This window comes from Salinicoccus sp. ID82-1 (genome assembly GCF_021991715.1).
Lineage (GTDB): Bacteria > Bacillota > Bacilli > Staphylococcales > Salinicoccaceae > Salinicoccus > Salinicoccus cyprini.
In genome coordinates, this window is the sequence record NZ_JAGFLY010000004.1 from 1 (window position 1) to 57,671 (window position 57,671).

56 protein-coding genes (1 of these 56 running past the window's edge) are annotated in these 57,671 nt (G+C 48.3%); 14 read left to right on the forward strand and 42 right to left on the reverse strand.

Annotated features, from left to right (window positions below):
- Positions 1–205: 205 nt before the first annotated feature.
- A complete protein-coding gene (locus J4760_RS09775) occupies positions 206–979 on the reverse strand; it encodes a KinB-signaling pathway activation protein (RefSeq protein ID WP_237605565.1) in 774 nt (257 codons plus the stop codon).
- Between the two features lie 18 nt (positions 980–997).
- On the reverse strand, positions 998–2,047 hold the full coding sequence (locus J4760_RS09780; protein ID WP_145288234.1) for an Mrp/NBP35 family ATP-binding protein: 1,050 nt from the start codon (positions 2,045–2,047) through the stop codon (positions 998–1,000).
- A 243-nt stretch (positions 2,048–2,290) separates the two neighbouring features.
- On the opposite strand from J4760_RS09780, the gene J4760_RS09785 reads away from it, so the two are divergent.
- Both J4760_RS09785 and J4760_RS09790 read left to right on the forward strand, forming a co-directional pair.
- Positions 2,291–3,745, forward strand: a complete 1,455-nt coding sequence (locus J4760_RS09785; RefSeq protein ID WP_237605765.1) for an alpha-amylase — start codon at positions 2,291–2,293, stop codon at positions 3,743–3,745.
- A gap of 36 nt (positions 3,746–3,781) precedes the next feature.
- Complete coding sequence (locus tag J4760_RS09790; RefSeq protein ID WP_237605566.1) at positions 3,782–5,158, forward strand: alanine/glycine:cation symporter family protein; 1,377 nt, start codon at positions 3,782–3,784, stop codon at positions 5,156–5,158.
- A gap of 48 nt (positions 5,159–5,206) precedes the next feature.
- Here J4760_RS09790 and J4760_RS09795 read toward each other — a convergent pair whose 3' ends face one another.
- The 9 genes from J4760_RS09795 to J4760_RS09835 all read right to left on the reverse strand — a co-directional run bounded on the left by J4760_RS09795 (position 5,207) and on the right by J4760_RS09835 (position 15,743).
- Complete coding sequence (locus J4760_RS09795) at positions 5,207–6,304, reverse strand: NAD/NADP-dependent octopine/nopaline dehydrogenase family protein (RefSeq protein WP_145288225.1); 1,098 nt, start codon at positions 6,302–6,304, stop codon at positions 5,207–5,209.
- Positions 6,305–6,317: 13 nt separating this feature from the next.
- Positions 6,318–7,874 (reverse strand): amidohydrolase, encoded by a 1,557-nt coding sequence (locus J4760_RS09800; protein WP_237605567.1) that lies wholly within the window; start codon positions 7,872–7,874, stop codon positions 6,318–6,320.
- A gap of 78 nt (positions 7,875–7,952) precedes the next feature.
- The gene (proC, locus tag J4760_RS09805; RefSeq protein ID WP_145288219.1) at positions 7,953–8,759 is read right to left on the reverse strand and encodes a pyrroline-5-carboxylate reductase; all 807 of its coding nucleotides are present in this window, start codon (positions 8,757–8,759) and stop codon (positions 7,953–7,955) included.
- Positions 8,760–8,832: 73 nt separating this feature from the next.
- A complete protein-coding gene (trhA, locus tag J4760_RS09810) occupies positions 8,833–9,555 on the reverse strand; it encodes a PAQR family membrane homeostasis protein TrhA (protein WP_370637562.1) in 723 nt (240 codons plus the stop codon).
- Positions 9,555–10,700, reverse strand: a complete 1,146-nt coding sequence (locus J4760_RS09815) for a UTP--glucose-1-phosphate uridylyltransferase (protein ID WP_237605569.1) — start codon at positions 10,698–10,700, stop codon at positions 9,555–9,557. Before J4760_RS09815 ends, trhA begins: the two co-directional genes overlap by 1 nt.
- Positions 10,701–10,805: 105 nt before the next feature.
- Positions 10,806–12,926 carry a hypothetical protein gene (locus tag J4760_RS09820; RefSeq protein ID WP_237605570.1) on the reverse strand — a complete coding sequence of 707 codons (2,121 nt, stop codon included), beginning with the start codon at positions 12,924–12,926 and terminating at the stop codon, positions 10,806–10,808.
- A complete protein-coding gene (locus J4760_RS09825; protein WP_237605571.1) occupies positions 12,923–14,341 on the reverse strand; it encodes a glycosyltransferase family 2 protein in 1,419 nt (472 codons plus the stop codon). The genes J4760_RS09820 and J4760_RS09825 overlap by 4 nt, the downstream gene beginning before the upstream one ends.
- Positions 14,341–15,351 (reverse strand): HEAT repeat domain-containing protein, encoded by a 1,011-nt coding sequence (locus J4760_RS09830; RefSeq protein WP_237605572.1) that lies wholly within the window; start codon positions 15,349–15,351, stop codon positions 14,341–14,343. The genes J4760_RS09825 and J4760_RS09830 overlap by 1 nt, the downstream gene beginning before the upstream one ends.
- Entirely contained in the window at positions 15,342–15,743 is a 402-nt protein-coding gene (locus J4760_RS09835) for a response regulator transcription factor (protein WP_237605573.1), read from the reverse strand. The genes J4760_RS09830 and J4760_RS09835 overlap by 10 nt, the downstream gene beginning before the upstream one ends.
- Before the next feature lie 267 nt (positions 15,744–16,010).
- Here J4760_RS09835 and J4760_RS09840 point away from each other — a divergent pair, with 267 nt between their 5' ends.
- Positions 16,011–17,111 (forward strand): GGDEF domain-containing protein, encoded by a 1,101-nt coding sequence (locus J4760_RS09840; RefSeq protein ID WP_237605574.1) that lies wholly within the window; start codon positions 16,011–16,013, stop codon positions 17,109–17,111.
- A 25-nt stretch (positions 17,112–17,136) separates the two neighbouring features.
- Here J4760_RS09840 and J4760_RS09845 read toward each other — a convergent pair whose 3' ends face one another.
- From J4760_RS09845 to kynU, 10 genes are all read right to left on the reverse strand, one after another.
- Positions 17,137–18,438: a pyrimidine-nucleoside phosphorylase gene (locus tag J4760_RS09845; RefSeq protein ID WP_237605575.1), complete on the reverse strand. Its 1,302-nt coding sequence runs from the start codon at positions 18,436–18,438 to the stop codon at positions 17,137–17,139.
- Between the two features lie 17 nt (positions 18,439–18,455).
- Positions 18,456–19,592 carry a glycosyltransferase family 4 protein gene (locus J4760_RS09850; protein ID WP_237605576.1) on the reverse strand — a complete coding sequence of 379 codons (1,137 nt, stop codon included), beginning with the start codon at positions 19,590–19,592 and terminating at the stop codon, positions 18,456–18,458.
- A gap of 15 nt (positions 19,593–19,607) precedes the next feature.
- Complete coding sequence (locus tag J4760_RS09855) at positions 19,608–20,756, reverse strand: NAD-dependent epimerase/dehydratase family protein (protein ID WP_145288192.1); 1,149 nt, start codon at positions 20,754–20,756, stop codon at positions 19,608–19,610.
- A gap of 172 nt (positions 20,757–20,928) precedes the next feature.
- The gene (locus J4760_RS09860; protein ID WP_237605577.1) at positions 20,929–23,154 is read right to left on the reverse strand and encodes a TRAP transporter permease; all 2,226 of its coding nucleotides are present in this window, start codon (positions 23,152–23,154) and stop codon (positions 20,929–20,931) included.
- Positions 23,155–23,159: 5 nt separating this feature from the next.
- Positions 23,160–23,666 carry a DUF1850 domain-containing protein gene (locus tag J4760_RS09865; protein ID WP_237605578.1) on the reverse strand — a complete coding sequence of 169 codons (507 nt, stop codon included), beginning with the start codon at positions 23,664–23,666 and terminating at the stop codon, positions 23,160–23,162.
- Positions 23,667–23,670: 4 nt separating this feature from the next.
- Entirely contained in the window at positions 23,671–24,705 is a 1,035-nt protein-coding gene (locus tag J4760_RS09870) for a TAXI family TRAP transporter solute-binding subunit (protein ID WP_237605579.1), read from the reverse strand.
- 129 nt (positions 24,706–24,834) lie between these two features.
- Positions 24,835–25,155: a hypothetical protein gene (locus tag J4760_RS09875; RefSeq protein WP_145288190.1), complete on the reverse strand. Its 321-nt coding sequence runs from the start codon at positions 25,153–25,155 to the stop codon at positions 24,835–24,837.
- A 17-nt stretch (positions 25,156–25,172) separates the two neighbouring features.
- Entirely contained in the window at positions 25,173–26,015 is an 843-nt protein-coding gene (locus J4760_RS09880) for a tryptophan 2,3-dioxygenase (RefSeq protein ID WP_237605580.1), read from the reverse strand.
- Complete coding sequence (locus J4760_RS09885) at positions 26,008–26,640, reverse strand: cyclase family protein (RefSeq protein WP_237605581.1); 633 nt, start codon at positions 26,638–26,640, stop codon at positions 26,008–26,010. Before J4760_RS09885 ends, J4760_RS09880 begins: the two co-directional genes overlap by 8 nt.
- Positions 26,640–27,905 carry a kynureninase gene (gene kynU, locus J4760_RS09890; RefSeq protein ID WP_237605582.1) on the reverse strand — a complete coding sequence of 422 codons (1,266 nt, stop codon included), beginning with the start codon at positions 27,903–27,905 and terminating at the stop codon, positions 26,640–26,642. Before kynU ends, J4760_RS09885 begins: the two co-directional genes overlap by 1 nt.
- Before the next feature lie 140 nt (positions 27,906–28,045).
- Between kynU and J4760_RS09895 the strand changes: the two genes are divergently transcribed.
- Positions 28,046–28,768: an SDR family NAD(P)-dependent oxidoreductase gene (locus tag J4760_RS09895; RefSeq protein WP_237605583.1), complete on the forward strand. Its 723-nt coding sequence runs from the start codon at positions 28,046–28,048 to the stop codon at positions 28,766–28,768.
- Positions 28,769–28,792: 24 nt separating this feature from the next.
- Positions 28,793–29,218, forward strand: a complete 426-nt coding sequence (locus tag J4760_RS09900; RefSeq protein ID WP_145288175.1) for a hypothetical protein — start codon at positions 28,793–28,795, stop codon at positions 29,216–29,218.
- A gap of 54 nt (positions 29,219–29,272) precedes the next feature.
- Here the strand turns inward: J4760_RS09900 and J4760_RS09905 are convergent, their stop codons facing one another.
- Positions 29,273–31,624 carry a glycogen/starch/alpha-glucan phosphorylase gene (locus tag J4760_RS09905; protein WP_145288172.1) on the reverse strand — a complete coding sequence of 784 codons (2,352 nt, stop codon included), beginning with the start codon at positions 31,622–31,624 and terminating at the stop codon, positions 29,273–29,275.
- The gene (malQ, locus tag J4760_RS09910; protein ID WP_237605584.1) at positions 31,621–33,102 is read right to left on the reverse strand and encodes a 4-alpha-glucanotransferase; all 1,482 of its coding nucleotides are present in this window, start codon (positions 33,100–33,102) and stop codon (positions 31,621–31,623) included. Before malQ ends, J4760_RS09905 begins: the two co-directional genes overlap by 4 nt.
- Before the next feature lie 368 nt (positions 33,103–33,470).
- On the opposite strand from malQ, the gene J4760_RS09915 reads away from it, so the two are divergent.
- From J4760_RS09915 to J4760_RS09935, 5 genes are read left to right on the forward strand one after another with little or no spacing between them, the layout of a single operon-like run.
- The gene (locus J4760_RS09915) at positions 33,471–34,385 is read left to right on the forward strand and encodes a metal ABC transporter solute-binding protein, Zn/Mn family (protein ID WP_237605585.1); all 915 of its coding nucleotides are present in this window, start codon (positions 33,471–33,473) and stop codon (positions 34,383–34,385) included.
- 12 nt (positions 34,386–34,397) lie between these two features.
- Entirely contained in the window at positions 34,398–35,123 is a 726-nt protein-coding gene (locus J4760_RS09920) for a metal ABC transporter ATP-binding protein (protein ID WP_237605586.1), read from the forward strand.
- On the forward strand, positions 35,116–35,994 hold the full coding sequence (locus J4760_RS09925; protein ID WP_237605587.1) for a metal ABC transporter permease: 879 nt from the start codon (positions 35,116–35,118) through the stop codon (positions 35,992–35,994). The genes J4760_RS09920 and J4760_RS09925 overlap by 8 nt, the downstream gene beginning before the upstream one ends.
- Positions 35,991–37,085, forward strand: coding sequence for a metal ABC transporter permease (locus tag J4760_RS09930; RefSeq protein ID WP_237605588.1), 1,095 nt, complete (start codon positions 35,991–35,993; stop codon positions 37,083–37,085). Before J4760_RS09925 ends, J4760_RS09930 begins: the two co-directional genes overlap by 4 nt.
- Before the next feature lie 55 nt (positions 37,086–37,140).
- Positions 37,141–37,794, forward strand: coding sequence for a metal-dependent transcriptional regulator (locus J4760_RS09935; protein WP_145288159.1), 654 nt, complete (start codon positions 37,141–37,143; stop codon positions 37,792–37,794).
- Between the two features lie 57 nt (positions 37,795–37,851).
- On the opposite strand, the gene J4760_RS09940 is transcribed toward J4760_RS09935, so the two are convergent.
- From J4760_RS09940 to J4760_RS09950, 3 genes are all read right to left on the reverse strand, one after another.
- Entirely contained in the window at positions 37,852–38,679 is an 828-nt protein-coding gene (locus tag J4760_RS09940; protein ID WP_237605589.1) for a manganese catalase, read from the reverse strand.
- A 114-nt stretch (positions 38,680–38,793) separates the two neighbouring features.
- Positions 38,794–39,405 carry an NAD(P)H:quinone oxidoreductase gene (wrbA, locus tag J4760_RS09945; protein WP_237605590.1) on the reverse strand — a complete coding sequence of 204 codons (612 nt, stop codon included), beginning with the start codon at positions 39,403–39,405 and terminating at the stop codon, positions 38,794–38,796.
- 42 nt (positions 39,406–39,447) lie between these two features.
- The gene (locus J4760_RS09950) at positions 39,448–39,888 is read right to left on the reverse strand and encodes a MarR family winged helix-turn-helix transcriptional regulator (RefSeq protein WP_237605591.1); all 441 of its coding nucleotides are present in this window, start codon (positions 39,886–39,888) and stop codon (positions 39,448–39,450) included.
- A gap of 165 nt (positions 39,889–40,053) precedes the next feature.
- Between J4760_RS09950 and J4760_RS09955 the strand changes: the two genes are divergently transcribed.
- Complete coding sequence (locus J4760_RS09955; protein WP_237605592.1) at positions 40,054–41,652, forward strand: BCCT family transporter; 1,599 nt, start codon at positions 40,054–40,056, stop codon at positions 41,650–41,652.
- A gap of 56 nt (positions 41,653–41,708) precedes the next feature.
- Here the strand turns inward: J4760_RS09955 and J4760_RS09960 are convergent, their stop codons facing one another.
- From J4760_RS09960 to J4760_RS10020, 13 genes are all read right to left on the reverse strand, one after another.
- On the reverse strand, positions 41,709–42,176 hold the full coding sequence (locus J4760_RS09960; protein WP_237605593.1) for a Dps family protein: 468 nt from the start codon (positions 42,174–42,176) through the stop codon (positions 41,709–41,711).
- 97 nt (positions 42,177–42,273) lie between these two features.
- A complete protein-coding gene (locus J4760_RS09965; protein ID WP_237605594.1) occupies positions 42,274–43,311 on the reverse strand; it encodes an aldo/keto reductase in 1,038 nt (345 codons plus the stop codon).
- 162 nt (positions 43,312–43,473) lie between these two features.
- Complete coding sequence (locus J4760_RS09970) at positions 43,474–44,256, reverse strand: Cof-type HAD-IIB family hydrolase (RefSeq protein ID WP_237605595.1); 783 nt, start codon at positions 44,254–44,256, stop codon at positions 43,474–43,476.
- 79 nt (positions 44,257–44,335) lie between these two features.
- Positions 44,336–45,055: a hypothetical protein gene (locus J4760_RS09975; protein ID WP_237605596.1), complete on the reverse strand. Its 720-nt coding sequence runs from the start codon at positions 45,053–45,055 to the stop codon at positions 44,336–44,338.
- A 75-nt stretch (positions 45,056–45,130) separates the two neighbouring features.
- Positions 45,131–45,850, reverse strand: coding sequence for a hypothetical protein (locus J4760_RS09980; RefSeq protein ID WP_237605597.1), 720 nt, complete (start codon positions 45,848–45,850; stop codon positions 45,131–45,133).
- Positions 45,838–46,458 carry a hypothetical protein gene (locus tag J4760_RS09985; RefSeq protein ID WP_237605598.1) on the reverse strand — a complete coding sequence of 207 codons (621 nt, stop codon included), beginning with the start codon at positions 46,456–46,458 and terminating at the stop codon, positions 45,838–45,840. The genes J4760_RS09980 and J4760_RS09985 overlap by 13 nt, the downstream gene beginning before the upstream one ends.
- Positions 46,459–46,461: 3 nt before the next feature.
- On the reverse strand, positions 46,462–47,934 hold the full coding sequence (locus J4760_RS09990) for a sodium:solute symporter family protein (RefSeq protein ID WP_237605599.1): 1,473 nt from the start codon (positions 47,932–47,934) through the stop codon (positions 46,462–46,464).
- The gene (locus tag J4760_RS09995; RefSeq protein ID WP_145288124.1) at positions 47,921–48,172 is read right to left on the reverse strand and encodes a hypothetical protein; all 252 of its coding nucleotides are present in this window, start codon (positions 48,170–48,172) and stop codon (positions 47,921–47,923) included. The genes J4760_RS09990 and J4760_RS09995 overlap by 14 nt, the downstream gene beginning before the upstream one ends.
- A gap of 16 nt (positions 48,173–48,188) precedes the next feature.
- Positions 48,189–49,178 carry an ornithine cyclodeaminase family protein gene (locus J4760_RS10000; RefSeq protein WP_237605600.1) on the reverse strand — a complete coding sequence of 330 codons (990 nt, stop codon included), beginning with the start codon at positions 49,176–49,178 and terminating at the stop codon, positions 48,189–48,191.
- Between the two features lie 110 nt (positions 49,179–49,288).
- Complete coding sequence (locus tag J4760_RS10005; RefSeq protein WP_237605601.1) at positions 49,289–49,705, reverse strand: universal stress protein; 417 nt, start codon at positions 49,703–49,705, stop codon at positions 49,289–49,291.
- Between the two features lie 4 nt (positions 49,706–49,709).
- On the reverse strand, positions 49,710–50,039 hold the full coding sequence (locus tag J4760_RS10010; protein WP_145288115.1) for a YrhK family protein: 330 nt from the start codon (positions 50,037–50,039) through the stop codon (positions 49,710–49,712).
- Between the two features lie 95 nt (positions 50,040–50,134).
- Positions 50,135–51,325 carry a chromate efflux transporter gene (gene chrA / locus J4760_RS10015; RefSeq protein WP_237605602.1) on the reverse strand — a complete coding sequence of 397 codons (1,191 nt, stop codon included), beginning with the start codon at positions 51,323–51,325 and terminating at the stop codon, positions 50,135–50,137.
- A 94-nt stretch (positions 51,326–51,419) separates the two neighbouring features.
- Positions 51,420–52,415 carry a zinc-binding dehydrogenase gene (locus J4760_RS10020; protein ID WP_237605603.1) on the reverse strand — a complete coding sequence of 332 codons (996 nt, stop codon included), beginning with the start codon at positions 52,413–52,415 and terminating at the stop codon, positions 51,420–51,422.
- Between the two features lie 134 nt (positions 52,416–52,549).
- Between J4760_RS10020 and J4760_RS10025 the strand changes: the two genes are divergently transcribed.
- A complete protein-coding gene (locus J4760_RS10025; protein ID WP_237605604.1) occupies positions 52,550–53,512 on the forward strand; it encodes a threonine ammonia-lyase in 963 nt (320 codons plus the stop codon).
- Between the two features lie 27 nt (positions 53,513–53,539).
- Here the strand turns inward: J4760_RS10025 and J4760_RS10030 are convergent, their stop codons facing one another.
- The gene (locus J4760_RS10030) at positions 53,540–54,514 is read right to left on the reverse strand and encodes an LLM class flavin-dependent oxidoreductase (RefSeq protein ID WP_237605605.1); all 975 of its coding nucleotides are present in this window, start codon (positions 54,512–54,514) and stop codon (positions 53,540–53,542) included.
- A gap of 12 nt (positions 54,515–54,526) precedes the next feature.
- Positions 54,527–54,862: a DUF3219 family protein gene (locus tag J4760_RS10035; protein ID WP_237605606.1), complete on the reverse strand. Its 336-nt coding sequence runs from the start codon at positions 54,860–54,862 to the stop codon at positions 54,527–54,529.
- Between the two features lie 118 nt (positions 54,863–54,980).
- Here J4760_RS10035 and J4760_RS10040 point away from each other — a divergent pair, with 118 nt between their 5' ends.
- Positions 54,981–55,439, forward strand: coding sequence for a DUF2243 domain-containing protein (locus tag J4760_RS10040; RefSeq protein ID WP_145288100.1), 459 nt, complete (start codon positions 54,981–54,983; stop codon positions 55,437–55,439).
- A 1-nt stretch (position 55,440) separates the two neighbouring features.
- Positions 55,441–56,229, forward strand: coding sequence for a cytochrome c oxidase assembly protein (locus tag J4760_RS10045; protein WP_237605607.1), 789 nt, complete (start codon positions 55,441–55,443; stop codon positions 56,227–56,229).
- 33 nt (positions 56,230–56,262) lie between these two features.
- Here J4760_RS10045 and J4760_RS10050 read toward each other — a convergent pair whose 3' ends face one another.
- Positions 56,263–57,671: the 3' portion of an NAD-dependent epimerase/dehydratase family protein gene (locus tag J4760_RS10050; RefSeq protein ID WP_237605608.1), read on the reverse strand. The gene runs 19 nt beyond the window's last position; 1,409 of the gene's 1,428 nt are visible here — the last part of the coding sequence; the start codon falls outside the window, past its right edge; its stop codon occupies positions 56,263–56,265.

Genomic DNA, 57,671 nt, shown 5'->3' on the forward strand with positions numbered 1-57,671 from the left:
ATCTATTATAGCACTTCAGCAATTCGTATGCAACACCTTTTTTATATTTTTTTGGAAGCAATCTGCTGTGCTGTGCTTGTTTATGTCGTCCGTGTTTTGGCGACTTTTATATAATACCAAGTGGGCAAGCAGGTGTCAACGTTTTGATTGATTTTAATATTGTAGTCTTACACAATATGAAAGAGGCAGTGCATTGCACTGCCTCTCAACCCTTGTCATGACGCTTATTCTGGCGTGTTTTGTTTTTATATTTCAAAGCGTTTCTTTTCTCGATTTGTGCTTTTTCCTTCTCTTGCTGCTGAATATCCTCTTGCTGTTTTGCATTTCTTTTCTGTTCATTGCGTTCTGCTTTGGTTACTCTTCCCCGCTCTGCCTTTTCCTTTTCTGATGCTTCTATATACTTCGGCAGCATCAGAAGCTGGAATGCGTTACATATGATTAATGTAAATATTGATCGGTATATCCATGAAGTATCCTCTACACTCAAAAATGGAATCAGTGCGATGGAAGTCATGAATATCATATAGAAGAGAGCCGGAATGAACAGATTGCCACCCGGCGCCTCGCGGTCTTTCCATCTGGCAACGATGAAACCTGCCACAATGACGATAATCGGAATCCATATATAGTTCCATACGTGACCCGCTTCCATACCTAATCTATAGAATCTTACATAGAACAGATCGAATATGGCATACATTACCAACAGCAGCTGTACATAGGGCCATAGCTTTCTGAAGATGCCCATACCTAATGGATGAATGAACAGATATATGAAGAAAGCGACCTGACTGACCGTTGCAATCAGAAGTCCATAGCCGAGAAACCAGACCAGACCGGCCAGAAATTCGCCGATCTGTCCTTCAAATAAATAACGCGTTACGTTCTGATATTCAGTGAACAGGCTCACGATGGCTGTAACCACCATACCAAGGAGCAGTGTTCTGAAATAGAATCTTACCAGGTATTTCGATGTCATACTGTAGTTCCTCCGCGATTATTCGCTCTCTTTTATTACATTGTCCGCAATGCTTCTATATATACTGCCGATTCTGTGCGTTTCAGAATAGACGGAAGGCGCAAAATCCTGTTCATTCCATTCAGGTTGCCCTAAAGGCAGCTGTCCGAGCAATGGCACTTGAAGTTCACGGGCCAGCTTCTCGCCGCCGCCTTTACCGAAGACGTATTCCTTCTCTTCAGTAAGTTCACTTTCGAAGTAGCTCATGTTCTCGATTACACCGATGATATCATGATCTGTATGCTGGGCCATTGCCCCTGCGCGTGCTGCTACGAATGCTGCAGTCGGGTGCGGCGTTGTCACGATGATTTCCTTGCTGTGCGGCAGCAGCTGGTGGACATCGAGTGCAACGTCCCCTGTGCCTGGCGGCAGGTCGAGCAGCAGATAATCAAGTTCTCCCCATGCAACCTCATTGAAGAAACTGCTGATCATCTTGCCAAGCATCGGTCCCCTCCATATGACAGGTGTATTCTCCTCTACGAAGAAAGCCATGGAGATCACTTTGACTCCAAAACGTTCAACCGGAATGATCGTCTTATCCTCAATGCCCGGCTTCTCTGTAATCCCCATCATATCAGGTACACTGAAACCGTATATATCCGCATCAATCAGACCGACCTTTTTGCCTTTCTCGGCAAGCGCGACAGCCAGGTTGACTGCAACGGTCGACTTTCCAACACCGCCTTTACCTGAAGCAACAGCGATGAACTGCGTGTTGTTATCCTTGAATCTATTCTCCACTTCACTGCCTGCAGTCCCCCGGTGCTTTTCAATCACCGACTCTTCCAGTTCATCAAATCGCAGTCCGACCGTGTCGGCACCCGCTTCTTTGAGAAGATTGACCACCTTCATCTGCAGGTCAAGCTGTTCCTGGCCGCCAAGACGACCGATTGCCACTTTGACACTTACATGCTTCTTCTCTTCCTTGATGCTGATTTCCTTGATACCATCCGTCTCTTTAATAGGAACGTTAAGAATGGGATCATTTATATTACCAACTATTTCTTCTACTTGTTCTTTAGTAACCATGAGAAATTCTCCTTCTATAGGCTAGATTCAATATCATCATGATAACATATCCCGATATCCATAAAATGAAAAAGTTCTTAATACTTTGTGATAAGTTGAAGCGTACATTCATGAAACATGATTTCTGCTGATATATTCCAAGAAATCGATGTATTCAGAATAATTGTATGAACTTTTATGATTACAAGCAGTCTGAAAAGGCTATATATGAGGTACGAACTATAGAAGGGAACGTTGACTACTATGAACTTTACACTCATGCAGTACTTTGAATGGCATGTACCGGATGACGGTAAGCATTGGGACCGTCTGAAGGATAATGCACAGGAACTTAAAGATATGGGAATCGATGCAGTATGGCTGCCACCACCGACCAAAGCCGATCACCCTTCCAATGCGGGATATGCAGTATATGACGTCTATGATCTCGGAGAGTTTGATCAGAAAGGCGCTGTACGCACCAAATATGGTACACGCGAACAGCTTGAGAAGGCGATTGAAGCATGCCGGGAAGCGGGACTGATGGTATACATCGATCTCGTGATGAATCACAAGGCTGGCGGCGACGACACTGAAACTTTCAAGGTGATAGAAGTTGATGCAGGGAACCGCCAGGAGGAAATTTCTGAGCCTTTCGATATTGATGGCTACACCCGCTTCTACTTCCCTGGCCGTAAAGGCAAATACAGCAAGTTCGAATGGAACTTCACGCATTTCGTTGGCGTCGACTATGATGCCAAAGAAGATCGTACAGGCGTCTTCAAAATTGTGGGAGAGGATAAGGACTGGAGCGAAAACGTAGATGACGAGCTTGGCAACTTCGACTATCTGATGTATTCCGACATCTATTACGATCATCCGGATGTCAAAGCGGAAATGATCGAGTGGGGCAAGTGGCTCACCGATACGCTGGATGTAGATGGTTTCAGGCTAGACGCAGTCAAACATATAGACAGCAAGTTCATCAGCGAATTCATAGATGAAGTCAGGGAGTATGCAGATCGGGATATTTATTTCTTCGGTGAATTCTGGAACCCGGAAATCGAAGCCAAGGAAGGATTCCTGAAGGATGTTGAATTCGACATCGACCTTTTTGATGTTGGACTTCACTATAACCTGTTCGAAGCTGCCAATGAAAAGGAGAATTATGACCTGACACAGATTTTCGAAGGTACACTTGTCAAAGAAGCGCCATGGAATACGATGACTTTCGTCGATAATCACGATACCCAGCCCGGAGAAGGATTGGAATCTTTCGTAGATGACTGGTTCAAACAGTCCGCCTATGCACTCATCCTGCTTAGACGAGATGGCTATCCGTGTGTATTTTATGGAGACTATTATGGTATTGATGGAGACTATGACAAGGAAGGATTGCCGGAAGCGATCGATCCGCTGCTTCGTGCAAGACATGTCAGAGCACTTGGCGAGCAGGAAGATTACTTCGACCATGCGGATACCATCGGCTGGGTGCGTTTCGGCAAAGAAGAGGTCGAAGACTCCGGTTGTGCTGTTGTCGTATCAAATGGCCTTGAGGATGGCGTTAAGAAAATGTACGTTGGAGAAGAGCGCAGTGGAGAAGAATGGGTCGACTTCACAGGCAACCGCGAAGATAACGTGACCATAGATGAAGAAGGATTCGGCGAATTCTATGCGAATAGCCAGAGTGTCAGTGTATACGCCCTTCCTGATGAATAGACAAGAGAAAAATACGGTTTTCAAGGAGGACGCAACATGGAGATAATTACAGCAGTATCCAGCTTTCTTTGGGGCTACCCCATCATCATCATGCTCCTTTTTACAAGCATCTACCTGACTATCAGACTGAAATTCTTTCAATTCGTCTACCCTGTATATATATTCAAACAGACTATCGGCAGGGTAGGTAAGAAACCGTTTGGCAAAGGAACCATCACCCCTTTCCAGACACTGACTACAGCACTGTCCTCGACAATCGGTGCCGCCAATATTGTCGGGGTGCCCGTAGCTATAATGCTCGGCGGACCCGGTGCAGTTTTCTGGATGTGGGTCATCGCTGTATTCGGCATGGCGCTGAAATTCGGCGAAACGGCTCTAGGCTTGCATTACCGCGAAAAAAATGAAGTGGGGGAATATGTGGGTGGTCCTACATACTATATGAGGAACGGAATCAAATGGCCGCTTGTCGGTAAAGTGCTCGCTGCATGGTATGCTATTTTTCTGCTGATTGAACTTGTGCCAAGTATAATGGTGCAAAGCAATTCAGTGGCTAGCACAATAGATGATACGTTCTCATTCAGTCCGTTGATCACAGGAATCATCATGGCCGTTGCTGTAGGTATTGTCGTATTCGGCGGCATCAAGCGCATCGGCAAGGTCACCTCGATACTGGTACCCATCATGGCCGGGTTCTACATTTTTGCAGGGCTGATCATCATTTTTATGAATATCTCATCAGTACCCGCTGTCTTTTCACTTATCTTCACAGAAGCATTCAATCCGACGGCTGCGCTTGGTGGCGGTGCCGGGGCAGTACTTGCAGAAACCATCCGTTGGGGCTTTGCGCGGGGCGTCTACAGTAATGAAGCCGGTTTGGGTACCTCTCCGATTGCCCATGCAGCTGCTAAAACCGATCATCCAATCCGGCAGGCGCTATGGTCAGTCATTGCAATTATTGTAGATACACTGATCATATGTACCGTAACAGCGCTTGTTGTCATAATGACAGGGGTATGGCAGCATAATGATGCGCATGAGGAAAGTGTCAGGGAATCTCTTACAGCACGTGCTTTTGCCGAATCATTTGGTCCTATAGGAAGTACGGTCGTTTCTGTAGCACTCGTCATCTTCGTCTTTTCTACAATCACTGTAGTCGTCTTCTATGGTGCCAGACAGGCGGAGTATCTGTTCGGATTATGGGCCGGCACAGTAATGAAGGCACTCTATGTCATATCAATCGTCATCGGTGCCATCGGCGGTGCAACTATACTATGGGCTTTCCTTGACCTGACTCTATTCTTCGTCATCATGCCTAACATCATAGCAGTGATTATACTGTCGCCGAAAATCATCGAGTTGAAGGAGGAATACTTCAACTCCAAGAAGTACTACCAGAAGGATGTCGGCAACTAATAAGCTTGAAACAAGAAAACCTCCGACAGATCTGTCGGAGGTTTTCTTTTAATCTCTTGTACTATCGTACTTCATCAGCCGGTTCAATTCCTCGCTGCTGACTTTCTCTATGCCGAGCTTGCTTAGTGTCACACCTTCTCTGAAGAAGTCACGTCGAAGGAGAACACCTGTCAGTGTAATGACAGCATCCATTACCGGAGTGTCTACGTCTACCATATCTCCAATGCTTGCCCACAATACCAGACCATTCGATACATCTTCTGTTACATAGCGGTTTTCAAGGTCGGTCGGCCCGAGTATATCTTTGAGTATTTTGGAATTGTTATACTGCGCGAGCAACGATTCGTCCTCTTCAAAATATCCGCTTCTCACACTCCGTTTGGATTTGGAAAGGGCTTCGAAGCCGAGTACTTTGCATATTGCCTGGCGTTCTTCATCGATACGGTGGATGACATTCACTGTATGCTCAGTAATGCCTTCTTTATATAGGTAGAACTGGTCGCCTGCATAGTCGATTCTACCTGCATTCAGAATCGAAGGGCCGGGATGACTCTCGGGATTTCCATTGTTCAATGTTGTTTCGATGATATTTTCAGCCGGCTTCAAATAGTCATACATCCGATTGAAAACGACGAGCATCTCTTCTGTATGCCGGGAAGGGTATGCTGCGAACAGATTATGTTTATTATAGCCGATCAATTCTGCTTCATTACGCTCGGCGTGATATCTTGAAGCATAGGTGAGTGACATCGTCTCCCCTACTTTGACGTCCACATCCGTTTTCATATTATGCAGAACCCGTTTGAAGCGGATACTGCACATGGCGCTCGCACTATTGATCAGCACATACTGGCCGTCTTCAAGATATGGCGCAATGCTTTCTGCGACAGGCTCGACTGCAGTGGAGGGTATGGCCAGCATCAGAACATCCTGACCTTTTACGGCTTCTGCAATATTTCTTGTGAATCTATCAATTTTCACAGGTGAACCTTTAAAATTGATTTCACCCGTTTCTTCTATTTTACTCAAGTCTTTCTTGGACTGGGGAGACTGGTACAGCGTCACCGTGTGGCCTCTCTCCGTCATATCCACAGCAGCAGTGATGCCACCATGTCCAGCACCGAAAATACTGATTTTCAAACCCATGGAATCCCTCCTTCTAGTTATGTGCATCGTAGACGATTGTACCGTCTACAATTGTTTTTTCAACTCTTGTTTCAAGCAGTTCATCCGCCTCGACTGTCATGACATCCCTATCGAATATGGCAAAGTCTGCATAATATCCCGGTTCTATCAGCCCTGCCCGATCTGCCTTGTAGACAATCTTTGCGGCATTATGGGTATACATTCTGAAGGCATCATATCGGCTGACAGCTTCCTTCTCATTATACACACCTGTTTTTCCTCTGCGTGTTACAAGTGCATGGATACCAAGCAGCGGATTGACTGCTTCTATCGGTGCGTCCGAAGAGCCGCCGAGCAGTAGTCCATGCGCCTGCATTGTGCGGAAAGCGTATAAGTATTCCAGACGTTCTGTGCCAAGGTAGGATTCGACCCATGGCATATCGGATGTCAGGAATGTCGGCTGGATATCACAGATTACATTCAGCCGGGACATCCGCTCTATGAGGGACGCATCCAGCAGACTGCAGTGGATCAGGCGATCATGCTTGCCTTCCGGCACGGGGAACTTCTCGATTGCATCAACGACAAGATCACTTGCCTTGTCGCCGATGACGTGCACAGCAATCGCGTCATTGTTGGCACGGGCTTTTTTGACCAGCGACTCAAGCGCTTCTTTCGAATGGATCTGGAGTCCATGGTCCTCGGTACCTTCATATGGTGCATTGACGAGAGCCGTCCTGCCACCGAATGCACCATCCATAAACAGCTTCATTGCATCTTTTTCGATCCAGTCTTCTATGAATTCCGGTGCGTCCTCAACCATCTCATCATACACCCGTTCATGCCTGAGCAGGTTGACCCTGAACTTCTTACGGTCGGGGCCAAGTGTTTTCTTATATGCTTCCAAAGGCATCTGATAAGGACCATGATATGACATGTCCTCGGTATGCGCATTTGTAATACCATATGTATACAGATGGTCGACTGCCGTTTCGATATCACCGCTCAACGAATCCACATCATCCTCGACCGTGGCATCCCTGATGGCTTCGAATGCCTTATCGTAGACCCAGCCTGTCAGCTCTCCATTTTCATCCCGTTCGTAATAGCCGCCCTCGGGGTCTGTCACTGTACGATCCAGTCCAAGCAGTTCCAACCCCCGGGTATTGACGACACCGGCATGCTGGCACACCCGGGTCACCAGTGTCGGTTTGTCCGTCAGCGCATCCAGCTCTTCATGGGATGGGCGGTACTGGTCGGGAAAATTGTTTTCATCGTAGCCAAGAATGAGATTCCATTTTTCAGTGGACTCGTATGTACTGACCAGCCGCTTCATATCATCAAGATCTGACACTTCATGCAGTGCCAGAGATTTCAGTTTTTTTCCGATCATAATCAGATGCTGGTGCGTATCTGTCAATCCGGGAAGCAACGTCTGCCCTTTCAGATCCACTTCCCTGTCCGCCTGGCTGCGGAGTACTTCCACTTTACCGGTCTGAAGTATCCTGCCGTTTTCTTCAATCAGTGCCTCGACAGTGTCGAGAGGCGCCTTCATTGTATATATTGAACCATTATAATATAACGTCTTCACTTTATTCCTCCTCACAAAAAGTGCTTCATATACAGTCTATATGAAGCACTTCCCTTTCCACAAATTCGTGAACCGATACTATTCATCATCCTTGCTCAATTCCTCACTCCGGTTTGCTGCCGCATTCAATGTTGCAGTGAGTATTCTTTTGATGCCTTCTCCATCCAGTGCATTGAGCCCCGCTTCTGTCGTCCCTTTTTTGGACGTGATATTCTTCCTGAGCTGACTGAATGGCAGTTCAGAATCCTCCACCATTTTCCCGGCACCGATGACCAGGTTTCTTGTCAGAAACAATGCTTCCTCTTCGCTGAACCCGAGCTCCATCAGGCTTTCTGCATACTTTTCATAAATGAAATACAGGAATGCAGAACCTGAACCTGTGGCAGCGGTGATGTTATGCATGACATCTTCTTCAACCACCACCGTCGTACCGAAACTCTCCATCAGTTCCACCAGCTGATCCTTATCCGGGAAATTCCTGGAGTATGTGATGCCGCTTACGGAATGCTGCACCATCGCGTTCGTATTCGGCATGATTCTGGCAATCGGATTTTCCGTCCGCAGTTCGCGCCGGATTGTCTTGATCTGGGTGCCTGCCATGACGGACACGATCTTTGTCTTTTCTTCAAGATACGGCCGGATTCTTTTGGCCACATCCGGAAAGCTCTGCGGCTTGCTTGCCAGGATGACATAGTCTGCATCATCCAGAAGTTCTGTATCATCATAGGAAACGTTGACGCCGAGATTCTCCTTGAAGAACATGACCTTATCCTGCTGGCTTCTGCTCGTCAGATAGATCTGCTCCGGTTTGACTACACGATTTTCGATCATGCCGATAAAGATGGCACTTGCCATATTGCCCGCACCATAAAAGACGATTTTCATCCAATCAACTCCCGTTTTGATTTCAACATTAACTATCATAACAAACTGAACGGAAAAATCAAAAACGCCCAAGCTACGCGTGGATGTAGAAAACGATGCCGATATAGTGCAGAATGCTCGCAACGATGATGAAGAAATGCCATATCATATGGAAGTACTTGCGGTTCTTCTGAGCATAGAACCATGCACCGATCGTATAGCTGATGCCACCAAGTGTCAGCATGAATATGAACATCCAGTGCGTATTGCTGATGATCTGCGGAAAGAAGAGAACCGCCATCCAGCCCATCACCAGGTAGAAGCCGAGGCTTACTTTACTGTTCACTTTGGGGCTGAGCACCTTATAGAGGATGCCGAAGACCGCAGCTGCCCATTGGATGATCAAGGTGATGATGCCCCACTTGCCTCCGATCACCGACAGTGCCACTGGTGTATACGTTCCAGCGATGGCTACATAGATCAGACTATGGTCCAAAAGACGCATGATGTACTTATGCTGGGTATTATGTGCCATGGAGTGATACAGTGTCGACGTGAGAAACATGAGCAGGATGCTGATGACATACACTGAACCTCCCACTGCATGCAACGTTCCGCCCTGCTCGTACATATAGATTGCTGTAAACGGCAATATGAAGATGAATATGAGCGCCGCCACACCGTGACTCACACTATTGCCCACTTCCTCCCCGAAGGATAGCGGCACAATATGCTTCAGAGACTCTTCAATCTTCTCTCCCACCCCATGTTTTTTCCAATACAATTTCTTATGGGGTTCGCTCTGCCGGAGAAACATCACAGTACGCCTGCATCCATCAGGTCCTTATATGCTGTCTCTATGCTGTCTTTGCCCACCTTGTTCTTGAGCGGGGAAAATTCACCCTTGCGGTCGACCTGCAGTGTCATATGGGTATCTGCATGCACAAATGCATCGAAGTAGAACTTTTCGAACTTGAGCACTTCTTCTCTGACTACCTGCAATGTACTGTTCATATGCTCCAGCTTCTTCAATGCGAGATGGTAGGGCATTCTGACATCTGCAACTTTCTCCAGATATTTCATGTTGAAAGCATGGATGCCGATGTTGCCATTTTTGAATGCCTCTTCTTCACCTTCAGGCAGTTCCGTATATTCAACAACGCTTTTTCTACCATCCACAAGGCACAGACGCCCGACACTCTCACCGGGTTTCGGAGCGATGGATTTCGAAGTCACTTCGTTATCATTCTGAATATGAAGCCCCATGAGCAGCGGATCGGCAACTTTTACTACAACATTATCGACATTGTTCATGAAGACGTGACGGATGCCTCTCGCTTTCATGTCATCAAGCATCCTACTTTTTTTCAATGCGCTGAAAATACCGCCATTACCATTTGGCGTCAGCAGAATATCCTTCTGCTCTGTGATCAGCAGTTCACCGTCCTTTGACAGGGCAGGGAAATGCTCTTGTCTGAAGAAATGGATATTTGCCGGATCCAGTTCAAAGTAGCGATGGGACTCGAAGAATGCCAGCGTCTCACCATGGTTGATATCACTTGTCATGATGTACCACTGGACAGGTGTCTTTACCTTTTCTTCAAAATTTCGCAGCTGGTTTGCCTGGAGTTCGAAAAGAGAACGCCCTTCAAAAGAAAATGTGCCTTTCGGTCCCTGGTGCTCGAGTCTCGTTCCCTGACCACCAGCCATCAGCAGTACTGCCACCTCTCCTTTGCCCATGGCATTATAGGCAACATCATTCAGCATGTCTTCATCCAGCTCGGCAGGTGTGGCATAAGGAACCTCCCTTATGGAACTCATATCTACATACGAAGGGTTCCGATATGCATCCTCGTACACTTTCCTGATTTCTTCCTTATCGAGCACTTGATATTGGTCTTCCAATTTCTGCTGGTAGCTCTGTTCCAGCAATTCAAATTGAGGTATCCAGTTCGTTATCATGATCGGCCTCCGCAGTTATTTTACCTTATTATAATCCAAATGGGCCCGGTCTGTAAAAATAAAAGAATGGCGGGGATGCAGCATCCCCGCCATTCTTTTCCGTTCCTACTCGCTGAATGTTTCTTTGATGATGTCATAGGACTTTTTCAGCCGCTCTTCCGATTCAGGCATATCCCATTCTTCCCACGTATACATATCGAGTGCTGGTAGTCTCCCCGCTTCTACCGCCGGCAGGCTATCCACAAGCTGCCGGTCATCTGTGACATAGGCACCGACACCAATACCGTCAATATGAACTGAAGCTTCGAGTCCATCTTCAGCGATGTTGCCGATGAATTCCCGCTGGCTCGGATCGCGCGCACCGATCAGCTGCCATGGCAGACGGATTTCAAGCACGCCTTCTTCACGATTCCAGTTGTAGTCAGTAAGTGAATCGTATGACTCCGCTTCCGGATCACCGATACCTTCCCGCAGCAGTCCAGTTTCATAGGACTCAAACGGAAGTGTCACGCCCCTATCCGGCAGATAGTACTCCTTGTTCAATGCCAGACGGATCGGATTGAATTCCCCCGAATCCATTTCCGGTGCCTCCCCGGCATCTATCATTTCAAGTGTATGGCCATACTGGATTTCAAAGAAATCGTAATAGTCGTCCACTGTCACTCTGGACTGCTCAGAATTGATATCAATCAGAAAGTCGATGCCATCCTCCGATTCAATCTGACCATTTAGCGTATGATTGCCCTGGCCGTCAATGACATCCAGTGGAATATTGATGCCGCCTTCCATTTCAGGATCGTGTTCGACTTTCAAATAGAGGTACCGCTCATCATGATCCATCGTCAATGATTCAAGCACCCCGGAACCTGTATACAGCGGATCACCTTCCCAACCGGAGCCATCTCCATCCACTTTAATCTTATGTGTATCAAAGCTCAGCAGACCAAACTGCTGCTCGTTCGTCTGTGCATTCGACCAGAACGGGCGGCGGTCCGGATCATCATAATCCATCGTATTCCATGTCCGTTTGAACCACTCGTCCTGCCAGGTGAAGATCAGTCCCCCGAGCATGCCCTCTTCCAGAATATCCTCGTAGAGATGCGTTACAATCTCACCCTGCTCCTCTTCAGTATGGAATCCCTGATCCCAGCCGAATGGATTCCGGTGAGTCAGTCCGCGGGATGCTGGCACCCCGAATTCCGCAACAAGGATCGGAAGCCGGTGCTCAGCCACCATCTCATTGAGATAGCCGGCGTAGTTGTTCTTTTCTCCTCTATGGTCTGTATATTCCACATACTTCTTGTCATAGTTCAAAAAGTCCGGATAGTATGGATAGATATGATAGGAGGCATACTGGCCGATATCTTCCATTTCACCTTCTGTATAGATGACGTTCGGATCCACACTCACAAGATCCTCCATATCCGAAGAGTCGGATGGATGCTCAAGAATATCCGTTGTCACCCAGTTGGTAAAGCTCATTGGACGCAGCGAACCGTATGTTTCATTTTCATACTTTGAGATGTAGTCCATCTTCTCAGCCAGCCAGTGTTCGAACGGCGAGGCATCCTCAGTACGGTAGAAAGTGCCATCATACTGGCCGATATCATCATGCTTTTCATTCGTCCCGACGACAAATGGCGGATACCACTCGACGCCCATGATCCAGCCGATGACATAGCCGGATACATCTTTCGTATAGTCACCGGATGCCTTTCCAGGTTCAGGTTCGACAGTGCCGCCGCCGTGGATGGCATCCATTACATTCATCATATCCTGGTTGAACTCTTCATTCAGCGCTTCATCAAAGGCATCAAGTCCGTCGTGCATCTTGCCTTCATCCGCCCATAGACCATGCATGATGTAGATGTTTTCTTCATTTCTATCATTATAGCGGGCAAGTGCATTATAGAAACCCGGCGGATGCAGAGTATATACACGCACCGTATTTGCATTCATCTCGCCAATCTGTTCGAACCAGCGATAGTATTCATCTTCTGTAATCGCTGCTTCACCCGGGAAATAGCCGGGCTTGGCCATCCCCATGTTGACGCCTTTGATGGTCATCTGTTCCCAGCCATCCGGTGTCTTCACTTCAAACTGATCCCCAGTGATCCGAGCAGGCTGTATTTCATGCGCCTCTCTTTCCTGGCTGTTGCCGAAGACGAAGTATATTCCAACTCCGACTGCGACGATCAGAATACCGATAATGATGTACTTCTTCATTTTTGTGTTTTCCCTCTTCCCAGTCCTTGACGTTCCATCCTGCCCCAGTCATGATTCTTGCGCATGAAGTTGTAGATGCCTTCCAGTCGCCAGAATAATGTCAGCGGACGGTACCAGAATGTTTCCGAAAGTGCCAGAAGCACCATTGCGAGAATGGTACGCGGTCGTGTATAGTTTTTCGTCGTCCATGCCTCGAGCAGCAGCGAGAAGGACGAGAAGATGGATCCGTAGAGGATCAGCGCAAGCATCAGCATGAGCGCCATCTCCACATAGAGCGTACCAAGGAAGAAGGATACGATGATATAGATGTATCCGCCAAGCTCAACCACTGCACCGAGTGCCTCGAACAGCCAGAAATACGGGAAGGCAAAAAGTCCAATTCTGCCATACTTCGGATTCAGTGTCATATGCTTGTGCCGCCACAGGCTCTCAATAAGCCCCTGGCTCCACCTTCTCCGCTGGCGTCTCAGCACCCTGAGCGTAGTCGGTGCTTCCGTCCAGCACACGGGTTCAGGTACAAATTCGATGCGTTCATCCGAGTTGGTTCTGCGCAGATACTCATGGACTTTGACGACCAGTTCCATATCTTCACCGATGACACCTGGTGTATAGCCGCCTGCGGCGATGACGGTACGCTTTGAAAATACACTGAAGGCACCGGATATGATCAGCACCATATTGAAGCGGCTCAGAAAGATGCGTCCGAGCATGAACGCTCTCAAGTATTCGATGATCTGCATCATGACGACAGGCCTGCGCGTCAACTGCCGTTCCACGAGTGATCCGAAATGTATATCATTGCCGTTCGCAATCCTCACATTACCACCTGCAGCAACCACTTTGCCGTCCGATGCGATGATAGGGCGCATCACTTTGAGCAGTGAATTCTCATCCAGTATGGAATCTCCATCAATCGAGCAGAAGTAGGGATATCTGGCCAGATTGATGCCGGTATTCAGCGCATCCGCCTTGCCCCCATTCTCCTTCATGATCATGAAGACTTTCGGGTGGAGCTTCGACTGGTATACTCTCTTTACCTTTTTCGTCTCGATATGCTGGACGATCGTCGGATAGATCCGCTTCATGCTGAAAGCCTCGATGACCGTCTCTGCTGTGCTGTCTTTCGACCCGTCATCGATGACAATGATTTCCGACTCCGGATATCTCAGATTGATGAGGGAATGCAGACTTTCCACAATTCCCGCCTCTTCATTATAGGCAGGCACAAGTATGGAAACCGGCTTGGTGAAAAGGTTGGTCCTCAGATCATCATCGAGCATTTCATCATCAAGCAGTTTTCTCTTCGCCAGTGCCTGGTAGGCAAAAGCCATCATAAGTATGTAGAAGAGCGTGATGCTCAGCACATAAATCAGAATGATCCATCCAAGTACAAGACCAATACTCTGCCAATCCATCACATCTCACCTTCCTTCCGTACCGTCAGCGTCTCCCGTTGCATCGGTATAGCCCATTTTACCATCGGTTCCCTGAAGCGCGACAGGGACCGGGCCGCTTCTCTTCTTACCATTTCATGCGGATCATCCAGCCGTTCCTTAAGTTGAGAAATGGAGCTTTCACCGATCAGTGGAGCGATACGGGTGACAAGCAGCCGCTCTTCCCAAACATCGGAATTGTAGAATCTGTCATATCGACAGGATTCCTGAACATGTCCAATTGATTGGATGGCTTTCAGCGCACGTATACGTACTTCAGATGTTCGATTACCAAGCAGGGATTCAAGGAACTCAATGGAACTGCCGGATGGCATGAGGGAAATTCTGCCGATGAGCGCATATTTCCCGGGTAATGCAATTTCTTCGAATCTGCCTATCAGCTTCTCGGCTTTCCTGTCACTCAGCTGATTGAACACTTTCTTATTCTCATATTCCGATAGGTCTTTCCTCAAAAAGTAGATGTGCAGGAAACGATCCATGTCGAATATGGACAGGTAGCTCAAGAAAAGAAAGTACTCGTATCTGCTCAGCCGCAGTATTTCCTCGTTGGTAAATGCTGTTTCAAAGCCCGGCAGCTCGAATTCGATGAGTTTACTCAGTGTATTGACCCTGCAGGCCCATTTGCCGCTTTTAAGCTGCCGTCTATAGCGGGGAGCAAGATGCTCTGTGGCAACCTGGATGATTCTTCCGTCTATATCCTTTGACGACGCATTCTGCTTGAAGGCAAAGAAGATCTTCTCAATCGCCTCCACATCAGCATCCTTTGATCTGGGGAGTGCACCCAGTCCATCACCTTTGGCCAGATATTCATACCAGTCTTCAAGATGACGTTCGATATATCGAGCCACCTCGTCCCTTCTTCTGATTCTGCGCTGCGACTGGGTGATGAAAACCACAACGAGCGCAGCAAGAATGACGACCAAAGCAAGGATGCACCATAGTACAACATTGAGGCTGATACTTACACCCATAGATTCTCTCCCCGGTTGACCAGCCGATTGATCCTGGCCTGGAAGACTCTCAGATTGAAAGGTTTGATGAAGTAGCTGTCGACGCCCATGTTCAATGCATATACCATTTCTTCTTCAGTGTTCGAACGTGTCATAAAGTAGATGACACCTTCGATATCCGTTCTGCGTATATGCTGCACAAGCTCGATGCCGTTCTTCTTCGGGAGAATGTCATTGATGATATAGATGCATCTTGCTTCCCCATAACTATACCGTTCCATGAAATCATAGCCGTCCGAATAGCCATGAACGCCGAGCTGCTCAGCGTCATTTCCATCTTCCAATGTTCGCATCAGAATACGGCGAAATACTTCATCAGGTTCCACTACATGAACTTCGACACGCTCATTCATTTCCACACTTCCTCACTTTATATTTCTCTTCATTATATTATACTTACAATCAATGGAATTATCACTCATTAATCCAAAGTGAATAATTTATTCCAATAAGAAGATAGTCGGAATCCCCCTTATCGCTTCGAATTGAAGATAATAATATATACATAATATGTTATAGTAGATACTGGTAATCAATTGATATTTTTTCATTATTTACATAGATACTATAGAATTTCAAAGAAATTTCAAAACTATTATCAAAACTGATGGAGGAAATTTATGTTTCTCGATATGATCGTACTGTTCTCAATGCTGGTTGCATTCCTGTACCTGTACTTTCAAATCAAATGGAAGATGGAACCTCTGCTGCAGAGCCGTCTCTACGAGAGTATTTTCGGGGGCCTGATGGGCGGTTTCATCTCCATTCTGCTCAACTACTATGCCGTCGGTACCCAACATGAAATCTATTTCAGTCTAAGTATGGTCGCTTTGATGCTGGTACTCATGTTCAACAGTTCCCAGGCCTATCTGGTAAGTTCAGGTGTGTTTTTCGGATGGGCGGCCCTTTCGCCCTGGGCCATTGCAACCGTATCACCGGGTGTCCTTCTGACTGTCATGGCCAGTGTCTTCATCGCCTACAGTATTCTGAAGAAACTGGGCGACTATGTGCTCGGAATCTCCCTTGTGCTTGTTGTTGTCGCACTGTATTTCACGACACTCGTCATGAATACCGGCGACCCAGCAGTAGCCATGGAAGTTGCATTCTACTATTTTCTCCTGGCTGCCATCAGCATGGCACTGAGCATCTCACTGATAGACTACATGACCCGGTCCCACCGGCTGTTCAGACAGTACGAAGAGGAGGCTTCCATTGATGGGTTGACCGGCCTATACAACAGAAGGGCTTTCGACAGTAGAGTGGACGCACTGGATTCGGGGAAAAATGTTTCCCTGATGATTCTGGACATCGACTTCTTCAAATCCTTCAATGACCGTTTCGGACACCCCGAAGGGGATAAGATACTCCGGGCTGTCAGTCGTAAGATGCAGTCGGTCGTCGGGGAGGCAGGCATTCTGTCCCGCAACGGTGGAGAAGAATTCGCAATCATACTGAAAGGGAAAACACGGGATGAGGCATTTGAAATTGCAGAACGCCTCAGAACCACCATCGAACATAGCCACTACATCATGCATAACGGGGAGTTTGTCGGTATCACCATCTCCATCGGGCTCGCATCCTACCCGGAACAGGTCGACAGAATCGGCAAGCTGTACAGGACAGCGGATGAACATCTATATATCGCAAAGAAGCTTGGGCGCAACCAGGTCTGCTGCGAAAAGCAGAAGGACCTGATTGTTGCAGACACTCCTCACACATAAATAAAGAGGCTCACTTGGAGCCTCTTTATTTTGTAATGACCTGTTTGATCAGTTCTATTTCATTTTGGGTCTGCCCGATTCTGTAGTTGTCAATGATTTTCTGTTCCACATCTTTGACATCTTCTCTGTTGCTGTGGATGACAGCGATGGTATCGCCTGCTTCCACCCGGTCACCAACCTTTTTCTTGAGAACAAGACCGACTGCGAGATCGATTTCATCTTCCTTCGTCTGGCGGCCTGCACCAAGCATTGCGGATGCAATGCCGATCTCCTCAGCTGCAATCTCTTCAACATAGCCGCTTTTATCCGTTTTCACTTCAAACTGGTATTCTGCCTGCGGCAATCTGGATACATCATCGACAACGGATGCATCGCCGCCCTGATTTTCAAGGAAATCCTTGAACTTCTCAAGTGCCCGGCCATCATTGATGACGGCCTGGAGTTTCTCTTTTGCTTCATCCAGTGTTGCGGCTGCGCCACCAAGCACCGCCATCTGCGCGCCGAGTTCCAGGCATAGTGCTGTCAGATCTTCCGGCCCTTCGCCTTTCAGCGTATCGATGGCCTCTTTGACTTCGAGTGCATTGCCGATGGCATGGCCAAGCGGTTCCGCCATGCTTGAAATGATGGCCATCGTGTTGCGGCCGACATTATTGCCGATGGCAACCATCGCTTCTGCCAGGGCAATAGCGTCTTCTTCATTCTTCATGAATGCACCATCACCTGTTTTGACATCGAGTACGATGGCATCCGCACCCGCTGCGATCTTCTTGCTCATGATTGAACTCGCAATAAGCGGGATGGAGTTGACCGTCGCTGTGACATCACGCAGAGCGTAGAGCTTCTTATCTGCCGGTGTCAGATTGCCCGACTGGCCGATGACCGCAACTTTATTCTGGTTTACAAGATCCGTAAATTCCTGTTCGCTGATCTCGACGTGGAATCCTTCGACTGCTTCAAGCTTGTCGATTGTGCCGCCCGTATGACCAAGACCACGCCCGCTCATCTTGGCGACCGGTACATCAAGTGCTGCGACCAGTGGCGCCAGTACAAGTGTTGTCGTATCCCCTACGCCGCCGGTGGAGTGCTTGTCTACCTTCACACCTTCAATTGCCGAAAGATCAATTTCATCTCCCGACTTGACCATGGCCATTGTCAGATTCGCACGCTCTTCCTCGGTCATGTCATTGAAGAAAACTGCCATAAGCAGACTGGAAACCTGATAGTCCGGAATGTCTCCTTCCGTATATCCTGTAATGAAATAATCGATTTCTTCCTTGGATAGTTCCCCACCATCACGCTTTTTAGCAATGATATCTACCATGCGCATGAATATCTTCCTCTCCATTACATATTTCTGTTGCCGACAGAGTGCCTGTCTCTTGCTTCCATATAGAAGTCGATCAGCCGCTGGGACGTTGTATCCCAGGAGTAGCCCATCGCTGCTTCACGGGCATTCTGCCGCATCGCTTCAAGCTTCTCCTCATCCTCGAGCACGGATACTGCTTCGAGCATGCTTTCCAGGTTTTCATTTTCAAACAGCATGCCGTTGACGCCATGCTCCACCTGTTCATTCGTCGGTCCGCTTTTCGCACCGATCAACGGCAGGCCGGATGCCATCGATTCGAGAATCACAAGACCGAGCGTCTCGGATACTGAAGGAAAAATGAATGCATCTCCTGAAGCGAATGCCTTTGATAGATCATCTCCATGAAGGAAGCCGGTGAATACCGTGTTGGTACCCTTGAAGCGTTTTTCGATATCCGCGCGTGCCGGTCCATCTCCGATAATCGCCAGGCTGATATCGGGACGCTGCTCGAGCAGTGGCAGCAGTTTTGGAATCTCCTTTTCCACGGCAATCCGCCCGATGAATACGAGCAGCTTGTTTGAAGGCTTGCCGCCCGTCAGACGTTCCCGCATCTCTTCATCCTTATACTTCGGATGACGGTGGACGACATCCACACCTCGCGGAATGACATCGAGCCTTTTGATGCCCTGGGCATCGAGTTCATCACGGATGGCATTGGATGTGACCAGATTGAGATCCGCATTTTTGTGATTGCGTTTGATATACCACCATAGCAGTGGTTTCGCAGGTCTGTAGATCTTGTAGTAGTCCAGATACTTCGGCAGGTGTGTATGGTATGAAGATACGAGTGGTACGTCGAGCTTCTGTGCAGCCTTCACTGCACTTGTAGCCAGGAGGACCGGGTTGACTGCATGGACAACATCCGGCTGGAATTTTTTCAGTTCATGATACACTTTGCGGGACGGGAATCCCCACTTTCTATACCTGTAAAAAGGGAAAGTGATCGGCTTTACGCCGACCACTTTCGCTCCTTTATAGTCATATACACCAAGATCTGGGGCAATGACCAGGACTTCATGGCCTTCCCGTATAAAATAGTCTATTGCTTTTGTCAATCTGGTCACGATGCCATCTGTCGACGGCAGGAATGTCTCTGTGACAATCGCTATCTTCATACGGATTACCTCTCCTTATTTCCAAGTAACTTTTGGAAGAACGTTATCTACAATGATGCGGTCTTTATGCTCGAGCGCTTCTTTAAGCATTTCCTTGAGCACGTCTTGAGTCAGCAGGTGTGGTTCAAGACCGAGGTCGATCAGATTCGTATTGACTGCATTGTAGTAGTGATCTTCATTTTCAATACGTGGATTTTCAATGCTCTTGATATTTGCTTCAATATCAAGTTCTGCAGCAGCCTGCTTTGTCTTTTCAGCAAGATCTTGTACAGAGAAGGACTCGGTGAACTGGTTGAACACTCTGAACTCTCCTACGTCTGCCGGATTTTCAGCAGCAATCTCAACACAGCGTACTGTATCTTTGATGTTCAGGAAAGCACGTGTCTGGCCGCCTGAGCCATATACAGTCATATCGTGGCCGATTGCCGACTGGATGACGAAGCGGTTGAGCGCCGTACCAAATACACCGTCGTAATCCAGACGGTTTGCAAGTACTGGATCTTTTTTCGTTTCATCAGTATTCAGACCGTAGACAACACCCTGGTTGAGGTCTGTCGCACGGATGCCCCAGATTTTGCAGGCAAACATGATGTTATGTGTATCATGCACTTTCGTAAGGTGATAGAAGGATCCAGGCTGCTTAGGGAATGGCAGTGTGTCCTTTCTTCCTTTATGTTCGATTTCGATGTAGCCTTCTTCAATGTCGATATTCGGCTGGCCGTATTCGCCCATTGTACCCAGTTTGATCAGGTGGCAGTCTGGTTCGAACTCCTTGATCGCATAAAGTACATTCAGGTTGCCAAGCACGTTGTTCTGCTGTGTATATACCGCATGTTCACGGTCAATCATGGAGTATGGTGCTGAACGCTGTTCTGCAAAATGCACGAAAGCTTCAGGACGCTCGTTCTTGAAGACCAAGCTCAGGAAATCATAGTGGTTCAGATCGCCTTCATAGACTTTGATTTCTTTGCCAGTGAGTTCTCTCCATTTGTCTACACGTTCCTGTAGAGAGGCGATTGGTGTTACCGAATTGGAATGCAACTCGTCATCAATCTTACGTCTTACCAAGCTATCGACAATAGTCACTTCGTGACCTTTCTCGGAAAGATATAGGGCTGTTGGCCATCCACAGAAGCCGTCCCCTCCTGCTACAATAATTCTCATATGAAAATCCTCCGCTTCAAGTGTTATTTACAATGTTCACAGTATACGGCTAGTATACAATAATCATTATAAAGATAATTATATGCTGGGACAAACTTTTATCTGCGGATTGTGCAAATTATTCGAATTAAAAAAGCATCCGGACAGTTTTTCCCAGTCCGAATGCTTAGCCTCATACAGTTTTGAGCATGCGCTTCTCTTTTCTTCTCTTATAGAGCTGGAAGAGCACTATGAGGATGAACAGCCCGACCGCAATGGCATCGGTCAGAAGGTCACTCTGTATGAATAGAAGTGCTGTCGCCACTGCGGCCACTCTTTCAATAATATTGTAGTTGGTGAGCATGTAGTTCTGGATGAACGACGCGAATGTTGCCATGCCGATGGCGGCAGTAATGACCGCCCAGGTCATTTCAAGCGCTGTTGCATCCGTAATCAGCAATATGGTCGGATTGATCGCAAACATGAACGGCAGGAGCAGTGCGGCAGAATCATACTTGAAACCCTGCACACCTGTACGGATCGGTCCGGCATTGGCAATACCCGCTGTTGCATAGGCCGGCAGGTTGATCGGCGGTGTATCGTCAGCCAGTACACCGTAGTAGAGTACGAAGAGGTGGGCAACAATGACCGGCAGGCCAAGATCCGTAAGCACCGGCGCAATGACTGCTGCAAGCACTACATAGGTTGCTGTCGTCGGCAGCCCGAGTCCAAGCAGAAGACATGCGAACACTGTCAGAACAAGTGCGATGTAGACTTGCGTATTGTCGGTGATCATGAAATTCGGCAACCAGCCTTCGACCGTATCCGAAAATTCGATTACGATTCTTGTAAACTTGGTTGAAAGGCCACTCGTTGTAATGACACCGATCAGTATTCCGGCCGTGGCACAGGCGACAATGATGCTCAAGGCATTTCTCGAAGCTGTATCAAACCCTTCGAACAGCTCCTTCGCTCCATATTCCGATTTCACCTTATCCTGCTTCATTGAACGCTGGAACAGACCGAAGAGCAGTGCCACTACCACACCACCGAGCACCATGGTGAAGATGGACTCCCGCCATCGGATGGTTTCGGTGTTGAACACCCTTGTGCCGAAGGCCGCATTCAGTCCTTCCAGCCCCTGGTTCACGTAGCCGACCAAGTACTGCATTGAAAACGTCACAGCGAGCAGTATAGCTGCATAGAGGATTGTTCTTCCAAGACGTTCCTTGAAGCGGTATGTGAACAGCGCAATGACAATCATGGCGATGATCGTATAGAAAGCAGATGCGTTGACCGATGCACGCTCTATTACGAGATAGTAGAGCAAAATGAGTATCGGAACCAGCATGTACCCTTGCCGGAGCAGCAGCTTGCGTGCCGATGACATCTCTGAAGGATCCATACCGGAGATGTTTCTCCTGCTCGCTTCAAAGTGGACCATGAAAAGAATACCGACATATGCAAGCAGTGCAGGAATAAAAGCGCTTTTAATGATTTCATAATATGGAATGCCTGTAAACTCCACCATTATGAATGCAGCTGCACCCATGACCGGCGGCAGGAACTGTCCGCTGGAGGAGGCAGCGACTTCAACACCGCCTGCAACGTGCGGCGGGAATCCCACTTTTTTCATCAGAGGGATGGTGAACGTTCCGGTGGTCACTGCATTTGCAGTCGAGCTTCCTGAGATGCTTCCCATCATTCCACTCGCAACCACACTGGCTTTGGCCGGGCCGCCCTTGAACTTTCCGAACCCCCGTATTGCCAGGTCGATGAACATCTTGCCGGCCCCCGTCGATTCGAGTATTGCCCCAAAAAGTATGAAGATGAAGACAAATTGTGCCGAAGCATAGATCGGCGTCCCGAAGATGCCATTGCTCCGGTATACGATTTCATAGATGAAACGTGAGAAGTCTCCACGATTATGGTAGAACTCTCCCGGCATGAATTCCCCGAGGAAAAAGTAGGATATGAAAACACCTGCTATAATGACCAGTGGCCATCCTACTACACGCCGGGTCGCCTCAATGACGATTACAACGAACAGTGCGCCGATGATCAGATCGATCTCCGTCGGTCTCGCAGATAGGATTGCTTCGGCAGTCTGTCTTCTGATCAGATAGACACCCATCCCGAATGAAACGACTGCGAGCAGCAGATCATACCATGGAATTGTCTTCTGATTCATTCCTTTCCTGATTGGAAAAATAAGAAATACCAATACGACACCCAATATCAGGTGGATGACCAGAAACGTCCGGGAGCCGATGCCCGGCAGACCAAAGCCTGCTACATACAAGTGGAACATGGCAAGTCCAATGGCCACGATGCTTACCATGAATCCCATCTTTCTGCCCAGTGTCCGGTCGCTGCCCTCGAGTTCCTGTATCATCCTCTTTTGATCTCTATCTTCCATCACTTTCACCTCCCAAAGTAAGTTCGGATCACTTTGACTTCCAGATTTCTGCCCTTATAGGGCGCTTCCGAGAGGGTGATTCTGTCATCACCCACCTGGATATGATGCGGAAATACCGAGGAGGGTCTGATTCTGAGCACACCGCCATGCACACGCCGGTTGATATTTCTGATGATGAACACTCCGTCCTTCATTTCAACTTCATCCCCTTCGTATGGCATGCCTGCCCCAAACGATTCTGTATGACTTTCCATCGTATAGACATCCGTTCCTCTTACTTCAAAAACTTCCTTTACAGGCGAACGTTCCACTGAATGTATATATGTCACTGCGAACCGTTCCCCTTCTTCCACAGCAGCGGAGTACAGCACTTCGTCCGTCTCCATATCCGAGATCACCATATATTCCGGACGCAATATGTAAAGCAATATGACAGCAATAATAATAAGTCCTACAAGGGCCAAAAAGACATTGCGTCGCTGCAATGTCTTTTTGATATCCCTAACCACCATTCGACTACTGCTCTTCATAATACTGCTGGACACCTGGGTGGAGGTCGATGGACATGCCATCCTGTGCTGTATCAACAGTCAATTCTTCTCCACGTACGTGAGCATTCGCCAGGTCATCCAGATTTTCAAAGATGACCCTGGTGATTTCATACATCTGGTCTTCAGGAATGTCGTTCGACGCGATGAGCATTGCCTGAACGGCTACAGTTGTTGCTGTGCTGTCAAAGTTCTCGTATGCATCAGCTGGAATCTCCTGCTGAGTATAGTACGTATATTCTTCCATCAGACCATCGATTGCTTCCTGGTCGAAACTTACAAGCCTGACATCTGCACTTGCACTGAGTTCCTGGATAGCACCTGTAGGTGTGCCTGCTGTAACAAATGCAGCATCCACATTTCCATCCTGCAGGTTTGTTGAAGCATCAGCAAAGTCGAGAGGCTGAGCATCGATATCTTCGACGCTGAGGCCATGTGCTTCAAGAATCTGCGTCGCATTCGCCTCCGTACCGGAACCGATATCCCCGACTGCTACACGTCTGCCTTCAAGGTCCGAGACGGACTCGATACCGGAATCAGCCAGTGTGACAAGCTGGATCGTTTCCGGGTAGATTGTAAACACACCACTGTAGTTGTCAAGCGGCTCTTCAAACATGTTCATGCCTTCAGCACCATAGTAGGCAATATCATTCTGTACAAGCGCAAGCTGCGCTTCCCCATTGTTCAGCTGTTCCGCGTTTGAAACCGAAGCACCGGATGATACACCAGTTGCTGAAACACCTTCCAGCTCGGAATCGATGATATCCGCCATTGCTACGCCAAGCGGAAAGTATACCCCTGCTTCTCCACCGGTCAGTACAGTAATGTTTTCAACCCAACCTTCTGTGGAAGCACTATCCCCGGAAGCGCCCTCTTCTTCAGTTGATGTTCCTTCAGTCGTTGCTTCTTCTGTTGTTTCCTCGTCACTGCTGCCTCCACCGCATGCTGCAAGTACAAACGACAACGTAAGCATCAAAACAAGTAACCATGAGAATTTTTTCATACACCTTGTCCCCTTTGTAAATATTTTCTTTACTTAGTTTTAATTGTATCATAAAAATTTTATAATAAAACAGAATATTCAAATAAAATATAGAGGCAAAAAATTATCCCGGGACCCGGGATATCTTAATTATTTTGAAGTCGTCGTCCATTCCTTGCTGTTGCGGTATCTTTTTACATGGGCATATATATTATCCCCTGCGTAGTCCTCATTTGTATAGATTGTAATATCAAAATATTTGCCGCGGGCTGAGAAAGCTTCCTCGCGGTATACGTCCCGCAAGTGGTCGAAAAGGTTTTTCATCCCTTCCATCTTCAGACTCGGATACTCCCTCAGCACCCGTTTATGCAGCTGTCCATTCTGCTCTGTCACTTCCTGGACGACGATCACAAATGTTTCATCCTCTTTGATTACGTGATCGAAAATGTTCGTCTGGCCATAGTCCCGCATGCCCGTCACCCCTTCTTTTATAGTTCAGATCTCAATTCCCAAAGCTCTCTGAAAAAGTAATGGTCGATTACCCGTTTCAAGTAGTCCACTCCCGAACTGCCGCCGGTCCCTTTTTTGAAGCCGATGATGCGTTCGACCGTCTTCATATGCCTGAATCGCCACTGGCTGTATAGGTCTTCCACATCAACAAGTTTCTCAAGCATCTCGTACAATTCGAAATACTGATCCGTGTTCAAGTATATCTGTTTGAATGCTTCCTTGACGGATGGATGGGGGACATAAGTTTCTGTCACTTCCCGCTGCAGCACAGCGTCATCGATTTCAAACCCTGCCCTGTCGACTGCACGGATGGCTTCGTCATAGATGCTCGGCTTCATAAGCTGGGATTTGAGCTGCTCATGCACCCCGGAATCCTTTTCGTATATTTTGAGTGCGTGTGTCGTCTTGTACCCGAGACTGAATTCCATCATGCGGTTCTGATAGGATTGGAAACCTGAAGCGTTACCGAGGCTGTCGCGGAATTTCAAGTAGTCGCTCGGTGTCATGGTGGACAGTACATCCCATGCTGAAATGATCTGCCTCTGTATATTGGTCACCCGTGCCAGTTTTTTGAATGCCATTCTGAAGTCATCCATTTTTATATCTTCAATTGCCGAATTGATTTCATGTATGATCAGCTTCATCCACAGCTCTGAAACTTGATGGATGATGATGAACAGCGTCTCATCGTGTTCATCCGTCAGTGTGTTCTGGGAATAGAGTATGCGATCGAGACTGAGGTATTCACCATAAGTCATGTCTTTCATGAAATCCGTTTTTACATTTTCCCCATCAAGTGTGCGATCCTGATAGTCACTCATTTTCGAATCCTCCCGTAAAGCGTAGTGCGGCGCGCACAGGCGAGCCGTCTCCGCCTCTGATCTTCAGAGGCATGGCAATAAAGTCATAATATCCGGGTTCGATATCGTCAAGCACTGTATTTTCGATGATCATGATATCCCGTTCGTAGAGCAGATGATGGATATCGAGCGTCTTCGAATCGATCGTGTCGACGGATGCGACATCGATGCCGAAAAGCTTGATATCGTGCAGCGCAAGATGTTCGACCGCCCTTTTCTCGAGTACAGGAATGCGGTCAGGGAAAACGGTGCGATCGGTATGATGCTTTGTTTTGATGAGCAGTATCGTGCCTTTGAGAGGGAAGGTTTCGAGTGATTCCAATGTAATGGTTTCTTCAGCCGGTACTTCAATCACTGTGGCCGCACCGATATAGCGGTTGATATCCAGCTGTTCCACTGTGGCACCCGCATCATCAAAATGGAATGGTGCATCGATATGCGTGCCGATATGTGTACTTGTTTCAATTCTGCCTATATTGACCGAACCGCTCTGCTCTTTTGATACTGTACGTTCGTAGGTGAACAGCGTATCTTCAGGCCAGTGGGCAATGGCATCATCAAGCGTCTGTGTAATGTCCTTCCACATCAGGCAATCACTCCCCTTTTGTTATCAAACTGTTCATACAGCCGATCATCCATGATCTCCTTCAGGATCATGACCGTATGATGGACATCCTCGAATGAGTTGTACAGTGCAACCGGCGCGATTCTGACGTAGTTTGGAGCACGGAAGTCGGGAATGACACCTTTCGACTTCAAGGCCGCATTGATGCCGGCGGCTTTCGGATGACCAATCAGTATGTGTCCGCCGCGGTGTGCGTGCGCTCTTGGTGTGACAATCTCCACTTCATGCCCTTCAAGCACCGCTTCGATCATATCCATCATGAAGGATGTAAGCTCGAGTGACTTTCTGCGTATATTCATCATGCCCGCTTCCTGGAACATTTTCAAAGAACCGAGCAGCGGCGCCATCGAAAAGATATGCGGGGTGCCGACCTGATACTGGCTGATGTCCCGTGCCTGATCGAATGTGTGTGCCATATCGAACTGGGTCTCTTTGTTGTTGCCGAACCAGCCCTTCAGACTTACTGCAAGATTATGATGCCTTTCATGGACGTACAGTCCACCTACCGATCCCGGTCCGCCGTTCAGATGCTTATATGTACACCACATCGCGAAATCCACACCCCACTTCTTCAGCTCGTGAGGTACCGATCCGATGGAGTGGCACAGGTCGAAACCGATGAGGATCCCTTTCTCATGCGCCTTTTCAGTCAGCTTCTTCATTTCCAGCACCTGTCCACTGCGATAGAGCACCGATGGCAGCAGTACCAGTGCCACACTTTCGTCCATCCGATCGATGATCGCTTCAGTGGAGAGGGTATGTCCATCATCCGAAGGGACTTTGACCATGCCATCCGAATGGCCGTAGTCATCGAGAATCGACTGTACTGCATAGATGTCCGACGGAAAATTCAGGTCATCGACAAGAATCCTGTACCTGTCATCTGTCGGCTGATAGAGTGTCCGGACGGTCTGGTGGATATTCATGGTCGTCGAGTTCGTTGCAAGCACTTCATGGGCATCTGCGCCCACAAGATCCGCCATCATTTCCCCGAGCCGCTCGCTCATATAGAACCATGGGCGATCGCCACGTGTCCATCCATCGATGCCATGCTGCTTCCAATCTTCCATGACATCAAGCAGACTCCTTTCTGCCGGTCTGCTCATCAGTCCGAGTGAATTTCCGTCCATATAATGGATTGCTTCACCCAGATAGAATTCTTTCTTGTACTTGGCCAGCTTGTCTTCTCTGTCCTTTTCCTGTGCGCGGTCGAGCCATTCATTCATTTTGCTGCCTCCTCGTCTGTCCGATGTGCTTTTTTCTCATTATACAATGATTTTAACACAAGAGAAGTCTCATCAGTGCCTGCCGACTGCGTCTTTGCTACAATGGAAGTATAAATCTTGTCGACAAGGAGAGAGAATACATGCAGGAGATCCAAGGAAAATATGCTGTAATCACCGGAGGCACGAAGGGCATCGGACTCGCCACCGCTCACGCGCTGGCACAGGAAGGCGTCAATATTGCAGTCATCGGGCGGAACGCCGACACGCTGAAAGACGCGGTCAACGCACTTCAGAAACACGATGTGGAAGTCATCGGGGCGAATGGCGATGTGTCGAATAAAGAAGACGTCGATCGTATTCTGAACGAAGTGAACGACGCTTTCGACCGCATCGACATCCTCATCAACAACGCCGGCATCATGAATCCTACTTCTTTTCTGGACAGTTCTGAAGAAGATTTGAGAAAAATGATGGATGTCAACGTATTTGGTATCTACCATATGATGCACGGTATTCTTCCGCAGATGAAAACTAGGAAACAGGGAGATGTCATCAACATCTCCTCCATGTCCGGACTGAAAGGCGGTCCGAACAGTTCACTGTATTCTGCAACAAAGTTTGCAGTCATCGGTATGACTGAAGGCGTCATGCAGGAAATGCGCCCGCACAACATCAGAGTGTCCTACTTGACACCATCCGCTGTGCTGACGGATCTGATTGGGGAAACCGGACTCAAGAAAGAGACGATGACTCATGCAGAAGACATCGCGGATATTATTGTCAGCCAGCTCAAGCTCAACCCGAGAACTTTCATCAAGACAAGCCAGATGTGGGCAACGAATCCTGTAAAAGAAGATCAGTAGTAAACTTATTCTGGGGGCGATATCATGGCAGGACCGGCACTAAGACAGCTTCATGCCCACCGGGCGATTCATGACGCAAGCCTGGGAGGTGCAGAGGACCACGTTACGGATATGAAAACTCTATTGAATAAACAGGAACACGAAGCACTTGCAGAAGAGATGCAGTCGTTCATCGAATATGTGGAACAGCGCATCCTTGCACATGCCGAAAGCGAAGAGGAAGAGAATGGACTCTACCAGGAAGCGGTAGATAAAAATCCCGCCCTCCACGATAAAGTCCAGCAGCTGACGCGCGACCATGACCTGATGCGCAATATGATTGAACGGATGAGAACCGAACTTTCCAAGGAGGCAGTCGACTTCCAGAAACTCATCGACTACTCCGTATCCATCATCATTGTGGATGAAATCCACTCAAGGGACGAAGAGCAGTTTCTGCTTGATGACTAGAAAAATGGCCTGGCCGCATTTGCGGCCAGGCCATTTCTGTAATTTTGAAGTGTTCTATTGCTGTCTGGCGACGTGCCATATATCTTTTGCGTATTCTTCCAGCGTACGGTCCGACGAGAACTTGCCTGCATTGGCCATGTTGATGAACCCTTTTCTATAGAAGGCTTTCTGATCTTTGAAATCTCTGGCAATCTGATCCTGTGCCTGGCGATAGCTTCCAAAGTCTTCCAATACGAAGTACTGATCCTCTTGTGTCAGGTTATTGTATAGATTCTGGAACATCCCTGTATTGTTATCATGGAATGTGCCATCGACCAGGGATTCGACAACCTGTTCCAGACCTTCGGTCTGCTTCATTGCAGCTATCGGATCATAGTTCTTCCGCTTCTCTGCAACTTCTTCCACTTCCATGCCAAAGATATAGTTGTTCTCCCTGCCTGCTTCTTCCACAATCTCCACGTTGGCACCATCCATCGTGCCGACTGTGACTGCACCATTGAGCATGAATTTCATGTTACCTGTACCGGAGGCCTCTTTGCCTGCGGTTGAAATCTGTTCAGACACATCCGCTGCCGGGAACAACCTTTCAGCATAGGAAACGCCATAGTTCTCAACAAACACCACTTTGATGATGCCATTCACTTCGGGATCGGTGTTCACGCGGTTTGCCAGTTCGTTGATATACTTGATGATTGCTTTGGCGATGTAGTACCCGGGAGCTGCCTTCGCTCCGAAGATGAATGTCCGTTTTGTCCATTCACCTTCAGGATCGGCTTTGATGCGGTTGTACAGATCACCGATATAGAATCCCATCATCAGCTGACGCTTGTACTCGTGCAGCCTTTTGATCTGAATATCGAAAATGGAATCCGGATCGATATCCACCTCTTCGTGGAACTGTATATACTCCGCCAGCTCCTGCTTCTTTTCATGCTTGATATCAATGAAACGCTCCAGCACCTGATCATCATCCTGCTTTCCTTCAAGATCTTTCAGCCGTCCAAGTTCTGTAATCCATTCCTTCGAGCCGAGAAGGTCTGTGATCATGCCACTCAGCTGAGGATTGGACTGGAGCAGCCATCTTCTCTGTGTGATCCCGTTCGTCTTGTTGACGATACGGTCCGGGAAGAGATTATGCCATGAGCTGATGACATCCGTTCTGAGCAGTTCCGTATGGATTGCTGCCACACCGTTCACTGCACGGGTTGCATAGATGGACATGAATGCCATGTGGATGCCATTATTCTGGATGATCAGGAAGTTATGCCATTCATCCTTGTCAATTTTCCACTCTTTCAGTTCAGCAATCAGACGGGAATTGATCTCCTCGATGTATGGATACAGATTCGGAAGTACTGATCTGAAAAGCCCCTTGTCCCATACTTCAAGCGCTTCTGCCAGCAGAGTATGGTTCGTATAGGCCATCGATTTCTGTGTAATATCGAAGGCTTTTTCAAAATCCACACCTTCCCGCTCAAGAAGACGGATGAGCTCCGGGATGGCAAGCGCCGGGTGTGTATCGTTCAGCTGGATGGAATGCAGTTTTGAAAAGTCATCGAAATTCTTATGGCCTTCCGCCTTGTACTTGATCATCAGATCCTGAAGGGATGCGGAAGTGAAGAAGTACTGCTGCTTCAATCTGAGCTTCTTGCCTTCTGTTGTCGAATCATTCGGATAGAGGATGCGGGAGATGGTTTCCGCTTCATCCTGCGCTCTGACCGAATCGATATATTTACCTTCGTCAAACGCTCTGAAGTCGAATTTATGGATGGCTTCCGACTTCCATAGACGAAGTGTATTTATAGTATCGCCACCATAGCCGACAATCGGCATATCGTACGGTACAGCTTCCACCTTGTCTGCTTCGCTGAACTCGACAATCACCGTATCGTTGCTGTTCTTGATCAGCCATGGATTGCCATGTTCGAGCCACGGGTCGGCAGATTCCACCTGGAAACCGTTGACGAAATTCTGCTTGAATATGCCATACTGGTACAGTATGCCGTAACCGGACAGCGGATAGTCGAGTGTGGCACCGGAATCCAGGAAACATGCAGCAAGGCGGCCGAGTCCACCGTTTCCAAGTCCTGCATCATCTTCCGCATCTTCCAATGCATTATAGTCGACGCCCATTTCATGAAGCGTCCTTTTGACTTCATCATCTATGCCGAGGTTGACCAGATTATTGCTCAGCGCGCGTCCCATCAGAAATTCAGCAGATAGGTAGTAGGCCTGCTTCTTCTTGTTGAACTTGCTTTTGGATTCGATCCACTTCGGTACAAGATACTCCATTACAGCATTGCCGACTACTTTGAACTGTTCCTTTTCGTTCAGGGCGTAAAAGGACTGGCCGTGGCTTTCATACGCTTTTCCTTCAATTCTTTCCTTGAGTTGTAATGACGTCATAATGACCTCCCATAGCGTTTATTCAAATTTTTTAGATGTACTTTATGCTTTTCCGTAAGCGACTCCTGTGTCATGCGCCACTCCCAGTTGCCTCCGATGGTCGATGGCCAGTTGAAGCGGGCCGAGTCATCAAGCCCAAGAAGGTCCTGTACAGGGATGATGGCCAGATTGGAAGAGGAGGCGAATACACCTCTGATGCAGCCATTGACGTACCCTTCCGCTTCAGTAAGGTTCAGATAGTCTTTTGCTGTCTCGAAGGCTGCTTCATCAGCAGTGTCGAGCCATCCCTGCATCGTCTTTGTATCGTGGTTGCCGGTGTATGCAATGGAATGCCTCGTATAATTATGCGGCATGTATTCGGAATCCTCGTCGCCGAAACCGAACTGTATGACCTTCATACCTGGATAGCCTGTCGCTTCAATCAGATTATAGACTTCCTCTGTCAGGAACCCGAGATCTTCAGCCAGAATCTCCTTATCTCCGAGCTTCTCCTTTATCGCCTCGAACAGTGGAAGACCAGGCCCCTTCACCCAACGTCCATTCTCTGCTGTTTCATCCTCTGCCGGCACTTCCCAGTAGGATTCAAAACCTCTGAAATGGTCGATGCGGACTGCATCGAACAGTTCAAAGCTTTCTTCGACACGTCTGATCCACCAATGATAGCCTTCCTGCTTCATTTTTTCCCAATTATAGATCGGGTTTCCCCAAAGCTGCCCGGTATCGCTCATCATGTCGGGCGGTACCCCGGCGACAACTTCAGGATGCAGGTTTTCATCCAGTTTATAGAGGTCCGGCCGCGACCAGACATCCGCACTGTCCGCTGCGACATAGATCGGGATATCGCCGATGATCCGAATACCTTTTTTGTTTGCGTATACTTTCAGATCATGCCAGTGTTCGAAGAACAGATACTGGGTGAAGACCCAGAAGTGTATATCCTTTTTATGTTCCTCGCGGAATTCCTCAAGCACTTCCGGATCCCGAAGACGATAGGTTTTCGGCCATGCAGTCCAGGCAATATTTCCATATGCGTTCTTGATGGCCATGAAGCACGCAAAGTCAGGCAGCCAGTCTTCATGAGACGCCATGAAGCGCTCCAGCTCCTCCTCAATATCCGGGTAGGCACGCAGGAATGCCTTATGGAGCAGGGACATTTTTCCTTCATACAATTTTGCATAATTTACAATCTCATCGTCTTCTCCGAGATCCGTCTGGATGATTTCCGACTTTTTCAACCATTCCTTCTCCATCAGTCGATCGAAATCGATGAAATAAGGGTTTCCGGCAAAAGCAGAAAAACTCTGATAGGGAGAATCGCCGAAACTCGTAATGCCAAGCGGTAGTATCTGCCAGTACTTTGTGCCTGTCGCAGAAAGGAAGTCTACAAATTGGTATGCATTCTCCCCGAAATCTCCAATGCCGTACTTTCCGGGTAATGAAGAGACATGGAGCAGTAGACCACTGGCGCGCTTTTTCATGATATCCCTCCTTGTGCAAACGTTCGCATTTCTGTAGCTCGATTATATCATAGGTGATGATGACCCACTTCCATTAAGGATATGGAAATCATTCATCAAATATAATCTGTTTTGATTCATGACTATTTTCAATTCCAAATACCAGGATTTGATTTCAATATTCCGGGTGGTCTCGGTAATAATATAAAGATAGGTTTCCATCATTTTCTGAAGAAAGCCCACCCCTTTTCTTTTTCCCCTTAATATGAACTTAAACAATTAAATGAAAAATTTAGTATTATGGAACTCCGATATTACCATTTTGATTTTTAGGTTTGACTAAATATTTTTATTAGGGTAACCTAAATAAAAAGAAGTGGAGGTGCCACATGAAGAAGATGATCGTGTTCTGCCTGCTGGCTGCTATACTGCTCCTCTCCTATGGATGCAGCAGCGTGCAGGGCGAGGAGGATGGACAGCCGGATGTCGTAGTCACAACGACATTCATCTATGACATGGTGCAGGTGCTGAGCGAAGGCGTTGATGCATTCGACACTTCATTGATCATTCCGGCCGGGGAAGACCCGCATATCTATCAGCCGAAAGCCAGTGACCTTGCACTGATACTGGACGCCGACACGCTGCTCTATCAGGGATTGAACTTTGAAGGACGGATGGCGGATGTACTGGATGGCGGAACATCCATCACCGAAGATTTTGATGAAACGGCCCTGCTGCAGGAAGGCGAAGGCGAGGCAGATCCGCACTTCTGGTTCGATATCGAACTCTACAAGTCAGCGGTGAATACCGTAAGCAGCACACTATCCGAGGACTATCCTGAACACACAGATGCTTTCCTTGAAAATAAGGAAGCATATTTCAAATCTCTCAATGAACTGGATGATTATGTCGAGGAACGGATTGATGAAATTCCCGAGTCTTCGAGGCTCGTCATTACGCCACATGATGCCTTCGGCTATCTGGCTGCCAATTATGACCTTGAAGTCCATGCACCGCAAGGCATTTCAACAGATGCCGAGGTGTCCAACAATACAATCGAAGCGACAGCAGATCTGATTATGGAAAACAACATCAAGGCGGTATTCATAGAAACCACTACAAACCCGGACCGGATGCAGCGCCTGAAGGAAATCATCCAGTCGAGAGGCGGATCCGTCGAAGTGGTCGGCACTGAAAACGATGCACTGCTGTCCGACTCGCTGGGTGAAGCCGGCAGTGAAGGAGACACATATATCAGCATGTTCAGGCATAACATCGATACCATTACAGATCATCTGAAATAGGGAGGCAAACACATGGAAACACTCATCACAATAAAGGATCTGAACGTCGCCTATCAGGAAAAACCTGCACTATGGCATGTCAACATGTCCATTCCTGCCAATAGCCGCACTGCAATCGTCGGTCCGAATGGTGCAGGCAAATCGACGCTGATCAAATCCATCATGACGCTGATCAAACCCATATCCGGTAAAATAGATATCGACGGAAAAGATGTCAGACACGCTTTGAAAAGAATCGCCTATGTGCCTCAGAAAGGTGAAGTCAACTGGGATTTTCCTGCAACCGTACTGGATGTGGTGCTGATGGGCCGGTACGTCCACAAAGGGTGGTTCAAGCGTCCGAATAGGCAGGATTCAGAGATCGCCCTTGACGCTCTTAAGACCATGAAGATGGAAGCCTTCAGAAATCGCCAGATATCCGAGCTGTCCGGTGGCCAGCGTCAAAGAGTGTTTCTTGCGCGTGCCATTGCACAGGATGCAGAGATCTACATCATGGACGAGCCGCTTCAGGGCATCGATATTACGACCGAGAAACTGATCATTGATGTCATGAAGGCACTGCAGCAGGAAGGAAAGACGTTTGTCGTCGTGCATCATCAGCTGGATACGGTCGAAGACTATTTTGATCATGCTGTCATTTTGAATAAGACAGTCATTGCACAAGGACCTGTAGAGGCAATCTGGAATGAGTCCAATATCGAAAAGGCCTACTATGAGATGAGTGGTCACCATGATTGATATACTGACAAGCTACACTTTCATGATCGTAGCGCTTGGGACGGTCATCCTGGCCGTTGCCTCGGGAATCATCGGCACAGTCAGTGTCATCAAGGGGCAGAGCCTGATCGGTGATGCTGTGGGACACGCCACTTTTCCCGGCATCGTGCTCGCCTTCATGCTCGCCGGCACCCGAGAAACGCTTGCGTTGGCACTTGGGGCGATACTGCTCGGCATCATCGCCTTCTTCACCATCCAGATCATTACCGAGCATTCTAGAATTACGCTCGATGGTGCACTTGCCCTTGTTCTTTCCTCCTTTTTCGGCCTTGGCATGGCGCTGATGAGCTTCGTACAAGGGAATCCGGACTTTGAGGGTACACAGGGGTTGTCCGACTATATATTCGGGCAGGCCGCCTATATGCTGCGCAGTGATGTATATCTCATACTGGCCGCCTCGGGCGCGAGTCTGCTGGTTTTCATACTGTTCTACCAGCAGCTTAAAATATATATATTCGACCCTGTCTACAGCCGCAGCATCGGCATCAGCAATATGCTGATGAACTTCATGATTCTCGGCATCACCATTACACTGATCGCCGTCGGCCTGAAGGCCGTCGGTGCCATCCTTATCGTCAATCTGCTGATTGCACCTGCTGTCGTCGGACAGCTCTGGTCGGATCGATTTTTCCACGTCCTCATCATTGCCGCCGCTACAGGTGGGATCTCAGCATTTGCAGGCACCTACATCAGTACCGCAGGCAATGACATCGCCACCGGCCCGGCAATCATACTTGTCCTGTCAGCATTCGTGCTCGTGTCCCTGCTGTCTGCAAGGAAAGGACTGCTCAGACGCAGTATCCTGAAAAGAAAAGTGGGTGAACGCTCATGATGATAGAGGTCCTGTTTGTATTGATTGTCACCGCAATGGCTGCCAGCCTGCTCGGGGTCTTCCTGGTACTGCGTGGCATGGCGATGGTTACCGACGCAATCAGCCATACGATACTGCTCGGCATCGTGCTCGCTTTCTTCGTGACCAATGACATCCGTTCACCATGGCTCATCATTGCAGCGAGCCTCGTCGGACTCGCTACCGTCTATATCATTGAGCTTGTTTCAAAAACAGAACTGATCCGCCAGGATGCCGCCATCGGGTTTGTATTTACAGCCCTGTTCGCCATCGCAGTCATACTCGTTTCGAAATTTGCGGGCAATGTGCATCTGGATATGGACGTTGTACTTATGGGGGAAGTCATTTTTGCGCCATTCAACCGTATCGATATACTGGGTGTGAGCATTCCGAATGCCCTCTGGCAGCTCTCCATCATACTGCTTATCAACATCGCCTTCGTCACCCTGTTCTACAAGGAGCTGAAAGTGACAAGCTTCGATCCTAAATTTGCATACATTGCCGGCTTTTCGGTTGCACTCATCCACTATGGTCTCATGACGCTCGTTTCGGTCACTGCAGTTGCAGCCTTCGATGCCGTCGGTTCCATACTTGTCATCAACTTCTTCGTTGCGCCTGCTCTGACTGCGTATCTGCTGGTCAGACGACTCGGTGCGATGATTGGACTCGCCCTCGCGTTTGCAGTACTGAACAGTGTCGCAGGCTATTTCATCAGCTTCCATTTTGACTTGTCCGTCGCTGGAACCACCGCTTTCGTAGCACTGATTACGTTCATGATTGTATTTCTGTTCAACAGTAAAGGATTCATCATCCGGCGCATTCAGAAACAACACCAGAAGAAAACGTTCAGCCGCGCCATGATAATGATGCTTATGAATGAAGCATCGCATGAATCCCTGAGCCAGAAAGAGATCATGTCGCACTTCAACTTGTCTGAAGCCCAGTTCAACCGGCATATCAGCTACCTTATCGCAAATGAATATATGGAAAAGGACGAAGAAAAATACAGGCTCACCCGGCGCGGCGAAGAATTTACACACTATACGCGACTCAAATACGAGTTGCCCGCCTAGAGCGTGTACTTCATAATGAATAGATGAAAGACCGGACCAGGAACGGAGGATTATTTTGAGCCCGACTAAAGAAGATTATTTGAAAATACTGTTCGAACTTGGTGGAAGAACAGAACAGGTACCGAATAAGGAGATTGCCAATCGACTGAGCATCTCACCCCCCACCGTGACGGAGATGATGAACAGCCTGGTCAAGTCCGGCTGGGTGGTATACACACCCTACAAAGGCAGCAAGCTCACCCGTGAAGGCACCGACTATGCAAAGAGAATGATCAGAAAGCATAGACTCTGGGAAGTGTTTCTTGTGAAACACCTCGGCTTCTCGATCAATGATGTCCACTCGGAAGCCGAACTGCTGGAGCACACTACGAGCTCCATACTGGCGGATAAGCTTGAACAGTACCTCGACTACCCGGAGCATTGTCCTCATGGCGGTGCCATTTCTGTAGATCGCATGGAGGAACAGGAAGTGCGGACCATCCACCTGACCGAGGCGGAAACCGGCACTCCGGTACGCATCTCCCGCATTGTGGATGATGAAAAGCTGCTTCACTATTTTGAGAACCATAACTTGGGAATCGGCGACCAGGTTACTGTGAAGGAGCGGGACAGTGCGCTCGATCTGATAACACTGCATCATGACACTTCCAACAAGGAGATACAGATCAGCCAGACCATCGCCCAGTATCTTTTTGTCGAACATATATAGCACAAAAAAGCATCCTTCCATCTGATGGAAGGATGCTTTTCGCTATGACTGCCAATTCTATTTATCCTGGTTCGGCAGTGTATTGTGCATATATTTTGGTGCTGGATTGAGCACAGGGATTTCTCCATATGCCTTCGGAGTACTTTCGTACTGGAACTCTGCCGCACCATCCGGTGTTACGCCATCCATCCACTCAAGCTGGGAACTGCCTTCACCTTCAGAGAAGTTGTAGAGTTTGTATGAGAACTCTGTCGCTTCCATATCTTTTGTCACTGTGGAAGGAGCGACAACGCCTTCCTTCTCTTCCAGATCCTTGATTGCTGCAATCCACTGGTTCTGGTGCATTGTGTCTCTGGCAAGCAGGAAGGACAGCATTTTCTTGACACCAGGGTCATCCGTCATTTCATAGAGACGGGCCACCTGGGTGCGTCCCTGGGATTCGGCATTTACGTTCGCTCTCATATCTGCCAGCAGGTTTCCACTCGCTATAATATAACCACCACTCCATGGTACGCCTGCGCTATTCTCAGGTGCTGCCCCAAGACCTGTAACGATGGCATGATGCGGATTCATGCCACTCATGATGGCGCCGATTGCCGGGTCTTTCATCGCTTTTTCCTGCTCATCAATCGGTGCACCATCAAGCAATCTTGCAACCATTGTTGCGAGCATTTCTATATGGCCGAGTTCTTCTGTCCCCGTATCCAGTATGAGATCTTTATACCTTTCGTTGCCTCTCGTGTTCCATCCTTGGAATAAGTATTGCATCGCTACTGACATCTCACCGTATTGGCCGCCAATGACTTCCTGTAACATCTTCGCAAATACCGGATTCGGTTTTTCCGGTTTAGCTTCGAACTGCAATTCTTTTCTATGGTAGAACATGGTATCCCATCCTTTTCAATATATGATTTGCACAACTAAAGTACCCTCTAGATCCTATATGAAACATATGTAAAAAGAGCAGCTGAACGCACCTGTTCAACTGCTCTTCTATATCTACTGACCTTGGCCATCTTTGATCCATTTTGCTACATCGATTGTACGTCTTGCCTGGGACTTTACTGCATCCTCGATATCACCAACGATCCCATTCTCCGATACAGTCGCGGAAACACCGTACGGGTTGCCTCCTGACGCAAATTGGACAGGGTCTCCATAGCCCGGTGGTACAATAATCGAACCCCAGTGTGCCATCGTCTTATAGATGGAAAGCACTGTGGCCTCCTGTCCGCCATGCGGGTTTTGCGCGGAAGTCATTGCACTAACCACCTTATTGACAAGCTTGCCCTGTGCCCACAAGCCGCCGGTCGTGTCAACGAAAGCCCGGAATTGGGATGCTTCTACGCCAAAACGCGTTGGTACGCTGAAGATGATGGCATCCGCCCACTCAAGATCCTCGGTAGTCGCTTCTGTGACATCCTGTGTTTTCTCATAATGCTCTTTCCATGCAGGATTCTGTTCTATTGCTTCCATCGGTGCCGTCTCGGGTACTTTACGTAATCTTACGTTCGCGCCCACACTCTTACCTGCTTCTTCAGCCCATTGAGCCATCTGATGATTGGTACCAGTCGAACTGTAGTAGACTACAGCCAGATTCAGTTCTGTCATGATATCTCTCCTTTGTAAGAATGATGTCACAGATAAGATACGTTACAGCGAAACATTCTTTCCCAGTTTTTTGAGCAGCTCGATCAGTTCACTCTTCTCTTTCGGATCGAGGCCACCTGCAACCTGCTCAAGACGTTCTGCATGATCGGGGAAAATCTTATCCATCAACGACTTTCCTCTACCCGTCAGAGAAACATATGAAACACGACGGTCTGCTTCATACTGCTCCTTCCTGACATAATCCTCTTTCTCGAGATTGGTCACCACGTAGGTGATTGAACTCGAGGAGATCAGCACCTTTTCTCCAATATGCTGGACCTGCTGTGGCCCCTTATTATACAAAAGTTCCAATACGGCAAAAGCTGTAGGATTGAGCCCGTGCTTTCGCATATCTTTGAAAGCTTCACTCTGAATTGCATGAAAGGCATGATGCAGTACTACGTAAAGTTTCAAAGATAGTTCCCGATTATTTGATGTTTCCATGTCTCCACCTCTTCCTATATACACCATGATTTGCTACCATTAGGTTGTGTTATATCCTACTTATTGTGTAGAATATAAAATTCCATGTTTTATTGCCTACTGATTGTTATATATATGTAGTATACATGTCAAACTGTAAAAACTTAATATGTTAGGAGCATACTTATGTCTGAAAAACGAAAGAGAAGTGGTTTCAAGGCGATTGACTGGAAAATCTTTCTTCCTTCTCTGCTTCTCATTCTACTTATCAGTATTCCACTGGCGCTGTTCGAGTCGGAATCGCTGACACTGCTGAATGGCATCTTCGATCAGATTGTTGCCAATTTCGGCTGGGGCTATATCTGGTACGCCACACTTCTGCTTGCAGCGGGCCTCTACCTGTCTTTTTCAAAATACGGCAAGGTGGTACTTGGTGCACCCGATGAAAAACCTCGTTTTTCACTGATGTCATACGCCTCAATACTCATTGCCATGGGGCTTGGGTCCACAATCATGCGAACCGGCATGGTGCAATGGGCAGAGGTTGCCAATAACCCGCCGTTCGGTATTGAACCCGGCTCTACAGATGCCATGCTTTGGGGCAACGCCTATTCCATGTACATGTGGAGCTTCCAGATTTTCTCCATATTCGTCATGACAGCACCTGCAATTGCATATATCATCCATGTGAAGAAACGTCCGATGATGCGCGTCTCGGAAGCAACCCGCGTAATATTTGGAGACCGTTTCACTGATGGAATCGGCGGCATACTGATCGACGTTCTGTTTCTGGTCAGCATTCTCTCAGGTGCGGCAGTAACACTGGGTCTTGGAACACCGATCATTACATCCAATCTTGCTGCACTGATGAATATCGAAGTGACATTCACCATGACGATGATTGTCACATTCATCTGGGTCGCACTATTCTCACTCAGTGCCTACCTGGGCATCGAGAAAGGCATCAAACGCCTGAGCCTGCTGAATGTATATCTTGCAGGGGTTCTGGCGCTGTTCATTCTTGTAATCGGCCCCGGAATCTTCATTCTCGACTATTTCACAGATACCGTCGGCCATTTGCTGAACAACTACTTGACCTATTCCTTCTTTACGGACTCTTTGGCAGTGGAACAGACAGCACATATGCGAAGCCATATGATTTTCTGGATTGCCTATAGTGCCACATGGGCGATGCTGCATAGTGTATTCGCAGCGAAAATTTCAAGAGGTCGCACAATAAAGGAAATGATTCTGACGTATCTTCTTGCACCGACAGCACTGTCATGGATTGCGACCGGCATACTGGGTGGCATCGGAGTACACAGACAGCTGAACGGTCAGCTTGATATTCTTTCTCTGGCACAAAATGAGGAAGCGGTACAGATGATTCCTGACATTCTGCAGACCCTTCCGTGGTCCGGGCTGGTCATGGTGCTCTATATCATCATTGCAATGATCTTCCTGACCACTACACTCGATTCAACAACATTCACAATTGCTGCATATACCAGCAGAAATGACATGAGTGAAAATGATCCATCGAAATTCCTAAGGATTTTCGTTGCACTGGTCATCACTGGACTTGCGCTCGTACTGATGCAGATCGGTGGACTCGCACCACTTGAAGTCATATCCGGCATGATGGGGCTGCCGATCATTGTCCTGCAGTTCCTGACCATCTACGCCGTCAAGAAGATGATTGATGAAGATGAAGCATGGAAGTACAACATCCGTACACCTGATGATGCAGAAACAAACGACGAATACAGCTATAATAGCCAGTAGAAACTGCATATACTAAATAATCCAGCTCCATAGGGAGCTGGATTATTTTTATCATTCTACTGATTGACTTCTTTTCCGAGGAAGGATCTGAGCATCCAGTTGTTCTTTTCAATATCCGTCACCATGCCGATGAAAATATCAGCTGTGCGGTCATCTCCGGCTGCTTCTGCTGCCTTGATGCCTGAATTCAGCTCTTCAATCACAGAATCATAATCCATTACAAGCTGTTTCACCATGGCATTGGCATCCACATCGTATTCCGCTTCCTTGACACTTGCTTTTTCAATCGCTTCAGACTGTTTGCCAATGGGTTCTCCGCCGATTGCAAGCAGCCTTTCAGCCAGTTCGTCCACATAGGTCGAAGCCGTATCATAGAGCTCCTCGAATTTTGCATGAAGGGAGAAGAAATTTGCTCCCTTTACATACCAGTGATAGTTGTGAAGCTTTGTCCAGAGTACTGTGAAGTTGGCGACCTGTAGGTTAAGTGCATCTCTTACTTCCTGCTTGCTGTCTGTGCTAGTCATTCTTTATCACCCTTCTTTTAATATGATCATATTAATTATACCCTTGGCGTTTCCATTCAAACGCCCGTGCCTCGTTCTTCACATAGTGTTCACAGTCTCAGGAAAATTCCATTCTCACATACTTTAAAGACTGTAGTTCAGAACGGTGTGGCGGGGCGTAATGCTCGAGATAGTTGCTTTCCAGATCATCGATATGACGCTTCAGTATGTCATCTATTTCCTTCAGTTCCGTTTCATCGAGAATCCAGTTGCTGGTACCTTCGATATCTTTCAGCTGTTCCGGTTTTCGTGCCCCCCACAGTGCGATGCCGAGCCCAGGCTGGGACAGAACCCAACGTATGGCAAGCTGCGGCATGCTCTTGTTGCGCTCCATAGCGAAGGCTTTCAGGTCTTCAAGCGCATCCATGTGTCTCGTAAACTGCTCTTCTGAATACATCGGGTGGCTGTGTCTGATGTCTTCCTCTGCAAACGTCGTCGACTTGTCCATTTTTCCGGTAAGCATGCCATGTGCCATAGGTGCCCACGCAAGCCCAGTCATCTGATGCCTTTCGCCATAGGCGAAGCAGTCTCTCTGTCCACGCTGGAACATGTTGAACTGGTTCTGGGTGACGTGCAGCGGCGACTCCTCGCGGAATTCATCCATTTCCCGAGGTGTAAAATTGGTAACCCCGATGGCACGTATCTTCCCTTTATCATACAGCTGCTTCATCATGCCGGCCATTTCAGCCATCGGTACTTCCTTGTCTCGCCAATGGACCTGGTATAGATCTATATAATCCGTCTTCAGGCGTTTGAGCGTGTTGTCCACTTCCTCTTCCACGCGTTCCGGGCGCATATCACGATAGACATCCCCTTGGTTCGTCCAGTCGATGCCCGGTTTGCATGCAAGGACGATATCCTCCCTTTTCACATCCGACTCCTGCAGTGCCTTGCCGATGAAAGTTTCAGACTTCGCGAGTCCATAGTCCGGTGCAGTATCGATCATGTTGATTCCCTGGTCGAATGCCTCATGCACAGTCCGTATCGCTTCTTTTTCATCCGGTTCGTTCTGCCACATGAAGCCACCCATCGCCCATGTACCGAGCGCAATACGCGACGCTTCTATATTTGTATCACCTATTTTTATTCTTTCCATGCCCTCATCCTTTGGGTTCATTCAATTGATCATTTAAGGTTCAGATACCCAGTATGCTTATGACAAAACGTTCGAGGCCGGCCATATGGTAAAGGAAGACACATTAAAAAAACCTTCAGAGTCTGTACTATAAAGTACAGACTCTGAAGGTTCTGCCATCCGCTATTGGATAAGCCCCGCCATCTTCAATCCATGCAGTATGCCATCTTCATCGACATGTCTCGTTTCATACTTGGCATAGGATTTTACAAGGTCGGTCGCATTTCCCATTGCATAGCTGTTGTGTACGGTGGTCAGCATTTCTATATCATTGGGTCCATCACCAAAAGCAAACTGCCTCTCTGCAGAAAAGCCGAGATGATCGATGAGCTTTTCTATACCGTTCGCTTTCGAACCGCCCCTCGGAATGACATCGAGTGACACTGGATGCCATCGGATGAAATTAAAAGCATCGTAAGCTTCCTCATACTGCTGCTCCTCTCCTTCCGGACAGAAGAGCAGCGTCTGGTATAATTCCTTTTCTTCATGGTAGGAGGAATCGTGGGTCGGCGTGATGCCGAGCTTCAGAGTGGAGAGACCTTCTGTAATATATTCATGTTCAGGTACATTGGAACGCATTTCGTCTTCGCTCAGGTAGACGACCGGATGATCGTTCTCAAGTGCCTGCCTGGTCAAGTCAGCCAGGGCTCTGGCATCCAGCGGATTCCTGTAGATGACCTCACCTTCCAGTACTACATACTGTCCATTGCAGCTGACATATGTATCGATACCGAGCGCTTCCCTGAGCTCCTTGTACATGAACGGCGCCCGACCGGTCGCAATTGCGACAATGTGCCCCGCCTTTTTCAATTCGTCCACTGCCTGTCGCGTCGTATCGGGCAGCTTTTTTTCAGTGTTCAGCAACGTGCCGTCTATATCAAAGAAAATAATACTTTTATCTTTCATCCTTCGCACCTCATCCTGAATTTTAACTTCAATCTATTTCATCATACAATATGAAACGCCTTTCATGTCAAAGGAAGACCTATTCGACGTTTTCCTTCAAAGTATCGTACCACTCCCTTGTCATAGCTGGATTCTTATCGTTGATATAGGTGTGGACATCACCCCGTACTACGACAATCATTTCATTCCCAAGATCTTCGATATTCAACGAAAAAAAAGTATCCCCTTTCGAAAAAGATCCATGCCGCTGGTTCAATGTACCGAGAACGTTGTGATTGAAAGGGATTTCCGGCATCGCGTCCACCATTTCGATACGCTCTATCTCCTCATACGCATAGCCGATATAATCAGGCAGCATGCTTGCATGCGTGCCCTCGAATACCATATCGACATCTTCAGTACCACGCGCGAAAAGGAAGATGAATATGCCTGCAATGACCCCGAACCAGATGACTGCCATCACCAGGTGGCTCCTATCATAAGTCACAGTATGGAGCTTCAGGTCGACAATCAGACTCAGAAGCAGCATGGCAGCGAGAAAGAGCCCGATCAGCCATACCGACAGTACAGGATCGATGAACAGGTGCACTCCCAATGCCAGAAGAAGAACGCCAAGCATGATAAAAAGAAATATGCCTTCCAGCCGACCAATATTCAGGTCCTGTACCTTCAGGTAGTCATCGTCCGTAAACCGCCGGTCATCAAAGCTGAAGTATTTCCTTTTCTCGGATATGTAACGGGTGTGAAAAGACTTCAGCAGCAATCCGGCAAATAATATATAGATTAATGTGAATATCATCGGCATTCCTCCTTGGAAAAAGTATGACACAACGCTTCCACAAAGACAAAAGGACGCAATCTTGGGATTGCGTCCCTATTCAATACGCTGTTTCAGTTCTTCGTACCATCGTGAAGTGGTGGCATCATCACTCGAGTTGATATACCTGTAATGGTTATTGGTCACCAGTCGGATCATTTCGCTTGAACGGTCTTCTATATGCAGAGTATAAAGCTTATCAACTACTGTATAATCACCATGGAGATGCCCCCCGATGCCCGACACACGATTATCGACAGGAATCGATGGTTCATCGGAGACCATTTCCAGTTCGTCGATCTCACTAAAATGTATTTCCCGTGATTCGTCACTGATCATGATAGTGTGGTCCTCAAATTGAACATCAACTGCCTTCACACTGAGTGTCAGCATAAGATAGATTATTACAGGTATCGACAGCAGTGGCCACACTGATTGCCATAGATACTTCTTTTTTGCTGTCACCTGATATACCTTATAATTGCTTATTCCGAGCAGCAGAAGCATGATGGCATAGATTGAAATGATGAGCCATACTGCATTCACCGGATCGATAAGGAGATGGCAGACGACTGCAGTCAGGAAGATGCCAAACGACAGAAAGATGGTGAACTTCTCCAATTCGATAATCCAGGAGTCCTCAATCTGAACGAGCTGCTGTTCTGTGAAGCTGGCATCGTCAAAGCTGAAGTAGCTTCTTCTTCTGGAAATGAAATGCATCTGGAATGCTTGGATAATGAAGGCGAGTGTCGTTGCAAAAAATATTATGGTCTCCATACTGGACCACCCTCGCTCTTCTCATCGATCAGATCCACACCACTGGCCCACCGTCCGCTCATGAATGTTTCCGATTCACCGGTGTTGGCATTGATGTAATGGATTTCCCTACCCTGATCTCCTGATATTACAACCTTCCATAGAGGAAGATGTACAATCCTTGGTTCGGATGGCTCATGCTGCGGTTTCTTGAGTACATAGGACCGGTCAATCTGCATTGTCTGTACATCCTTTACATATCGGGCAACATCCGCTTCATCAATGACGGGATGGACGATGCTGTTTTTATCCACAGAAACCTCGGAAATGAAAGGCACTGTGGAAAGCAGCCCACGGTAACCTGAAACTGCATCGACAAATATCATATTGGGTATGCGCTTCGGCTTGAATGGCCGTCTTGTCGCAACGACTGTGTTTTTTATGATCCACATCGGATGATGGATGAGCCGACTGCTTTCGATACGCTGCCTGATTGTATTGTCGTCCATGCTCATATTGAACTTCTTCATCATGCCGGATGCTTTTCTGATCAAGCCTGGAAGCGCGTCCGTTGCAACAGTCGGTTCACCGAGCTGCTCGATATATTTTTCCTGCTTGCCAATCAGCATGTCCTACACCTCTTCTGTACGGGCAGCGGCTTTGCCTTCCGCTTCAATATGTGTATGATAGCGGTCGACCTGCGCCTGGATTTCAGATGACGGCGCTGGTGTCATCAGACTGACACCGACAGTAAGAATCAGTGATATCGGTGCTGCGATGATCGGTTCAGCATTTGTAGGGAGAATCTGCAGCGATACGAGTACCAGAAATACTACTGCGCCGCCGAGCATACCTGCGAAAGCCCCCTGCCTGTTCGCACGCTTCCACCAGATGCCAAGGACAAAAGGAATACCGAATGAGGATAGCAGGAAACCGCCAACCCAGCCGACCATGATTGCGATAAGCTGTGGCGGGTTGATCGCAATAAGAATACCGATGACACTCGCCACCAGCATGACGATCAGACTGAGCAGCGTAATCAGCTGCTCGCTCGCATTTTTATTGATATTTTTCTTGTATATATCATATGCGACACCTGCCGATACAGCGAGCAGCATCGCATCCGCCGATGACATGATTGAAGCCAGAAGCCCGGCAAGCATGATGCCCCCGACAATCGGCGGCAGATAATGCTCGATAACCGATACAAAGATCATATCCGCATTGTCCAGCTGTCCGGCAATGCCTATACTTGCGCCTGCCATCGCAACCACCATACCACTCAGGAAGAGCAGCAGATAGATGAGCGTGCCCCACATCGAGGAGCGTCGTGCAGTTTTGGCATCCCTCGAGGCAAAGTTCCTCATGACAACAGATGGTGATATGATACCGAACCACAAGAAGGCAATGAAAAGACCGAAGTAGGCCATCCATGGCTGGGTGACGTCACCGAAGTTCAGATCTGTGGAAAGGGCATCGTCGAGCAGCGCGGATATCCCACTATGATCGAACAGGATGAATATTGCCAGCACCATGACACCAAGCAGCATGATCGCCCCTTGGAAAAGATCGGTGTAGGTGATGGCCCACATGCCGCCGAGTGCTGCATATATTGTGAACCCGAGGCCGAGAATGATGACTGCCCAGATATAGTCGATCCCGAGGACATACGAACCGATGAGACCTGAAGCAGTCAGTTGCGGCACCATATAGAATGTCATCGCCAGTACAACGATGATGGCTGCAAGAATCTGGACAGAACGGCCGAATCTCTGATCAAAGAAGTCGGGCATGGTCTTGACCCCTGCTCTTCTTACCTGTCCTGAAATCAGGAACATCGCAAAAGGCAATATGCCGATTGCACCGAAAGCATAGGCGAAGAAATACGGCAGACCGAGCGTAACACCGGAGCCGACCGCACCCATCAGGGAACTCGAACTGGCAACAGCTGCCGCAATGGCGAATGCACCGACGAACGTGTTGATGCTGGAACCTGCGGTATAGTAGTCGGAGGAGGATGAACGTGCTCTCCTATAGAAATAAAGCCCGATACCAATCATGAACAGCAGATACAAAAGCACAATGATGGCTTCAGTAATTCTCATATGTATCTCTCCTCTCCGTCTGCTCCTTCACCGATTTCTCGATATGTTCTATCCACAGTACGTAGATGATTGCGAGCCCAAACCACAGGATGATGCCGATCAGCATAAGCCAGGCAGTCAGTGCAACGCCTGCGACGTATGTTTCACTTGGCCACCATATCCATACAAAAGCGGAGTAAACGAGTACGACAATTGCAAGTATGAAGCCAGGATCCTTGAACTTCGATCTTTGTGCCATTTCCATCCCCCATTTATCATATTTCCACTGATGTCCCTCTGTTTTCTTTTTTTGCTTCCTTGTATACACCAATCGCTGCTGCAGAGTCGAAATAGGCAGCCCCTACAGACTTGAAGAAGGTCACTTCTTCCTCACTCTGCCTGCCTTCGACCTTACCATTCACCATATCCATCAGTTCACCGTGAAGATCACTGTATGACCAGCCATCCTGTTCATTTGCGTGGATAAGTTCGCCCGCTTCATGCGTTGCACCATCGAAGTCGTCGATGACAATCTTGTCCGCGCGCTGGATGAACTCGAAATCCACTTCCCGCATTTCAGGCAGATATGAACCGACACCATTGACGTGGGTGCCCGGCCGGATATCTTCCCCCTTGAATACAGGTGTACTGGATCGTGTACTGCAGCAGATGATCTCTGCTTGAGGCACTACCGCATTCACATCTGTGTGGACTTCCACCTCGATTTCCGGATCGATGCCGAAGTCCCTGAGCTTCTGCATGAATGCATATGCCTTGTCGGTGGTCGGATTAAAAAGCATGATCCTGCTGATCGGCCGAACTTCAAGCACGGCGAGCACCTGCTCGAATGCCATGCCGCCTGTGCCGATGGCAAGCAAAGTCTGCGCATCTCTCTGTGCCAGAAGATCCGTCGCAAGTCCGCTGATTGCCCCTGTCCTCAGACGTGTCAGATAAGAGGCATTAAGCAAGGCCAGATGGGTACCATCTTCCGCATCAGACAGCAGGAGCACACCTTGTGTCGTTGATTTGCCTACTGATGGATTATCCGGAAAGATGGTGACCGCCTTCATGCTCATGACCTTTTCATAAGTATCCAGATTCGGCATATAAAGTGCAGATCCATTGGTCTCCTTCGACTCGATGACAGTACGGGGTGGACTGATGATGCTGCCTTGCGCCTTCTGTTTCAGCATGCTTCCGATATCTCTTATGCAGTGGGACATATTATAGAACGACATGATTTCTTTTTCATCAAGAATAAGCATCAAACACCTCCAAATTATTTAAATATTCAAATTAAATCTTCTAATAAAATTATCACATCTGGTTTTCCAGTGCAAGATGGCACAAAAAAGACACTTCCATATGGAAGTGTCTATTTGACGATCATTACAGGGATTGTGGCACGCTTGGCCACCTTATGACTGACGCTGCCAAGGACCATTTCCTGAAATATGTTCAAGCCTCTGCTGCCGATGACCAGGACATCATACTTTCCCGTATTCGCCTCTTCGATGATTTTTCTTGCAGGAAGGCCGCGTCGTACCACATATTCATGATCGACTGTCTGCTCACCGAAAAATCGGATGATTGATGATAATGTATCTTTTTTCTGCTTGTTCAGATGCCGTTCTGTCGTCGATCGGACGACATCCTTCTGTGTATCATCCGGATCCATGACATGCAGGATGGTTACATTGACCGTGTCGTCAAGTGCAAGTCTTGCTGCCTCATATCCGGCTCTTCGACTGTTCTCGGAGCCGTCGATGGCAAGAAGTATATTCTTATACATCCGATCACCTCCCGTCTGTCTGATCCGGTGGTTGATGCTGCTGTGAATGATTCTCCTCATCTCCATCCGGTCTTTTCGATGCCTTTCTCATAAAGAAGCCGTGAATCAGCTTTAGAATGGGGCGACCAAGAAGCTGCAGGCTGCCGATGACAAACAAGACCGTGCCGAAGGTCTGGGTGGCTGTCCAGAAGAACAGGATGCTCCCGACAGTGAACCAGATGCCGAGTGACAGGTCATTGAGGATGGACAGCAGCTTATAGCGTTTCCTGAAAAAAATTTCAAACTTGCCGACATCCACTTCATAGGCGGTTTTGTCATTTTTAAATTCCGGCATTTCATTCATCTCCGTTCATGATCGGGTAAAATGTCGCTATAGTGCAATACCCTATCCGGCCATAAGACAATCTCCAGGAGGTAAAGACCGGCTTATCACAGAAACCATGGCATATGCAGCATGTAGCCGCCGGCTACACCGATCAGGACCACCATCCAGGCAGGAATTTTCCACACAAAGAGCAGGAAGAACAATATCAGAGCGAGTACAAAATCGACAGGTTCCAATATGGCGCTTGTAAAGACGGGATCGTAGAAGGCGGCCAGCAGAATGCCGACGACGACTGCATTCACTCCCATCAGAATACCTTGGAAGGCATCATATCTTCTTAATGCATCAAGAAATGGCAGCGCCCCTGCGATCAGCAGAAAAGATGGCAGGAAGACGGCAATTGTAGCCACAATGCCGCCTGGTATGCCGGACATGACCGTACCAAGATAGCTGGAGAAGGTGAATAGCGGTCCAGGCACTGCCTGGGCCATACCATATCCTGCAAGAAATTCATCCGCACCGACCAGCCCGGAAGGTACAACTTCCCTTTCAATCATCGGCAGGACGACGTGCCCGCCTCCGAATACAAGCGCACCTACCCTGAAGAAAATATCGAAAATATTCAACAGGGCATGGTCAATGAGTCGGTTCAGTACAGGCAGTATGATCAGCAACGATGAAAGCAGGGCTAAAGCGGCAATACCCGTATTCCTTGAAATGCCGATCTTGAAAGGAGTGATATTGGATTCAGCCTGCTGGCGGAACCGCATATAGCCGATCGCTCCGCCGGTAATGATGACAAGGATCTGCACCCATGCGGATGGATAGAGCAGCATGATAGCTGCAGCAATGAGTGCCATCGCGATTCTCGGGCGATCAGGAGTCAGTTTTCTCCCCATGCCGATTAATGCATGCAGGACAACTGCAACTGCAACCACTTTAAGACTCTGTATGAAAAGTGCACCTTCCAGGTCGAAGGTCTGATACATCAGAGCAAAAAGAATCAATACAATAACAGACGGCAGAGTGAAACCGAGCCAGGAAAGCATGCCACCAATCATGCCGCCCCTCAGTATTCCTATGGAAATGCCGACCTGGCTGCTTGCAGGACCAGGCAGAAACTGGCATAGTGCAATGATTTCTGCATATGTCCTGTCATCGAGCCATTTTCTTCTGTCGACATACTCGTCCTTGAAATAGGCAAGGTGTGCCACCGGCCCGCCAAACGATGTCAGACCGAGCTTTGTTGACGTTGCAAGTATTTCAAATAATCGGTTCTTCCTATTTTCAGTCATCCATATCCCTCTTCCTGATAATATAGTCCACTTAAATTTATCAGGTCTGTCATGCCAGCACCATAGAAATGAAATATTTTATTCAACATCTGCATCATGCATCCACTGTAAATGCAATCTTGCCCATCATATCTGCACTTTCCAGGTAGTCGAAGGCTGCTTTGTAGTCGGACAGTGGATAGCTCTGATCAATGAGGGGCCTGATCTGGTGCTTTTCTGAGAAATCGAGCATCTCATGCAGCTCCTCTGTACTCGCCATCGTCGAACCGAGCAGGTTGAACTGCCCATAGAAGAATTTTCTCAGATTGAAATCCACGGTATCTCCAGTGGACGCACCAAATGCCACAAGCGTACCTCCTTTTCGAAGCTGATCGAGTGCCTTGCTGAAAGTCATTGCCCCGACACTTTCGATGACCACATCCATCTTTTTGCCATCTAGTGCTTCATCCCAGTCCGCTTCGCTGTCAATCGCGAAATCTGCACCAATATCGAGTGCTTTCCGCCTTTTCTTCTCTGAGCGGGAAGTGATATAGACTGTTGCCCCGACCGCTTTTGCGAACTGGATCAGATAGATGCCTGCACCGCCTGTACCCCCCGGAATCAGAACGCGTGTCCCTTCTTTGACACCGCCACGGGTGAAGAGTGCGCGATAGGCCGTCATGGCCGACAGAGCATATGCACCTGCCTCCTCCCATGTCAGATACTCAGGCTTCGGCACAGCATTTTCTTCAGGTACAACGATGTATTCAGCAAAAGTACCGTGATCCGGCAACCCCAGTATTTCAAAACCTTCCGGCGGTGCATCGCTGTTTTCATGCCAGCCCAATGCCGGGTTGACGATGACGGCGTCCCCTGTTTTCACTTTTTCAACCCCTGATCCCACTGCGTCCACGACTCCAGCACCGTCAGACCCAAGAACGAGCGCCGGATCCTCCGGCTGATGACGATTCGGTATCATAAGGTCCCTATGATTCAGTCCCGCCGACTTCAACTTGATTCTCACTTCGCCTTGACCGGGCTCAGGTATGTCCATATCACCGTACTTCAGTCCGGCCATGCCCTTCTCTTTTTCATGAAACACTGCTTTCATTTCCATTCCTCCTTCAGTCTTTCATTCATCATAAATGTCCAAAGTCCAATACAGCAAACGAATCGTCCTTATTTTTATAAAATTGTGTGTTTTCATTACAATTGTATAATGGAAAGTGAAAAGGAGGGTGAAAGATGACAGTTACGCATGAAGCAATTAAAGAAGCACGCATGAAAATTGCACCTTACATCAGTATGACACCACTGGTGAGAGCGCCTGCCCTGGATGGATTTCTTGGATGCGAAGTCTACCTTAAACTTGAAAATATGCAGGTGACACAGTCATTCAAATATCGCGGCGCCATCCATAAGATGCTCGGTTTGTCGAACGATGAGAAAGAGCGAGGCATCATCACCGCCTCTTCAGGCAACCATGGTAAAGCTTTTGCCCATGCGGCAAAAGCTCTCGGCATCGACGCTACAGTCGTAGTGCCGGACACTGCTGCCCCATTCAAAGTGGCCGCCATCGAGGAGCTTGGTGCAACGGTCATCAAGTGTGATGTGACAGAACGCTTCGCCATGAGTGCACGTTTGGCAGAAAGACATGCCTATACACTTATCCATCCGTATGATGACGTGGACATCATGATGGGGCAGGGCACCGTTGGACTGGAAATCATAGTTCAGCAGCCGGCACTTGATACCATCATTGTGCCTACGAGTGGAGGCGGCCTGCTTGGGGGCATGCTCTCCGCCATCAAACCCACTCACCCCGGCATAGGCATTTATGGCGCAGAGCCCGGCATGATGGCGAGATACAGCGAAAGCCTCGCTCGGAAGAAGCGCGTGAAGATAGAGAGCAGAACCACCATTGCAGACGCTCTGGTTACAGATCAGCCCGGGGTGCATAATTTCCCAGTCATAGAAAGGTATGCAGACGGCATGCTGAAAGCTGACGAAGATTCGATACTGAAGGCGATGAAACTGCTGCTTATGGAAGCGAAAATCCTTGCAGAGCCTTCCGGTGCCATTGGTCTGGCAGCATTTCTTGATGGCAGCCATGTACCGGCTGCAGATGAAAAAGTGTGCTTTGTCATCTCGGGCGGAAATGTCGGATTCGATCAGCTTTCACAGCTTGAAACCATTCATTATGAATAGAGAATAGCCATCCGTGGAGCCGGATGGCTATTCGTTCAGCGCCTGTGCAATATACTGGTAGGACTTCCGCTTGTCTTCCGGAGAAAAAGTGATGGTGATGATCATGAATTCGTCAGCGCCTGTCCTATCCTGGATTACCCGAAGTGCATCTGCCACTTCCTCTGGGTTGCCGATGATCATCTTCTCCTTCATGCTTTGAAGCTTTTTTTCATCTTCAGCTGTCAATTCGTAGGCTTTGGCTGCTTCAATGGACGGTATGGCACCGTCACCGCCATGGGACTGCTGCACTTGCCAGATCAGCCAGCTCATTGCTATATCATGGGCCGCTTCGGTCGTCCTGGCACATACTACCGATACACCCATGATGGTATACGGACGGGAGTCTTGACGCGGTATATACTGCTCACGGTATGCGTCCAGAATCTCAGCCCCATCTTCATCACTCATGAACTGGCCGAAGCAGTACAACAGACCCTTTTCCGCTGCAAATGCCGCACTTTTTCTGCTTGTGCCAAGCATCCATATTTCGGGGCTGTAGAGCGGAAGCGGATGGGCCGCCACACGGGCATCCGTATTCTCGACGTAGCCGACCAGCTCATCAACCAGCTCCGGCATCCTGAAGACCTGCTGCAGGAAGCCATCAGAGAGTGCTTCAGATGCTTCCGCAGAACCCCCAGGCGCCCTTCCGATACCGATGTCCACCCGATCCCCGAACAGCGTGGCCAGCATGTTGAAGTTCTCTGCCACCTTGTACGGCTTGTAGTAGGGCAGAAGTACCGCGCCGGAACCGATCCTTATCCGGCTGGTATGGGCACCGATATAGCCGAGGAACACTTCCGGTGAACTTGAAGCCAGGCTCGACCATGCATGATGCTCGGCTGCCCAGAAGCGTGTATAGCCGTATGCATCACCAGTCTGTGCAAGCTTCATGGAAGCCTCGAGTGCTTCCTTCGGTGTCTGTCCCTCTGCAACCGGCGCCTGATCCAGGATACTCAATTTCATATCTCCACCTCCTTAAGCTTCAATTTCTTGAAGCGTCACTCTGAATTCACCTGTCTGGTTTTCCTCATAGAGATTATCCAACGACGTGGAATAGTTGATGATTGTTCCTCTGAATTCAAGATGTTCTTCCGGTATGCTGACATCGAATGTCCCTCTATAGAGCAGTACTGCAACATCATGATAGTCTTCCGTTGTCACGTCGAAAATGAAGGCCACTTCACGCCTGCCGTCCTTCTCGTGCGCTTCATAGTCCTTCAGTTTGATTTCTGTATCATCCAATATGATTCTGTCGACCATCGACTCATCCTTTTTCTCCAAGAATAACACACTGATATTACGTTTCTGCATGCAACTGCTCATACGTAAAGTCCATGCCTCCGGGCCGAGCGTTAAAAAAGAAATGACAATTTATTTTATCACTACTCAAACAGGGGTATGGAAATAGGAACTGAAAGGAGCGGATGAAATGTCTGAAAAACAAGTACCAAACATAAAGGGAAACGTCGTATCAGGTGTACTGTTCGGAATCGGTCTGATGGCACTGGTCGATGAAATCATCTTCCACCAGCTGCTGCAGTGGCACCACTTCTATGACCGTTCCACTCCATTCATAGGCATTCTGTCCGACGGTCTGCTGAATGCGTTCGCCCTATTCGCTGTTGTGCTGGGACTGTTCATGTTCGCAGACCTGAACCGCAAGCACAATAGACTTATGGCGACATGGACTGCATCTTTCTTTATCGGTCTCGGAGGTTTCCAGCTGTTCGATGGTCTTGTAAACCATAAACTGCTGCAGGTCCATCAGGTACGCTATGGGGTGGAGGTCCTCCCGTACGACCTCGGCTGGAACATCGCCGGGGCTGTGCTGCTCGTCATCGGCATCGTTCTGATGATCCGGACAAGAAAGCAGCGACAGGCGGGATGATATGATGCATACACATATGAATCATACAGGTTTTGCTGCACTCGAAGTGGTGGTCGCCATCATTGCAGCAACGGCCCTATTCCTTTATCCACTGGCGATGTTCATTTCGAATGGAAAGCATTCAAAATGGAAAGCTTCCCGGTATATATGGTGGTTTCTCGGCATCATACTCGCTGCCTCGGCGCTCATCGGACCTTTGGCAGAGCGTTCCCATTATGACTTCAATGCACATATGGCTGGGCATCTCCTGCTCGGCATGCTTGCACCGCTGCTCATTGTTTTCAGTCGCCCGATGACTCTCCTTATGCGCACGCTGCCCAACCAGTCGGCAAAACGCGTCAGCCGTCTGCTGAACAGCAGATACGTCACATTACTCACCCGCCCCATCGTTGCAGCAACTTTGAATATCGGCGGCCTGTACCTGATCTACATGACAGAACTGTTTACGCTCATGCACATGTCCTCCTGGCTTTATGCGCTTGTACATCTGCACGTCTTCCTCGCGGGCTACCTGTTCACAATCTCCATACTATATATCGATATGACGACACACCGTTACAGCTTCCTGCACCGGGGTATCGTTCTCATTCTAGCACTCGGCTTCCACAAGGTGCTCTCCAAGCTGATCTATGCATCCCCGCCGGAAGGCATTCCAGAAACTGAAGGGGAGACGGGCGCGATGCTGATGTATTATGGTGGAGATATCATCGACCTGATGATGATCATCATCCTCTGCTACCAATGGTACAGATCCACTGCTCCAAGAACAGGAAAAGCGAGACCCGCATAGCAAGGGTCTCGCTTTCATCTGTTCTTCAAGGTTTCAGGACTGATTCGGGTTAGTTACATATTTCGCATATCTCGAATCCAGCATATTTGCGAGCAGTCGCGTTTCGAAGCCGAAGGCCTTCATGACAATCAGGTGGATTTTGGCCTGCGTCAGTGTGTATACGAACCATGGCAGCGTCGGTTCGTATTCATGGATGGCGATAAGCACCTCGTCCGTATCGAGAATTCTTCGGAACTCAAGTCGGGCACGCCCCCCTTCTCTTTCCTGTGAAAACTTGCCGCCCTTGATATAGTACAGTATGCGATTCTCATAGGAACGTTCCTTGGACCTGTTGAGAATCAGAATCGGCGACTTGAAGAATGGTAATGCAATCGATGTCTGATCCGCTTCCACTTTCGTACTGATGAACTTGCCGCCGACCCGTGACAACCAGTTGACATAGTAGTCGGCCGTATCATCAATCGACCACTGCTTCGGTATACGGATGCGCTGGACCGACTTCACATCATTCTTCTCCACATCTTCCTTCTGTACAATCTCGATGCCGGACTTTGAACTGCTGTCCATTTCACTATCGAGCGCAATACGGACACTTTCCTTGAACGTGGTCGGTGCATTGGATATTCCCTCTTCGTAATTTTCCTGACGCATCACCATATTGTGTGTGAGACTTTCAAGCAGAGGATAGACCATTTCTTTCGGCTTCTGGACAATGAGGCGCACCCAGAGCTTTGACAGGAAAATGGGAATGATCGGAAGATCCACCATCGGCAGCTTCTTGTCCATAACTTCAGCAGTCTCCACAAACAATTCCTTGTAGGACTTTTCATCCGGACCGCCAATATCGATCGATTCATTATTTTCCGGTTCCCTCTTTACCACTCTCGTCAGTCCGGTGATGACATCCTTAAGTGCAACCGGATGCGTCCGGTTGTAAGCCCATGCTGGCAGCAGCATGCCGGGCAGGCGCTTCACCAGATTGTGCAGAATTGGGAAGGAGGAGCCTTTAGGGCCAACAATCAGTCCCGCCCGCAACGTCGTTACAGGAATGCCGTATGACCCGAGAATCCTTTCGCACTCAAGACGACTGCTCAGATGCGTCGACAGATTGTCGTCATCCGGTATGATGCCGCTCAAGTAGATGATCCGCTTCACACCTTTCTGCTTTGCTGCCCATGCAAAATTGTCGGCCAGTATCGCATCCATATCCTCAAATTTCGCTTGAGATAATTTGGACGAAGGCTGCATGGAATGCACAAGATAGATGGCGATATCGATATCATCCATCACGTTCTCGATGTCGATCTGCGAATACAGATCCGCTTCCTTCCAGGTCACATTCTCCTCATCTTCCTTATTATCCGTATGTCTTGAAACAGCAATGATTTCATAGTCCTCCTTCAGACTTTCAAGCAGATTTCCGCCGATATAGCCGGAGGCAC

Excerpts from the sequence above, each read along its gene's own strand:
- J4760_RS09850 (WP_237605576.1), bottom strand. The coding sequence starts at position 19,592 with ATGAAGATAGCGATTGTCACAGAGACATTCCTGCCGTCGACAGATGGC.
- J4760_RS09915 (WP_237605585.1), top strand. The coding sequence starts at position 33,471 with ATGAAGAAGATGATCGTGTTCTGCCTGCTGGCTGCTATACTGCTCCTC.
- J4760_RS10005 (WP_237605601.1), bottom strand. The coding sequence starts at position 49,705 with ATGTATAAGAATATACTTCTTGCCATCGACGGCTCCGAGAACAGTCGA.
- J4760_RS10000 (WP_237605600.1), bottom strand. The coding sequence starts at position 49,178 with ATGCTTATTCTTGATGAAAAAGAAATCATGTCGTTCTATAATATGTCC.
- J4760_RS10025 (WP_237605604.1), top strand. The coding sequence starts at position 52,550 with ATGACAGTTACGCATGAAGCAATTAAAGAAGCACGCATGAAAATTGCA.
- J4760_RS09980 (WP_237605597.1), bottom strand. The coding sequence starts at position 45,850 with ATGGAGACCATAATATTTTTTGCAACGACACTCGCCTTCATTATCCAA.
- J4760_RS10040 (WP_145288100.1), top strand. The coding sequence starts at position 54,981 with ATGTCTGAAAAACAAGTACCAAACATAAAGGGAAACGTCGTATCAGGT.
- J4760_RS10030 (WP_237605605.1), bottom strand. The coding sequence starts at position 54,514 with ATGAAATTGAGTATCCTGGATCAGGCGCCGGTTGCAGAGGGACAGACA.
- J4760_RS09895 (WP_237605583.1), top strand. The coding sequence starts at position 28,046 with ATGCAGGAGATCCAAGGAAAATATGCTGTAATCACCGGAGGCACGAAG.
- J4760_RS09975 (WP_237605596.1), bottom strand. The coding sequence starts at position 45,055 with ATGATATTCACATTAATCTATATATTATTTGCCGGATTGCTGCTGAAG.
- J4760_RS10035 (WP_237605606.1), bottom strand. The coding sequence starts at position 54,862 with ATGCAGAAACGTAATATCAGTGTGTTATTCTTGGAGAAAAAGGATGAG.
- J4760_RS09985 (WP_237605598.1), bottom strand. The coding sequence starts at position 46,458 with ATGCTGATTGGCAAGCAGGAAAAATATATCGAGCAGCTCGGTGAACCG.
- J4760_RS09990 (WP_237605599.1), bottom strand. The coding sequence starts at position 47,934 with ATGAGAATTACTGAAGCCATCATTGTGCTTTTGTATCTGCTGTTCATG.
- J4760_RS09855 (WP_145288192.1), bottom strand. The coding sequence starts at position 20,756 with ATGAGAATTATTGTAGCAGGAGGGGACGGCTTCTGTGGATGGCCAACA.
- J4760_RS09870 (WP_237605579.1), bottom strand. The coding sequence starts at position 24,705 with ATGAAAAAATTCTCATGGTTACTTGTTTTGATGCTTACGTTGTCGTTT.
- proC (WP_145288219.1), bottom strand. The coding sequence starts at position 8,759 with ATGAAAATCGTCTTTTATGGTGCGGGCAATATGGCAAGTGCCATCTTT.
- J4760_RS09865 (WP_237605578.1), bottom strand. The coding sequence starts at position 23,666 with ATGGTGGTTAGGGATATCAAAAAGACATTGCAGCGACGCAATGTCTTT.
- J4760_RS09950 (WP_237605591.1), bottom strand. The coding sequence starts at position 39,888 with ATGGAAACATCAAATAATCGGGAACTATCTTTGAAACTTTACGTAGTA.
- J4760_RS09815 (WP_237605569.1), bottom strand. The coding sequence starts at position 10,700 with ATGATAACGAACTGGATACCTCAATTTGAATTGCTGGAACAGAGCTAC.
- J4760_RS09835 (WP_237605573.1), bottom strand. The coding sequence starts at position 15,743 with ATGAATGAGCGTGTCGAAGTTCATGTAGTGGAACCTGATGAAGTATTT.
- wrbA (WP_237605590.1), bottom strand. The coding sequence starts at position 39,405 with ATGACAGAACTGAATCTGGCTGTAGTCTACTACAGTTCGACTGGTACC.
- J4760_RS09840 (WP_237605574.1), top strand. The coding sequence starts at position 16,011 with ATGTTTCTCGATATGATCGTACTGTTCTCAATGCTGGTTGCATTCCTG.
- J4760_RS09965 (WP_237605594.1), bottom strand. The coding sequence starts at position 43,311 with ATGGAAAGAATAAAAATAGGTGATACAAATATAGAAGCGTCGCGTATT.
- J4760_RS09795 (WP_145288225.1), bottom strand. The coding sequence starts at position 6,304 with ATGGGTTTGAAAATCAGTATTTTCGGTGCTGGACATGGTGGCATCACT.
- J4760_RS09900 (WP_145288175.1), top strand. The coding sequence starts at position 28,793 with ATGGCAGGACCGGCACTAAGACAGCTTCATGCCCACCGGGCGATTCAT.
- trhA (WP_370637562.1), bottom strand. The coding sequence starts at position 9,555 with ATGTTTCTCCGGCAGAGCGAACCCCATAAGAAATTGTATTGGAAAAAA.
- J4760_RS09875 (WP_145288190.1), bottom strand. The coding sequence starts at position 25,155 with ATGCGGGACTATGGCCAGACGAACATTTTCGATCACGTAATCAAAGAG.
- J4760_RS09885 (WP_237605581.1), bottom strand. The coding sequence starts at position 26,640 with ATGTGGAAGGACATTACACAGACGCTTGATGATGCCATTGCCCACTGG.
- J4760_RS09905 (WP_145288172.1), bottom strand. The coding sequence starts at position 31,624 with ATGACGTCATTACAACTCAAGGAAAGAATTGAAGGAAAAGCGTATGAA.
- J4760_RS09925 (WP_237605587.1), top strand. The coding sequence starts at position 35,116 with ATGATTGATATACTGACAAGCTACACTTTCATGATCGTAGCGCTTGGG.
- malQ (WP_237605584.1), bottom strand. The coding sequence starts at position 33,102 with ATGAAAAAGCGCGCCAGTGGTCTACTGCTCCATGTCTCTTCATTACCC.
- J4760_RS09820 (WP_237605570.1), bottom strand. The coding sequence starts at position 12,926 with ATGAAGAAGTACATCATTATCGGTATTCTGATCGTCGCAGTCGGAGTT.
- J4760_RS09845 (WP_237605575.1), bottom strand. The coding sequence starts at position 18,438 with ATGCGCATGGTAGATATCATTGCTAAAAAGCGTGATGGTGGGGAACTA.
- J4760_RS10010 (WP_145288115.1), bottom strand. The coding sequence starts at position 50,039 with ATGCCGGAATTTAAAAATGACAAAACCGCCTATGAAGTGGATGTCGGC.
- J4760_RS10045 (WP_237605607.1), top strand. The coding sequence starts at position 55,441 with ATGATGCATACACATATGAATCATACAGGTTTTGCTGCACTCGAAGTG.
- J4760_RS09970 (WP_237605595.1), bottom strand. The coding sequence starts at position 44,256 with ATGAAAGATAAAAGTATTATTTTCTTTGATATAGACGGCACGTTGCTG.
- J4760_RS09940 (WP_237605589.1), bottom strand. The coding sequence starts at position 38,679 with ATGTTCTACCATAGAAAAGAATTGCAGTTCGAAGCTAAACCGGAAAAA.
- J4760_RS09830 (WP_237605572.1), bottom strand. The coding sequence starts at position 15,351 with ATGGGTGTAAGTATCAGCCTCAATGTTGTACTATGGTGCATCCTTGCT.
- kynU (WP_237605582.1), bottom strand. The coding sequence starts at position 27,905 with ATGAATGAATGGCTCGACCGCGCACAGGAAAAGGACAGAGAAGACAAG.
- J4760_RS09780 (WP_145288234.1), bottom strand. The coding sequence starts at position 2,047 with ATGGTTACTAAAGAACAAGTAGAAGAAATAGTTGGTAATATAAATGAT.
- J4760_RS09790 (WP_237605566.1), top strand. The coding sequence starts at position 3,782 with ATGGAGATAATTACAGCAGTATCCAGCTTTCTTTGGGGCTACCCCATC.
- J4760_RS09960 (WP_237605593.1), bottom strand. The coding sequence starts at position 42,176 with ATGACTAGCACAGACAGCAAGCAGGAAGTAAGAGATGCACTTAACCTA.
- J4760_RS09930 (WP_237605588.1), top strand. The coding sequence starts at position 35,991 with ATGATGATAGAGGTCCTGTTTGTATTGATTGTCACCGCAATGGCTGCC.
- J4760_RS09785 (WP_237605765.1), top strand. The coding sequence starts at position 2,291 with ATGAACTTTACACTCATGCAGTACTTTGAATGGCATGTACCGGATGAC.
- J4760_RS09995 (WP_145288124.1), bottom strand. The coding sequence starts at position 48,172 with ATGGCACAAAGATCGAAGTTCAAGGATCCTGGCTTCATACTTGCAATT.
- J4760_RS10020 (WP_237605603.1), bottom strand. The coding sequence starts at position 52,415 with ATGAAAGCAGTGTTTCATGAAAAAGAGAAGGGCATGGCCGGACTGAAG.
- J4760_RS09955 (WP_237605592.1), top strand. The coding sequence starts at position 40,054 with ATGTCTGAAAAACGAAAGAGAAGTGGTTTCAAGGCGATTGACTGGAAA.
- J4760_RS09920 (WP_237605586.1), top strand. The coding sequence starts at position 34,398 with ATGGAAACACTCATCACAATAAAGGATCTGAACGTCGCCTATCAGGAA.
- chrA (WP_237605602.1), bottom strand. The coding sequence starts at position 51,325 with ATGACTGAAAATAGGAAGAACCGATTATTTGAAATACTTGCAACGTCA.
- J4760_RS09880 (WP_237605580.1), bottom strand. The coding sequence starts at position 26,015 with ATGAGTGACTATCAGGATCGCACACTTGATGGGGAAAATGTAAAAACG.
- J4760_RS09775 (WP_237605565.1), bottom strand. The coding sequence starts at position 979 with ATGACATCGAAATACCTGGTAAGATTCTATTTCAGAACACTGCTCCTT.
- J4760_RS09860 (WP_237605577.1), bottom strand. The coding sequence starts at position 23,154 with ATGGAAGATAGAGATCAAAAGAGGATGATACAGGAACTCGAGGGCAGC.
- J4760_RS09825 (WP_237605571.1), bottom strand. The coding sequence starts at position 14,341 with ATGGATTGGCAGAGTATTGGTCTTGTACTTGGATGGATCATTCTGATT.